The 53,632-nt window shown below is 68.8% G+C and carries 56 protein-coding genes and 1 pseudogene (2 of these 57 cut by a window edge); 34 read left to right on the plus strand and 23 right to left on the minus strand.

What is annotated here, in order from left to right:
- The 5 genes from CBM2588_RS01505 to CBM2588_RS01525 all read left to right on the plus strand — a co-directional run.
- Positions 1–327, plus strand: the 3' end of a protein-coding gene (locus CBM2588_RS01505; protein ID WP_115679059.1) for a DUF72 domain-containing protein. The gene continues 609 nt to the left of window position 1, outside the view; only the last 327 of its 936 coding nucleotides appear in the window; the start codon falls outside the window, past its left edge; its stop codon occupies positions 325–327.
- Positions 328–349: 22 nt separating this feature from the next.
- Complete coding sequence (dbpA, locus tag CBM2588_RS01510) at positions 350–1,759, plus strand: ATP-dependent RNA helicase DbpA (RefSeq protein ID WP_115679060.1); 1,410 nt, start codon at positions 350–352, stop codon at positions 1,757–1,759.
- A 155-nt stretch (positions 1,760–1,914) separates the two neighbouring features.
- Complete coding sequence (locus CBM2588_RS01515; protein WP_018006712.1) at positions 1,915–2,355, plus strand: CBS domain-containing protein; 441 nt, start codon at positions 1,915–1,917, stop codon at positions 2,353–2,355.
- Positions 2,356–2,714: 359 nt separating this feature from the next.
- Positions 2,715–4,205: an MDR family MFS transporter gene (locus CBM2588_RS01520; protein WP_115679061.1), complete on the plus strand. Its 1,491-nt coding sequence runs from the start codon at positions 2,715–2,717 to the stop codon at positions 4,203–4,205.
- Between the two features lie 83 nt (positions 4,206–4,288).
- A complete protein-coding gene (locus CBM2588_RS01525) occupies positions 4,289–4,909 on the plus strand; it encodes a glutathione peroxidase (RefSeq protein WP_115679062.1) in 621 nt (206 codons plus the stop codon).
- A 25-nt stretch (positions 4,910–4,934) separates the two neighbouring features.
- Here CBM2588_RS01525 and gstA read toward each other — a convergent pair whose 3' ends face one another.
- The 3 genes from gstA to CBM2588_RS01540 all read right to left on the minus strand — a co-directional run bounded on the left by gstA (position 4,935) and on the right by CBM2588_RS01540 (position 7,826).
- Positions 4,935–5,561 (minus strand): glutathione transferase GstA, encoded by a 627-nt coding sequence (gstA, locus tag CBM2588_RS01530; RefSeq protein WP_115679063.1) that lies wholly within the window; start codon positions 5,559–5,561, stop codon positions 4,935–4,937.
- Positions 5,562–5,700: 139 nt separating this feature from the next.
- On the minus strand, positions 5,701–6,429 hold the full coding sequence (locus tag CBM2588_RS01535) for a maleate cis-trans isomerase family protein (protein WP_115679064.1): 729 nt from the start codon (positions 6,427–6,429) through the stop codon (positions 5,701–5,703).
- Between the two features lie 98 nt (positions 6,430–6,527).
- On the minus strand, positions 6,528–7,826 hold the full coding sequence (locus tag CBM2588_RS01540; protein WP_115679065.1) for an MFS transporter: 1,299 nt from the start codon (positions 7,824–7,826) through the stop codon (positions 6,528–6,530).
- A gap of 42 nt (positions 7,827–7,868) precedes the next feature.
- Between CBM2588_RS01540 and CBM2588_RS01545 the strand changes: the two genes are divergently transcribed.
- From CBM2588_RS01545 to CBM2588_RS01555, 3 genes are all read left to right on the plus strand, one after another.
- Positions 7,869–8,735: a GntR family transcriptional regulator gene (locus tag CBM2588_RS01545; RefSeq protein WP_231942087.1), complete on the plus strand. Its 867-nt coding sequence runs from the start codon at positions 7,869–7,871 to the stop codon at positions 8,733–8,735.
- Positions 8,736–8,771: 36 nt separating this feature from the next.
- Positions 8,772–9,620, plus strand: coding sequence for a fumarylacetoacetate hydrolase family protein (locus tag CBM2588_RS01550; RefSeq protein WP_115679067.1), 849 nt, complete (start codon positions 8,772–8,774; stop codon positions 9,618–9,620).
- Positions 9,621–9,824: 204 nt separating this feature from the next.
- Entirely contained in the window at positions 9,825–11,069 is a 1,245-nt protein-coding gene (locus CBM2588_RS01555) for a M20 aminoacylase family protein (RefSeq protein WP_115679068.1), read from the plus strand.
- A 24-nt stretch (positions 11,070–11,093) separates the two neighbouring features.
- On the opposite strand, the gene CBM2588_RS01560 is transcribed toward CBM2588_RS01555, so the two are convergent.
- Positions 11,094–11,966, minus strand: a complete 873-nt coding sequence (locus CBM2588_RS01560) for an AraC family transcriptional regulator (RefSeq protein WP_172583545.1) — start codon at positions 11,964–11,966, stop codon at positions 11,094–11,096.
- 127 nt (positions 11,967–12,093) lie between these two features.
- Between CBM2588_RS01560 and CBM2588_RS01565 the strand changes: the two genes are divergently transcribed.
- Entirely contained in the window at positions 12,094–13,341 is a 1,248-nt protein-coding gene (locus tag CBM2588_RS01565) for an MFS transporter (protein ID WP_172583546.1), read from the plus strand.
- A gap of 21 nt (positions 13,342–13,362) precedes the next feature.
- On the opposite strand, the gene CBM2588_RS01570 is transcribed toward CBM2588_RS01565, so the two are convergent.
- Positions 13,363–13,914, minus strand: a complete 552-nt coding sequence (locus CBM2588_RS01570; RefSeq protein WP_115679070.1) for a MarR family winged helix-turn-helix transcriptional regulator — start codon at positions 13,912–13,914, stop codon at positions 13,363–13,365.
- A gap of 96 nt (positions 13,915–14,010) precedes the next feature.
- Between CBM2588_RS01570 and CBM2588_RS01575 the strand changes: the two genes are divergently transcribed.
- From CBM2588_RS01575 to CBM2588_RS01585, 3 genes are all read left to right on the plus strand, one after another.
- Complete coding sequence (locus CBM2588_RS01575; protein ID WP_115681358.1) at positions 14,011–14,922, plus strand: EamA family transporter; 912 nt, start codon at positions 14,011–14,013, stop codon at positions 14,920–14,922.
- A 97-nt stretch (positions 14,923–15,019) separates the two neighbouring features.
- Entirely contained in the window at positions 15,020–15,283 is a 264-nt protein-coding gene (locus CBM2588_RS01580; protein WP_172583500.1) for a hypothetical protein, read from the plus strand.
- Positions 15,284–15,382: 99 nt separating this feature from the next.
- A complete protein-coding gene (locus tag CBM2588_RS01585) occupies positions 15,383–16,372 on the plus strand; it encodes a Bug family tripartite tricarboxylate transporter substrate binding protein (RefSeq protein ID WP_115679072.1) in 990 nt (329 codons plus the stop codon).
- 35 nt (positions 16,373–16,407) lie between these two features.
- On the opposite strand, the gene CBM2588_RS01590 is transcribed toward CBM2588_RS01585, so the two are convergent.
- Entirely contained in the window at positions 16,408–17,088 is a 681-nt protein-coding gene (locus CBM2588_RS01590) for a response regulator transcription factor (protein WP_115679073.1), read from the minus strand.
- 231 nt (positions 17,089–17,319) lie between these two features.
- Here CBM2588_RS01590 and CBM2588_RS01595 point away from each other — a divergent pair, with 231 nt between their 5' ends.
- Together CBM2588_RS01595 and CBM2588_RS01600 are read left to right on the plus strand one after the other, a co-directional pair.
- On the plus strand, positions 17,320–18,048 hold the full coding sequence (locus tag CBM2588_RS01595; protein ID WP_115681359.1) for a response regulator transcription factor: 729 nt from the start codon (positions 17,320–17,322) through the stop codon (positions 18,046–18,048).
- Positions 18,045–18,806, plus strand: coding sequence for a HAMP domain-containing histidine kinase (locus CBM2588_RS01600; protein WP_115679074.1), 762 nt, complete (start codon positions 18,045–18,047; stop codon positions 18,804–18,806). The genes CBM2588_RS01595 and CBM2588_RS01600 overlap by 4 nt, the downstream gene beginning before the upstream one ends.
- A 51-nt stretch (positions 18,807–18,857) precedes the next feature.
- Here CBM2588_RS01600 and CBM2588_RS01605 read toward each other — a convergent pair whose 3' ends face one another.
- The 4 genes from CBM2588_RS01605 to minC all read right to left on the minus strand — a co-directional run bounded on the left by CBM2588_RS01605 (position 18,858) and on the right by minC (position 22,245).
- Positions 18,858–19,937, minus strand: a complete 1,080-nt coding sequence (locus CBM2588_RS01605; protein WP_115679075.1) for a porin — start codon at positions 19,935–19,937, stop codon at positions 18,858–18,860.
- 348 nt (positions 19,938–20,285) lie between these two features.
- Entirely contained in the window at positions 20,286–20,540 is a 255-nt protein-coding gene (gene minE, locus CBM2588_RS01610; RefSeq protein ID WP_012351386.1) for a cell division topological specificity factor MinE, read from the minus strand.
- Between the two features lie 21 nt (positions 20,541–20,561).
- Positions 20,562–21,377, minus strand: coding sequence for a septum site-determining protein MinD (minD, locus tag CBM2588_RS01615; protein ID WP_029047801.1), 816 nt, complete (start codon positions 21,375–21,377; stop codon positions 20,562–20,564).
- Positions 21,378–21,444: 67 nt separating this feature from the next.
- Positions 21,445–22,245 carry a septum site-determining protein MinC gene (gene minC, locus CBM2588_RS01620; RefSeq protein WP_115679076.1) on the minus strand — a complete coding sequence of 267 codons (801 nt, stop codon included), beginning with the start codon at positions 22,243–22,245 and terminating at the stop codon, positions 21,445–21,447.
- A 218-nt stretch (positions 22,246–22,463) separates the two neighbouring features.
- Between minC and CBM2588_RS01625 the strand changes: the two genes are divergently transcribed.
- Positions 22,464–23,435, plus strand: a complete 972-nt coding sequence (locus tag CBM2588_RS01625) for a magnesium and cobalt transport protein CorA (RefSeq protein WP_115679077.1) — start codon at positions 22,464–22,466, stop codon at positions 23,433–23,435.
- Positions 23,436–23,578: 143 nt separating this feature from the next.
- Positions 23,579–24,280, plus strand: coding sequence for a tetratricopeptide repeat protein (locus CBM2588_RS01630; protein WP_115679078.1), 702 nt, complete (start codon positions 23,579–23,581; stop codon positions 24,278–24,280).
- A gap of 98 nt (positions 24,281–24,378) precedes the next feature.
- Here the strand turns inward: CBM2588_RS01630 and gatB are convergent, their stop codons facing one another.
- The 5 genes from gatB to gatC form a co-directional block, all read right to left on the minus strand.
- A complete protein-coding gene (gene gatB, locus CBM2588_RS01635) occupies positions 24,379–25,836 on the minus strand; it encodes an Asp-tRNA(Asn)/Glu-tRNA(Gln) amidotransferase subunit GatB (RefSeq protein WP_115679079.1) in 1,458 nt (485 codons plus the stop codon).
- 90 nt (positions 25,837–25,926) lie between these two features.
- The gene (locus CBM2588_RS01640; RefSeq protein ID WP_115679080.1) at positions 25,927–27,048 is read right to left on the minus strand and encodes a dienelactone hydrolase family protein; all 1,122 of its coding nucleotides are present in this window, start codon (positions 27,046–27,048) and stop codon (positions 25,927–25,929) included.
- A gap of 35 nt (positions 27,049–27,083) precedes the next feature.
- Positions 27,084–27,542 (minus strand): hypothetical protein, encoded by a 459-nt coding sequence (locus tag CBM2588_RS01645; RefSeq protein WP_115679081.1) that lies wholly within the window; start codon positions 27,540–27,542, stop codon positions 27,084–27,086.
- Between the two features lie 2 nt (positions 27,543–27,544).
- Positions 27,545–29,050, minus strand: a complete 1,506-nt coding sequence (gatA, locus tag CBM2588_RS01650; protein ID WP_115679082.1) for an Asp-tRNA(Asn)/Glu-tRNA(Gln) amidotransferase subunit GatA — start codon at positions 29,048–29,050, stop codon at positions 27,545–27,547.
- 76 nt (positions 29,051–29,126) lie between these two features.
- Positions 29,127–29,426, minus strand: coding sequence for an Asp-tRNA(Asn)/Glu-tRNA(Gln) amidotransferase subunit GatC (gene gatC / locus CBM2588_RS01655; protein WP_018006687.1), 300 nt, complete (start codon positions 29,424–29,426; stop codon positions 29,127–29,129).
- A 600-nt stretch (positions 29,427–30,026) separates the two neighbouring features.
- Between gatC and CBM2588_RS01660 the strand changes: the two genes are divergently transcribed.
- The 7 genes from CBM2588_RS01660 to CBM2588_RS01690 all read left to right on the plus strand — a co-directional run bounded on the left by CBM2588_RS01660 (position 30,027) and on the right by CBM2588_RS01690 (position 38,189).
- Positions 30,027–31,070 carry a rod shape-determining protein gene (locus CBM2588_RS01660; protein ID WP_008648066.1) on the plus strand — a complete coding sequence of 348 codons (1,044 nt, stop codon included), beginning with the start codon at positions 30,027–30,029 and terminating at the stop codon, positions 31,068–31,070.
- Positions 31,071–31,266: 196 nt separating this feature from the next.
- Positions 31,267–32,232, plus strand: a complete 966-nt coding sequence (gene mreC, locus CBM2588_RS01665; RefSeq protein WP_115679083.1) for a rod shape-determining protein MreC — start codon at positions 31,267–31,269, stop codon at positions 32,230–32,232.
- Complete coding sequence (mreD, locus tag CBM2588_RS01670; protein ID WP_012351397.1) at positions 32,229–32,741, plus strand: rod shape-determining protein MreD; 513 nt, start codon at positions 32,229–32,231, stop codon at positions 32,739–32,741. The genes mreC and mreD overlap by 4 nt, the downstream gene beginning before the upstream one ends.
- A 60-nt stretch (positions 32,742–32,801) precedes the next feature.
- The gene (gene mrdA / locus CBM2588_RS01675) at positions 32,802–35,108 is read left to right on the plus strand and encodes a penicillin-binding protein 2 (RefSeq protein WP_115679084.1); all 2,307 of its coding nucleotides are present in this window, start codon (positions 32,802–32,804) and stop codon (positions 35,106–35,108) included.
- Positions 35,109–35,119: 11 nt separating this feature from the next.
- A complete protein-coding gene (gene rodA / locus CBM2588_RS01680; RefSeq protein ID WP_092315232.1) occupies positions 35,120–36,262 on the plus strand; it encodes a rod shape-determining protein RodA in 1,143 nt (380 codons plus the stop codon).
- Positions 36,263–36,401: 139 nt separating this feature from the next.
- Positions 36,402–37,088, plus strand: coding sequence for a DUF484 family protein (locus CBM2588_RS01685; RefSeq protein ID WP_115679085.1), 687 nt, complete (start codon positions 36,402–36,404; stop codon positions 37,086–37,088).
- A gap of 24 nt (positions 37,089–37,112) precedes the next feature.
- Positions 37,113–38,189: a tyrosine recombinase XerC gene (locus CBM2588_RS01690; protein ID WP_115679086.1), complete on the plus strand. Its 1,077-nt coding sequence runs from the start codon at positions 37,113–37,115 to the stop codon at positions 38,187–38,189.
- A gap of 1 nt (position 38,190) precedes the next feature.
- On the opposite strand, the gene CBM2588_RS01695 is transcribed toward CBM2588_RS01690, so the two are convergent.
- On the minus strand, positions 38,191–39,147 hold the full coding sequence (locus CBM2588_RS01695) for a transcriptional regulator GcvA (protein WP_115679087.1): 957 nt from the start codon (positions 39,145–39,147) through the stop codon (positions 38,191–38,193).
- Between the two features lie 248 nt (positions 39,148–39,395).
- Here CBM2588_RS01695 and CBM2588_RS01700 point away from each other — a divergent pair, with 248 nt between their 5' ends.
- The 3 genes from CBM2588_RS01700 to lipA all read left to right on the plus strand — a co-directional run bounded on the left by CBM2588_RS01700 (position 39,396) and on the right by lipA (position 41,687).
- Complete coding sequence (locus tag CBM2588_RS01700; protein WP_115663362.1) at positions 39,396–39,764, plus strand: DUF2917 domain-containing protein; 369 nt, start codon at positions 39,396–39,398, stop codon at positions 39,762–39,764.
- A gap of 158 nt (positions 39,765–39,922) precedes the next feature.
- Complete coding sequence (gene lipB, locus CBM2588_RS01705) at positions 39,923–40,651, plus strand: lipoyl(octanoyl) transferase LipB (RefSeq protein ID WP_115679088.1); 729 nt, start codon at positions 39,923–39,925, stop codon at positions 40,649–40,651.
- A gap of 40 nt (positions 40,652–40,691) precedes the next feature.
- Positions 40,692–41,687, plus strand: a complete 996-nt coding sequence (lipA, locus tag CBM2588_RS01710; protein ID WP_115679089.1) for a lipoyl synthase — start codon at positions 40,692–40,694, stop codon at positions 41,685–41,687.
- A 104-nt stretch (positions 41,688–41,791) separates the two neighbouring features.
- Here the strand turns inward: lipA and CBM2588_RS01715 are convergent, their stop codons facing one another.
- Positions 41,792–42,103: a type II toxin-antitoxin system RelE/ParE family toxin gene (locus CBM2588_RS01715; protein ID WP_115679090.1), complete on the minus strand. Its 312-nt coding sequence runs from the start codon at positions 42,101–42,103 to the stop codon at positions 41,792–41,794.
- Positions 42,100–42,378 (minus strand): ribbon-helix-helix domain-containing protein, encoded by a 279-nt coding sequence (locus tag CBM2588_RS01720; RefSeq protein ID WP_115679091.1) that lies wholly within the window; start codon positions 42,376–42,378, stop codon positions 42,100–42,102. The genes CBM2588_RS01715 and CBM2588_RS01720 overlap by 4 nt, the downstream gene beginning before the upstream one ends.
- A 204-nt stretch (positions 42,379–42,582) precedes the next feature.
- On the opposite strand from CBM2588_RS01720, the gene pxpB reads away from it, so the two are divergent.
- The 6 genes and pseudogenes from pxpB to pcp all read left to right on the plus strand — a co-directional run bounded on the left by pxpB (position 42,583) and on the right by pcp (position 47,485).
- Entirely contained in the window at positions 42,583–43,230 is a 648-nt protein-coding gene (pxpB, locus tag CBM2588_RS01725; RefSeq protein WP_115679092.1) for a 5-oxoprolinase subunit PxpB, read from the plus strand.
- On the plus strand, positions 43,227–44,246 hold the full coding sequence (locus CBM2588_RS01730; RefSeq protein WP_115679093.1) for a biotin-dependent carboxyltransferase family protein: 1,020 nt from the start codon (positions 43,227–43,229) through the stop codon (positions 44,244–44,246). Before pxpB ends, CBM2588_RS01730 begins: the two co-directional genes overlap by 4 nt.
- A 34-nt stretch (positions 44,247–44,280) precedes the next feature.
- Positions 44,281–45,021 carry a 5-oxoprolinase subunit PxpA gene (gene pxpA / locus CBM2588_RS01735; protein WP_115679094.1) on the plus strand — a complete coding sequence of 247 codons (741 nt, stop codon included), beginning with the start codon at positions 44,281–44,283 and terminating at the stop codon, positions 45,019–45,021.
- A 107-nt stretch (positions 45,022–45,128) separates the two neighbouring features.
- Positions 45,129–45,856, plus strand: a pseudogene (locus CBM2588_RS01740) (DUF969 domain-containing protein).
- Between the two features lie 10 nt (positions 45,857–45,866).
- Positions 45,867–46,817 (plus strand): DUF979 domain-containing protein, encoded by a 951-nt coding sequence (locus CBM2588_RS01745; protein WP_115679095.1) that lies wholly within the window; start codon positions 45,867–45,869, stop codon positions 46,815–46,817.
- A 17-nt stretch (positions 46,818–46,834) separates the two neighbouring features.
- On the plus strand, positions 46,835–47,485 hold the full coding sequence (pcp, locus tag CBM2588_RS01750) for a pyroglutamyl-peptidase I (RefSeq protein WP_115679096.1): 651 nt from the start codon (positions 46,835–46,837) through the stop codon (positions 47,483–47,485).
- 26 nt (positions 47,486–47,511) lie between these two features.
- Here the strand turns inward: pcp and CBM2588_RS01755 are convergent, their stop codons facing one another.
- From CBM2588_RS01755 to CBM2588_RS01775, 5 genes are all read right to left on the minus strand, one after another.
- Positions 47,512–48,762 carry a VanZ family protein gene (locus CBM2588_RS01755; RefSeq protein ID WP_115679097.1) on the minus strand — a complete coding sequence of 417 codons (1,251 nt, stop codon included), beginning with the start codon at positions 48,760–48,762 and terminating at the stop codon, positions 47,512–47,514.
- Positions 48,763–48,780: 18 nt separating this feature from the next.
- The gene (locus CBM2588_RS01760; protein ID WP_115679098.1) at positions 48,781–49,413 is read right to left on the minus strand and encodes an ABC-type transport auxiliary lipoprotein family protein; all 633 of its coding nucleotides are present in this window, start codon (positions 49,411–49,413) and stop codon (positions 48,781–48,783) included.
- Positions 49,414–49,495: 82 nt separating this feature from the next.
- Positions 49,496–50,440 (minus strand): MlaD family protein, encoded by a 945-nt coding sequence (locus CBM2588_RS01765; protein WP_115679099.1) that lies wholly within the window; start codon positions 50,438–50,440, stop codon positions 49,496–49,498.
- Positions 50,437–51,297 carry an ABC transporter ATP-binding protein gene (locus CBM2588_RS01770; RefSeq protein WP_115679100.1) on the minus strand — a complete coding sequence of 287 codons (861 nt, stop codon included), beginning with the start codon at positions 51,295–51,297 and terminating at the stop codon, positions 50,437–50,439. The genes CBM2588_RS01765 and CBM2588_RS01770 overlap by 4 nt, the downstream gene beginning before the upstream one ends.
- On the minus strand, positions 51,294–52,430 hold the full coding sequence (locus tag CBM2588_RS01775; protein WP_115679101.1) for an MlaE family ABC transporter permease: 1,137 nt from the start codon (positions 52,428–52,430) through the stop codon (positions 51,294–51,296). The genes CBM2588_RS01770 and CBM2588_RS01775 overlap by 4 nt, the downstream gene beginning before the upstream one ends.
- A gap of 183 nt (positions 52,431–52,613) precedes the next feature.
- Between CBM2588_RS01775 and CBM2588_RS01780 the strand changes: the two genes are divergently transcribed.
- Positions 52,614–53,489 (plus strand): biotin--[acetyl-CoA-carboxylase] ligase, encoded by an 876-nt coding sequence (locus CBM2588_RS01780; RefSeq protein ID WP_115679102.1) that lies wholly within the window; start codon positions 52,614–52,616, stop codon positions 53,487–53,489.
- A protein-coding gene (locus CBM2588_RS01785) for a type III pantothenate kinase (RefSeq protein WP_115679103.1) crosses the window boundary here: on the plus strand, positions 53,486–53,632 show its 5' portion. The gene runs 705 nt beyond the window's last position; 147 of the gene's 852 nt are visible here — the first part of the coding sequence; it begins with the start codon at positions 53,486–53,488; the stop codon falls past the right edge of the window. The genes CBM2588_RS01780 and CBM2588_RS01785 overlap by 4 nt, the downstream gene beginning before the upstream one ends.

Below are 53,632 nucleotides of genomic sequence, written 5' to 3' on the forward strand. Positions count from 1 at the left end.
GCCACGGTCTTCACCGATGCGCAGAAATTCCCGTCGATGGCGGACCTGACCGCGGATTTTGTCTACGCGCGACTGATGGAAAGCAGCGCAAAGCTGAACACCGGCTATGGCCCGAAGGCGCTCGACGAGTGGGCCGCCCGCGCGCAGTCATGGGCGCAGGGCGCGCAGCCAGACGACCTGCCGCTGCTCGAAGAGCGCAAGCCCGCGGCACGCAGGCGCGAAGTCTTTATCTTCTTCATCAACGGTGCCAAGGAACGCGCGCCGGCCGCCGCGCAGGCGTTGCTGGAGCGGCTGGGCTGGGCGCCGCCCGCTGACGCGGATGCCTGACCCAGGCTCGCTATAATCCCGCATGAACTCTACCCCCGCCCAGCCGCCAGCCGGCCCCGCTTTCTCCACCCTGCCCTTGTCGCCCGCCATGCTCGCCACCCTGGCGCAGCTCGGCTATGACGAAATGACGCCGATCCAGGCGGCCAGCCTGCCGATCACATTGGCCGGCCATGACCTGGTGGCGCAGGCCAAGACCGGCAGCGGCAAGACCGCGGCGTTCGGGCTGGCGCTGCTGCACCGGCTCGATCCGCGCCGCTTCGACGTGCAGTCCATGGTGCTGTGCCCCACGCGCGAGCTGGCCGACCAGGTCACGCAGGAAATCCGCCGCCTGGCGCGCGCCGAAGAGAACGTCAAGGTGCTGACGCTGTGCGGCGGCGCGCCGATGCGCCCGCAGGTCGACAGCCTGATCCATGGCGCGCATATCGTGGTCGGCACGCCGGGCCGCATCCTGGACCATATCGATCGCGGCAGCCTGGATCTGTCGGCCATCAACACGCTGGTGCTGGACGAGGCCGACCGCATGCTCGACATGGGCTTCTTCGACGATATCGCCTATGTGGCGAGCCGCTGCCCCAGGGATCGGCAGACGCTGCTGTTTTCGGCGACCTACCCGCCCGGCATCGACAAGCTCAGCCACCGCTTCCTGCGCAGCCCGCAGTCGCTCAAGCTGGAGGCCACGCATGACAACAGCACCATCCGCCAGCGCTTCTACGAGGTGGAGGAAAGCGAGCGCCTGAACGCGGTGGGGCGGCTGCTGGACCACTTCCGCCCGGCCAGCACGCTGGCGTTCTGCAATACCAAGGCGCGCTGCCGCGACCTGGTGGAACTGCTGCGCGCGCAGGGCTACCAGGCGCTGGCGCTGCATGGCGAACTGGAGCAGCGCGAGCGCGACCAGGTGCTGGTGCAATTTGCCAACCGCAGCTGCTCGGTGCTGGTGGCCACCGACGTGGCGGCGCGCGGGCTCGATATCGCCCAGCTCGAGGCAGTGATCAATGTCGAGATCACGCCCGACCCGGAAGTCCACGTGCACCGCATCGGCCGCACCGGCCGTGCCGACCAGGAGGGCTGGGCCTTCAGCCTGGTCAGCATGGACGAGATGGGGCGCGTGGGCAACCTGGAGCAGCACCACGGCGGCGAGTTCGAATGGCACCCGCTGGCCGAGCTGACGCCGGCGAGCACCGAGCGCTTGCTGCCGCCGATGGTGACGCTGCAGATGCTGGGCGGGCGCAAGGAGAAGATCCGCCCGGGCGATATCCTGGGCGCGCTGACCGGCGAGGCCGGCTTTGCCAAGGAGCAGATCGGCAAGATCAACGTGCTGGAAATGTCCACCTATATCGCCGTGGAACGCAGCATCGGCCGCGAGGCGGTGAAGCGGCTCAACGCCGGCAAGGTCAAGGGCAAAAAGGTGAAGGTGCGGATGCTGACGGAGTAATGCGCGCGCCCGGTAGTGGGAGCGCCACACCCTTGCTTACAAAGATTAGCGTAAGTCACCCTGTAAGCCCGCGCGATCCTTTGCTACTCTGGTTCCATTGGCAGCAAGCCAGGTAGCGCCAGCCGCATGTTTTCTCGACGGAAAAGGAGTTGGTGATGAAAACCGCACGCCAGGTTCTGGAGTCCAAGCCGAGTCAGGCCATCTACAGCATTCCGCCCACGGCGTCCGTCTACGCCGCGCTGCAGCTGATGGCCGAGAAAGGCATCGGTGCGCTGCTGGTCATCGAGCATGGCGAGATCAAGGGCATCATCAGCGAGCGTGATTACGCGCGCAAGGTGATCCTGATGCAGCGCACCTCGCGCGAGACGCTGGTGCGCGACATCATGACCACCGCGGTCATCTACGTCAGCGCCAACCAGACCACCGACGAATGCATGGCGCTGATGACCCGGCACCGGCTGCGCCACCTGCCGGTGATGCAGGGCGACGAGCTGATCGGCATGCTGTCGATCGGCGACCTGGTCAAGGACATCATCTCCGAGCAGCAGTTCATCATCGAACAGCTGGAGCATTACATCACTGGCGGCGGTCGCTAGCGTTTGCATCCGCCTGAAGCAGGGCCGCCTTGCTGCGGCCTGCCTTGTTCCTTGCTTTCACGGCAAGGCAGCAGCGCCGCGCGCGGTCCTGCAGTCCATCCCGATCCTCCGCCAGCACGATATTCGTTGGCCGCATATAATTATGCGTTCGCTGAATTAGGCCACCCGCTCCGGCATCACGCCCCCCTCGCGCGGTTCCCGGCCGAGATTCCCTGCCTTTGACGTTGCTTTCGCCGCACATCGATGCGGCCTTGTGCTTGCCCATGTCTTCGCCCGCCTCCGCCGGTCCCGCCGCGTCCGCTGTCTCGTCCTCGCCCAACCTCGCATCCGCCCTGCCCGCGCATGACCATCGCGCGGTGATGCGCGTGATCGGCGGCATCGTGCTGTGCATCCTGCTGGCCGCGCTCGACCAGACCGTGGTGATCCCGGCGGTGCCGGCGATTGCCAATGACCTGAACGGCTTCGGCCACCTGTCGTGGATCGTCACGGCGTACCTGATCGTGTCGACGGTGACGACGCCGCTGTACGGCAAGCTGTCCGACAGCTTCGGGCGGCGGCGCCTGCTGATGGTGGCGATTACGCTGTTCATCGGCGCTTCGGTGGCGTGCGCGCTGGCGCAGACGCTGGGGCAGCTGATCCTGTTCCGCGCGCTGCAGGGCGTGGGCGGCGGCGGGCTGATGTCGCTGGCGCAGGCCGCCATCGCCGACGTGGTGGCGCCGCGGCAGCGCGGGCGCTACCAGGGCTACCTGGCCACGGTGTGGGCGGTGGCGTCGATCGCCGGGCCGCTGGTGGGCGGCTGGGTCTCGGACCACATGTCGTGGCGCTGGCTGTTCTGGGTCAACGTGCCGCTGGGCCTGCTGGCGATGTTCATGTGCTACCGCGGCCTGGCCATGCTGCCCGCGCGCGGCGGGCGTGCGCGCGTCGACTGGCTGGGCGCGCTGCTGCTGGCGGTGGCCATCGTCGCCTTCCTGCTGGCGATGAGCTGGGGCGGCGATGTCTACGACTGGCTCTCGCCCGAACTGGGCGCCCTGCTGCTGGCCGCCGTCGCGGCCGTGCTGCTGCTGACCTGGCAGGAGCGCCGCGCGGCCGACCCGATGCTGCCGCCGCGCCTGTTCGCCAATCGTGCCTATGTGCTGGGCGTGGCCGCGTCGGCGCTGGCCGCGCTCGACATCTTCCTGTGCATCTTCGCCCTGCCCCTGCACTTCCAGCTGGTGCGCGGCGCCGATGCGTCGACCTCCGGCCTGCTGGTGATGCCGTTCCTGCTGGCGACGGTGGCGGGCAACTTTATCGTGGCGTGGCTGGCGCCGCGCGTGGGCCGCCTGCGCGGCATCCTGAGCGCGGGCTATGTCGCCGGTGCGCTGGGCCTGATCGTGCTGGCGCTGGTGACCCCGGCGGTGCCGCTGGCCGTGGTGCTGGCGGCGATGACGCTGGCGGGCGTGGGCCTGGGCATCACCATGGTGGCAACGCTGATGAGCGTGCAGAACGCGCTGGAGCGCCGCGATACCGGCGCCGGCACCGGCGCGCTGCTGGTGCTGCGCTCGCTCGGCAGCGCGCTGGGCGGCGCGCTGGCCGGCACGCTGCTGACGCTGGAATTCCGCCAGGCGCTGGCGGCCACGGGGGTCACGCAAGCGCTGGACCTGGGCGCGCTGCGCCACGGCAGCGAGGCCTTCGCGCAGCTGTCGCCATCGGTGCGCGCGGTGCTGGCCGGCGGCGTCGAATCCGGCTTCCACCTGATCTTCGCGGTGGGTGCCGCGGCGGCGGTGCTGGCCTTGCTGATCGTGCGCCGCATGCCGGACGTGGAGCTGCGCAGCAGCGTCACCGAGCACGCCGCCACGCTGGCGATGGACTGACGCGCGGCCGCCTCCGGCTGCCCGCCATCGGCGTAGACTACGCGTACCCGAACCAGCGAGCCGACCACCGGAGCCCCGTTGTCATGAGCCGTCGCCCCCCGCCTTTGCGCCTGTCCGTTCCCCTGGCTGCCGCCCTTGCCGTGGCAGCCGCCAGCGCAGCCCTGTTGCCGGCGCCGTTGCGCGCTGCCGACAAGCCCGCCGTCCCCGTCGCCGCTAGCAGCTGCCCGGCATCGCTCAACTTCACCTTCCCACGCCTGCAGGACGATGCGCCACAGAACCTGTGCCAGTACGCTGGCAAGGTGGTGCTGGTGGTCAATACCGCGAGCTATTGCGGTTTCACGCCGCAGTACGAAGGGCTGGAGGCGCTGTACGCCAAGTACAACGCGCGCGGGCTGGTGGTGCTGGGTTTTCCGTCCAATGACTTCTCGCAGGAGCCGGGCTCGCAGAAGGAGATCGCGGACTTCTGCTACAACACCTACGGCGTCAAGTTCCCGATGCTGGGCAAATCGCATGTGCGCGGCAGCGACGCCAACCCGATGTACGCGCTGCTGGCAAAGCAGACCGGCACTACGCCGAAATGGAATTTCTACAAGTACCTGATCGGCCGCGACGGCAAGGTGGTGGCCAGCTACGGCAGCCGCACCACGCCGGACGACAAGGAACTGGTGGCGAAGATCGAATCGCTGCTCGCGGCGCCGCGCTGAGCAGCGATCCTCGGTGCGGCTGGGCTCAGTCGCGCACCAGCCCTTCGGCTCGCATTGCTTCCTGCACCGCGGGCCGCGCGCCCACGCGCGACAGGTATTGCTGCAGCGCCGGGTAGTCGTTCAGCGGCAGCCTGAGGATGCGGGCCCAGCCGACGATGGTGAAGCAGTACGCATCGGCCACCGTGAAGGTGTCGCCCGTCAGGTACTGGCGGGTTTGCAGGTGCTGGTCGAGTTCGGCAAAGCGGCGCTGCAGCTTGGCCTTGCACTCGTCCTGCGTGCTTTGCGCGGTTTCCTTGTGCCACAGCCACGGGCTGAAGACCTTGTGCAATTCCGTCGACACCAGCGTGATCCAGCCGGTGGCGTCAAGGCGCTCGCGGGTGCCGGCCGCGGGCAGCAGCGCGCGTTCGGGTACGAGGTCGGCAATGTACTGCAGCAGCGACGCCACCTCGGTATGGCGCGAGCCGTCGTCCAGCTGCAGCAGCGGCACGTAGCCGCGCGGGTTGATGGTGTAGTAGTCGTCGGTGCCGTGTTCCGGCACGGCCAGCTTGTGGGTGTGCAGGTCGACTTTGGCCAGCGTGACCGGCAGGCCGGCTTCGCGCAGGGCGATATGGACGGCCATCGAGCAGACGCCCGGTGTGTAATAGAGCTTCATCGCGATCCTGTAGTGGTTGCCTGGCCGCCACGCCATGCGGCGACCGTGGAGGCAGTCTAGGATCGGGGCCCTTATGCAGCAATGCGCGTCCGTGCGGACGCGCATTGCAGATCTGCACAGGGCCGACTGAGGTCCCGGCTTACTCGACTTCCCGGAACAGGCGGCCCCAGCCGCGCAGCTCGCGCGTATCCACGCCGCACAGGCGCAGCGACTTCCATACCACCGTGGAGATGGTGTCGTACAGCGGGATGCCGGTCTCGGCTTCCAGTTCTTCGGCCAGGTGCGCGGCGCGCAGGTTGGTGCAGAAGGTGGTGATGGCCTGCGGCTGGTGCTGCGCCAGCCCGCGCACCATCTCGCGGATGGTGTCTTCCTCGACCTCGGCGAAGCTGTAGTTCACGTGCAGGTCCAGGTGGCTCTCGGCCACGCAATGGAAGCCGCTGCGCTCATAGTTGGCGATGATGCGCTGCTGCACGTCATCGAGGTATGGCGTGGCCAGGCCGAAGTTGCGCGCGCCGGTCTTTTCCAGGATCTCGTTGAGCGCCAGCACCGAGGTCGTGGCCGGGATGCCGGTAGCTTCGGTGATCTGCCTGCACAGCGCTTCGTCCTTGTCGAAGCCGAGCCAGCCGGAAGAGGTGCCGTTCCAGGCGATGACGTCGACACGCGCGTCGGCCAGCAGGCTGGCGGCGGCCAGGATCTTGTCGAGGTTGAACTGGCCCAGGGCCTGGTCGCGCAGCGAGATCTCGGTGACGGTGAAGCGCGAGAAATGCGCGCTGACATGGGGCAGGCCGGCGACCATCGCGCTGGTGATGGGTTCGAGCGCGGTGTTGGAAGACGGCGTCAGCATGCCGAGTCGGATTTGCTTGGTCATTTTGCTCTTGTCTCAGGAGTGAGTGCGGGCGCCGGGACGTTGCCGGCGCCTGTCGCGGGATTTCTTGTGTTGGCGGAGCTCGGTGATCCGACGGGTCTTCAGACCGGGATCTTAGTCTCGTAGTCGATCGCGGTGGAAGCCAGCAGCAGGCCCACGCCGGCCGCGGCAAAGAACATCAGCGCCAGGAAGTACGAGCCGGTGAACTGCACGATCATGCCGACGATGATCGGCACCGAGATGCCGCCGATATTGCCGCCCAGGTTCATCACGCCACCCAGGAAGCCGACCTTGTTGCGCGTGCCCAGCATCGACGGCACGCACCAGAACAGGCCGCACCAGCGCAGGAAGAACAGCGTGGACGACAGCAGCACGACCACCACCAGCGGGTCGGTGACATAGGCCACCGAGAAGATCGACGCCGTCGCCACCACCGCGGCGATGCCGAACAGCGTGCGCATCACCACGTTGGGCCGGCCGCCGGCTTCCTTCCATTTGTCGGCGATCCAGCCGCCGATCAGTTCGCCGACGAAGCCGCTGAAGAAGATGATGAAGCTGGCGCCGCCCATCTGCTTGATGTCGAAGCCGTGCACCTTGTTCAGGTAGTTGGGCATCCAGGTCAGCAGCCCGTAGAACACGGTGTTGAAGCACATCCAGCCGATCGCCATGCACCACACCGAGCGGTACTTGAAGAAGTCGAGGGAGCGGCCCGACAGGTTGGCCGGCTCGGCGCGGTGTTCATTGGCCAGGGCGTCCTCGATGTAGCGGGCTTCCAGTTCGTTGACGCCGCGGTGCTCGCGCGGGGAATTGCGCACGTAGTACCAGGCCAGCACGCCGGCCAGTACCGTACCCACGCCGGCGACGATAAAGGCCAGCCGCCACGAGTCCAGCGCGGCGATCAGCCAGGTGATGATGATCGCGCCCAGGGCCGCGCCCAGCGGGGCGCCGCCGTCCAGCAGGGTGGCGCCGCGGCCGCGCTCGTTCTGCGTCATCCAGATCGCGTTGAGCTTGCCGCCGGCCGGGTAGATCGGCGCCTCGGCCGCGCCCAGGCCCAGGCGTGTCAGCAGCAGCTGCGTGGCGTTGGTGGTGAAGGCCGCCACGGCCTGGGCAATGCCCCAGAACACGGTGGCACACGCAATCACGATGCGCGGCTTGTACTTGTCGGCCAGCATGCCGCCCGGTACCTGCATCAGCGCGTAGGTCCAGAAGAAGGAGCTGAGGATCAGGCCCTGCATGGTGGGGCTGAGGTCGAACTCCTTGGCGATCAGCGGCATAGCCACCGACAGCGAGGCGCGATCGATGTAGTTGATCGCGATGAGAAACAGCATCATCAAGAAAATCTTCCAGCGCACCGAGGTCCTGGCCTCGGTCATCACTGTTGCCCGCGTTGTCGTCTGCATGACGGCGTCTCCTGTTTTCGTCCTTTGGTTGAGGCAGTTCTGATGGGGTGTCGCGCAACAGGCCGGAGTATAGGATACGTAATCTGTAATTACAACGCGCCTAACTCATTGATTTTACGATGTTGCGGATGCACAATTTCGGGGTGTGGTAGCCTTGCTGTGGTGCATTTCCCCAATTTGGTGACGTCTGTGACACAAACGCTTTCCCCTTCCGCGCGCCTGCGCACGCTCGGCATGTCGGCCGAGATCGCCGCGCGGCTGCGCACCATGATCGAAGAGGGCGAACTGCCGCCCGGCGCGCGCATCGACGAACGGGCCTTCTGCGAGACCTTCGATGTCTCGAAGACACCGCTGCGCGAGGCGCTGAAAGTGCTGGTGTCCGAGGGACTGGTGCTGCACCGGCAGTACATCGGCTACCGGGTGGCGCCGCTGGACCTGGAAGAACTGCGCGCCACCTTCGAAACCCTGCACGGGCTGGAGGCGCTGGCGGGCGAGCTGGCGGCGCAGCGGCTGGGCGCGGCGGCGATGGCCAAGCTGGAGCGGCGCCACCAGGCCATGATCGATGCCCACACGGCCGGCCGGCGCACCGACTATTTCCGCATCAACCAGGAGATCCACCAGCTCATCATCGACGGCGCCGCCAACCCGGTGCTGGCCGGCGTCTACGCCACGCTGATGAGCAAGGTGCACCGCGCCCGCGGCGCCGCCAACGCCGATACCCTGCGCTGGCAGGAGTCGCACGAGGAACACGAGGCCATCATGGCCGCGCTGCGCGAACCCGGCCGGCCGCGGCTGGCGCAGGTGCTGCGCAGCCATTCGGAGAACACCGCGCGGGAAGTGCTGACCGTGGTGGCGCAGACGCTGGCCGAAGGCAATGCGCGCAACGGCGCGCTCAAGCAATCTGCCTGAACCCCTTCCAAGAACACACACCACCCAACGACGACGATGAAACTGGTTCGAGTAGGCAACCCCGGCGCGGAGCGCCCCGGCATGATCGATGAGGCAGGCCGCGTGCGCGATCTTTCCGCCGTGATCCACGATGTCGATGCGGCGCAGTTGGCGCCGGCCGCGCTGCAGTCGCTGGCCCAGGTCGATCCGCACACCCTGCCGGTCATCGAAGGCGCGCGCTTTGGCGTGCCCTGGACCGGTATCGGCAAGATCGTGGCGATCGGCCTGAACTATGCCGACCACGCCGCCGAAGCCGGCATGCCGCTGCCGGCCGAGCCGATCGTATTCCTGAAGGCCAACAGCTCGCTCAATGGTCCCAACGATGCGGTGATGCTGCCGTTCGGCTCGCACAAGACCGACTGGGAAGTGGAGCTGGGCGTGATCATCGGCACTACTGCGCGCAATGTTTCGCGCGAGCAGGCGCTGGAGCATGTGGCCGGCTACTGCGTGGTCAACGATGTCTCCGAGCGCGAGTTCCAGATCGAGCGCGGCGGCACCTGGGACAAGGGCAAGGGCTGCGACACCTTCTGCCCGGCCGGCCCGTGGCTGGTGACCCGCGACGAAGTGCCGGACCCGCAGGCGCTGGGCCTGTGGCTGGAGGTCAACGGCGAGCGCGTGCAGCAGGGCACCACCGCGACCATGGTGTTCGACGTGGCCACGCTGGTCAGCTATGTCAGCCGCTTCATGACGCTGCTGCCAGGCGACCTGATCGCGACCGGCACCCCGCCCGGCGTGGGCATGGGCTTCAAGCCGCCGCGCTTCCTGAAAGCCGGCGACACCATGCGCCTGGGCGTGGATAAGCTGGGCGAGCAGGTGCAGCCGGTGGTGGCGTACGGCGAGCGCTGAAGGGGACTGCCGAAAGGGTTCCCCAGCGATACGCTTTCATACAAAGCGTTGGGTTTCCACACAAAGCGTACGATTAGGGCAACAGATCTGGCGCAGAAAGCGGCCCGATTACATGGTTTTACAGGAAATACCGGGCCTGACGTTTCGCTCGCCTTTTCTGCGTGAAATACTGGTTATACAGGTTTCGCCAGAGAGCAAAACGTCATGTCTGAGCACGCCCCCGAAATCGAGTCTTACCTCGGCGCCACCCTCCAGTCCCCCGCGTCACCGCTGAAGCATCGATACTGCGCGCTGGCCGATACCCTCGACAGCCGCGCCGAACTCGAAGCGATCCGGCGCAATATCCACCAGCACCCCGAACTGGCCTTCGACGAGGTCCGCACGGCCGGCCTGGTCGCCACCTTGCTGGAAGGCTGGGGCTACGCGGTCACGCGCGGTGTGGGCGGGACCGGGGTGGTGGGGACCTTGCGCTGCGGCGAAAGTGGCCACAGCGTGGGCATCCGCGCCGACATGGACGCGCTGCCGATCCACGAGCGCACCGCGCTGCCGTACGCCAGCGTCAACGCGGGCCGCATGCACGCCTGCGGCCACGATGGCCACACCGCGATCCTGCTCGGCGCGGCCAGGCAACTGGCGCGCACGCGCAATTTCAACGGCACCGTGCACCTGATCTTCCAGCCGGCCGAGGAAATCGGCGCCGGCGGCGGTGCCGAGCGCATGCTGGCCGACGGGCTGTTCGAGCGCTTTCCGTGCGATGCCATCTTCGGCCTGCATAACCATCCAGGCGTGGAGCAAGGCACATTCCTGTTCCGTTCCGGTCCGTTCATGGCGGCGTGCGACACCGTCACCATCACCATCCGCGGCAAGGGCGGCCACGCCGCGCGACCGCACCAGTCGGTCGATCCGATCCTGGTGGCAGGCAGCCTGGTGATGGCGCTGCAGTCGGTGGTGTCGCGCTATGTCGATCCGAACGAGACCGCCGTGGTGACGATCGGCACGCTGCACGCCGGCCACGCCCCCAACGTGATCCCCGACCATGCGCGCATGGAACTCAGCGTGCGCTCGTTCAGCCCCGACGTGCGCGCCGCGCTGGAGCACCGCATCCGCCAGCTTGCCACGGCGCATGCCGAAGGCTACGGCGCGGTGGCAGAGATCGATTACGTGCGCGGCTACCCGGTGCTGGTCAACAGCGAGCGCGAGACCGAGTTCGCGCGGCAGGTGGCCGAGGAACTGGTCGGCCCCGGCAAGGTAGTGGACCAGGCCGCGCGCATTGCCGGCAGCGAGGACTTTGCCTACTTCCTGCAACAGCGCCCCGGCTGCTTCGTGCGGCTGGGCAACGGCGCCAACCAGCCGCTGCTGCACAACGCCGGCTATGACTTCAACGACGACAACCTGACCGTCGGCGCGGCCTACTGGACCCGGCTGGTGGAGCGCTACCTGGGCAACTGAGCGCGGCTTCCTCGCTCCAGGGCCTCAACGGAAGAACGCGCTCGGCGGCACGCCGAACTGCCGCCGGAACATGGTCGCGAACGCGCTCGGGCTGTCGTAGCCCAGGTCCAGCGCCACATCCACCACCTTGCTGCCGGCCGCCAGCTTTTCCAGTGCGGCCAGCAGGCGCGCCTGCTGGCGCCATTGGCCGAAGGTCATGCCGGTTTCGCGTGCAAAGCGGCGCTGGATGGTTTTGGGATCCAGTCCCAGCCGCATGCCCCAGTCCGCCAGGGTCAGCGCGGTGTCGGGCGCCTCGGCGATGGCCTCGCAGATCTGCCGCAGGCTGGCATCGGCCGGGCGCGGCAGGTGCAGCGGCAGCGACGGCACCAGCATCACTTCATCGAGCAGCAGCCGCATCAGGCGCGCATCGCGCGTGTCGGGCGCGTAGGGCAAGGCGATCTCCACCGCGGCCAGGATCAGCTCGCGCAGCAGCGGCGAGATGCCCAGCACCGTGCAGCGCTGCGGCAGGTCGGGCGCTGCATCGGGGCGGATATAGGCGGTGCGCATCTGCACCCGCCCGACCATGCGGATCCAGTGCGTGGTGCCGCCCGGCATCCACATGCCGCGCGTGGGCGGCACGATCCACTGGCCTTCGGCGGTGGCCACCACCATCACCCCATGCACGGCGTGAATCAGCTGCGCATGCGGATGCTGGTGCCGCTGGGTCACGTGCCCCGGCAGGTAGTCGGCCGCCATCGCCGTGACCGGCAGCGGGCTGCGGTCGAAGCGGACATAGGCCGGCGCATCGGCGTAGGTATCGCCCAGCGCCAGCGTCTCGGGGGTGGGATCGGGCAACGGCTGCCGCGAGCGGGGGCCGGCGGAGGCCGAGGCGGAACGGGGGCGGGAGGCGCGCGCCATGTCCTTTTCTCCAAGGTTGCGGACCTATTCTCGCAGGACAGGCGCCGGCACGCCAGCTAGCATCGGTGCTCAGATCCTTCCCGGCCGGCGCCCCCGCTGGCCGCTTTCCGTTTGTCGAGAGCCGCCAATGAGCACAACCATCGACTCCGCGCCGGCTGGCGCAGCCCCCGCGACCCCCTCGCTTGCTCCGTCCCCGCAGGCGGAACGCACCGGCTTCCGCGTGCTGTCCGCGATCAGCTTCGCCCACTTTCTCAACGACATGATCCAGTCGTTGATCCTGGCGATCTATCCGATGCTGAAGGGCGGCTTCAACCTCAGCTTCACCCAGATCGGGCTGCTGACCATGACCTACCAGGTCACCGCGTCGCTGCTGCAGCCGGTGGTGGGGCTGTACACCGACAAGCATCCCAAGCCGCATTCGCTGGCCGTGGCGATGGCCTTTACGCTGGCCGGCCTGCTGCTGCTGTCAGTGGCGCCCAGCTATGGCGTGCTGCTGGTGGCCGCGGCGCTGGTCGGCACGGGTTCGTCGATCTTCCACCCGGAGTCGTCGCGCGTGGCGCGCATGGCGTCGGGCGGGCAGCACGGGCTGGCGCAGTCGATCTTCCAGGTCGGGGGCAACGGCGGCAGCGCCATGGGCCCGCTGCTGGCGGCGTTGATCGTGCACCAGCAGGCCAGCCTGGCGTGGTTCTCGCTGGCGGCGCTGGTGGGCATCGTGGTGCTGTGGCGCATCGGCGGCTGGTACGCGCGCCAGTTGGCGCAGGGCGCGCGCAAGCGCAAGGCCCCTGGCGCCTCGGCCAGCCCGGTGGCGACGCGCGTGGTGGTGCGGGCCATGGTGGTGCTGATGGTGCTGGTGTTCTCCAAGTACTTCTACATGGCCAGCCTGACCTCGTACTACACCTTCTACCTGATGGAGCGCTTCGCGCTGGCGCGCCAGGACGCGCAGCTGCACCTGTTCCTGTTCCTGTTCGCGGTCGCCGCCGGCACCATCCTGGGCGGCCCGATCGGCGACCGCATCGGCCGCAAGCGCGTGATCTGGGCCTCGATCCTGGGCGTGGCGCCGTTCACGCTGCTGCTGCCGCACGTGGGCCTGTTCTGGACCACGGTGCTGACCTTCATCATCGGCTTTATCCTGGCCTCGGCGTTCTCGGCGATCCTGGTGTTCGCGCAGGAGCTGATCCCGGGCAAGGTCGGCATGGTCTCGGGGCTGTTCTTCGGCTTTGCCTTCGGCATGGGCGGCATCGGCGCCGCGGTGCTGGGCGGCATGGCCGATACGCACGGCATCCGTGCGGTGTACGAGTACTGCGCCTACCTGCCGCTGCTGGGGCTGCTGACGGTATTCCTGCCGGACCTGCGCGAACGCCCGCAGCGCGCTTGAAGCGCAGCTCAGTCGACTAATTCAGTCGCCCGACTTGCCTTCGCCGCCATCGCCCGATGGCGGCTCGAACATGCGCAGCCAGCGGCGCAGCAGCGCGGCCAGCTGCGCGCGCTCCGTCGCGGTCAGCCCTTCCAGCAGGCGGTGCTCGTTGGCCACGTGCAGCTCCACCGCGTGGTCGACGCGCTCGCGGCCGGCGTCGGTCAGCGCCACCAGCAGTCCGCGCCGGTCTTCCGGATTGGGCTCGCGCCGTACCAGCCCGGCCCGCTCGAGGTGGTCGAGCCGGTTGGTCATGGTGCCCGACGTGATCATCAGCGAACCGATCAGCGCGCCCGGCGACAGCGCATAGGGCGGCCCGGCACGCCGCAGCGTCGCCAGCACATCGAACTCCCACGGCTGCAGCCCGGTCGCGCCCAGCGCGGCCTCGATCGCCCGGCCGGTATGGCGATTGAGCCGGCCCAGCCGCCCCAGGATGCCCATCGGCGAGGCATCGAGATCGGGCCGTTCGCGCGCCCATTGGGCGAGGATGCCGTCGACATGGTCGGGCGCGTCTTCGGGTTTGCGGCGGGCGGTCATCAGGGCAGGGGATACAGGTGCAAGGGTGAGCGAAGTATCTTGACATCAACCGATCGCCTTCGTAAAGTGATTTATCTTGACATCAAGAATATCGACATGAAGGCGAACAGCGTTTCGACGACTGCGGCGGCCGGTGTGGGGTTGCGGGATATCCTGCTGACCGGCCTGGCCCCCGCGATCTGGGGCAGCACGTATCTGGTGACGAGTCAGTGGCTGCCGCCTGGGCAGCCCTTGCTTTCCGGCGTGATCCGGGCGCTGCCGGCCGGCCTGGCGATGCTCGCCATCGGCCGGCAACTGCCGCAGGGCGGGTGGTGGTGGCGCGCGGCGGTACTGGGCGTGCTCAATATCGGCTTCTTCCAGGCGATGCTGTTCATCGCCGCCTACCGCCTGCCGGGCGGCGTGGCGGCCACGGTCGGGGCGATCCAGCCGCTGATCGTGGTGGTGCTGGCGTGGGCCTGGCTGGGCGCGCGGCCGCGCCCCGCCGCGTGGATGGCCGGCGCGGGCGGGCTGCTCGGCGTGGCGCTGCTGGTGCTCGGACCGGCCGCCCGGCTGGATGCCGTCGGCGTCGCTGCGGCGGCTGCGGGAGCGGTGTCGATGGCGGTGGGCACGGTGCTGACGCGGCACTGGCGGCCGCCGGTCTCGCCGCTGGTGCTGACGGCATGGCAGTTGTGCGCAGGCGGGCTGTTCCTGCTGCCGTTCGCGCTGGTGCTGGAACCGCTGCCGGGTCATTTCACGCTGGTCAACTGGCTGGGCTACGCGTGGCTCAGCATCGTCGGCGCCGGTTTCAGCTACGCGCTGTGGTTTCGCGGGGTAGGGCGCATGGCGCCGGCGGCGGTGGCGGCGCTGGGCCTGCTCAGTCCGGTCAGCGCCACCGTGCTCGGCTTCCTGGTGCTGGGGCAGGCACTGACCGCGGTGCAGGCGGCCGGCGCGCTGCTGGTGCTGGGCAGCGTGTGGCTTGGCCAGCGCGCGGCGGCGCCAGCCACGGTGGCGCGCACGCAGGCGGCCTGATGTCATCCGCGAAGGGTGCTGCTGTCGCGCGGAATTTTGCGGCATCATGGCGGGCACTCAAGACAGACCTGCCCCGTTTCCGCCGACGCCGCCGACGATGCCAGCCGCCCCAGACCCTTCCGCCCCCGCCACGCCGCCCTGCGAGCGCTGCCTGGCGCTGGCCGACGATCCGCGCCGGCGCGAGCCGCCCGCCTGCCTTGCGCTGCGCGGCACGGCCCCGGTAGTCACCCAGAGTGCCGCCGGAGTGCCGTACAGCATGTTGTCGTTCTGCTGCCGCGACTGCGGCACGGGCTGGCGGCTCTATGATCGCGCCAACGAGCTGTTCGTCTCGTGGGTGCCGGAGCGGCCGCTGGAGCGCTGAACGCGCCGCATGATCGGCTAAGATAGCGGCTGTTCCGCGCCGCGCCGGCCCGTTGCCGCCGCGCGGCCGCTTCCGTCGAATCTCTCCCGCTTTCCCATCATGGCCTTCCCCTTCCGCCCGTCGCTGCTGGCCGCAGCGTGCGTCTTCGCTGGCACCGCACTGACCCACGTTACGGCCGCCGCGGCCGACGCCTATCCCAGCCGCCCGATCCGCCTGATCGTCGCCTATCCCACCGGCGGCATCAGCGACACCGTCGCGCGCGCGCTCGGCGAGCGCCTGTCGGCGCAGATGGGCAACTCGGTGGTGGTCGAGAACAAGGCCGGCGCGGGCGGCAGCATCGGCATCGATGCGGTGGCCAAGGCAGCGCCGGACGGCTACACGCTCGGCTTCGCCGCCACCAGCCCGCTGACGCTGAATCCGTATGTCGGCCGCGTCAACTACGATCCGCAGAAGGACGTGGCGCCGGTGATGAGCGTGATGTACTCGCCGGTGCTGGTGGTCGCGACTTCCGCGTTCAGCGGCAAGAGCTTTGCCGACGTGGTCGGCCAGGCCAGCACCAAACCGGGTTCGGTACGCTGGGCCACGTCGGGCCTGGGCACGGTCGGCCATGTGGTGCTGGAACAGGTCAAGCAGAAATCGAAGGCCGACATCGTGCTGATCCCGTACAAGGGCGCGGGCCAGCAGATGAACGATGCGCTCGGCGGCCAGTTCGAGGTGATGAGCACCAACGCCAGCCCGGTGCTGAGCCAGCATATGCAGGCGGGCCGCCTGCGCGCGCTGGCGGTGGGCGCGCCCAAGCGCCTGGAGAGCCTGCCCGCCGTGCCGACGCTGGCCGAGCTGGGCTACCCCAAGGCCAACCTGACCTCCACCTTCGGTGTGTTCGCGCCGGGCAAGACTCCCGCGGCCATCATCAACCGGCTGAACGCCGAGCTGAACAAGGCGCTGGCCGAGCCGGAAGTGCATGAGCGCCTGCTCAAGGGCGGCGAAGTGCCGACCGGCGGCACGCCGGCGCAGTTTGCCAAGGCCATCCGCGAAGAATCCGCGGAGAACGCCCGCATCGTCAGGGAAGCCGGCATCAAGGCTGACTGAATCACCCAGCCCGGCGTGCCGGCGCCGCAGAAGCGCTAGGCCGCATCGAGCCGGCTGCCCAGCCCGTACACCGACGACAGCCGCACGCCGTTGTGCGGCCACAGCGCCAGCTTGGTGCGCACGCGCGACAGGTGGCTGTCCACCGTGCGCGAAGCGGCGTCCATGTGGTAGCGCCAGACCTGGTCGACCATGGTCTGGCGCAGCACCAGCGAGCCCAGGTTGCGGAACAGCAGCACCGCCAGGTCGAATTCCTTCGGAGCCAGCAGCACCGGCTTGCCCTGCACCCACACCTGCCGCTCGGCGGTGGCAAAGCGGAACGGCCCGTGTTCCAGGTCGCAATCCGCGCTCGCCGGCCGCGCGCGGCGCAGCAGCGCCAGCACGCGCGCGGCCAGTTCCGCGGTGCGCAGCGGCTTGGGCACGTAGCTGTCCGCGCCCTGCGCCAGGCAGGCCGCGACAAAGCCTTCTTCGTTAGAGGTTCCGGTCAGCATCACCGGCATCTCGGGGCCCAGCATGCGGCGCACCCACGCCAGTACTTCCAATGCCGGCAGGCCCGGCGTATCGCAATCCAGCATCAGCAGGTCGAACGATCTGCCGCGCAGCGCGCCGATCACGGCGCGCCCGCTGAGGTAGCGCGTGCACTGGTGGCCGTTCAGGCGCAGGGTCTGTTCGATGCTGACGGCGAGGGTGGGGTCCGCCTGCAGCGCGGCGATCTTCACGGACGTGGCTCCTGTGCGCGGACGCACCGCAGTGCGCCGCCGGGATGGACACAGCTCGACAAACAGGTTGTGCGGGCACGGGTCGCACCGCAGCGAAGCCCATGGTAGGAGCGGCCCGCTGAGGCGAGAAGTAAAAGATTGTTGAAAGGCGAGATTGAGCGCTTTCCTATTCGGGCGGGCCGCTACACCGGATTAAATGTCCCGCTGATGGCCAGCTACGTCGGAGGCAACATGGGAAAGAAAACGGCACCGCGCATTGCATCGCTCGAGGACGCGCCCGCGGATGCGGCGCTGATCCGCCAGGTCGTCGCCAGCGCGGGATTCGAATGCGTCAGCTTCAGCGAAAGCCGGCGCCTGCTGCTGGCGCTGCGCGACGCCGGCTTCGACCTGCTGCTGCTGGACTGGCAGATGCCGGACCTGTCCGGGCGCGAGGTGCTGGCCTGGGTGCGCACCCACCTGGACCGGCGCATCCCGGTCATGTTCCTGAGCTGCCGCGATGCCGAGCACGACATCGTCAGCGCGCTCGCCGCGGGCGCCGATGACTACATGGTCAAGCCGATCCGTCCGGCCGAGCTGGCCGCACGCATCGAATGCCTGCTGCGGCGCGCGTATCCCGCGCAGGCGTCGCCGCACGCGCCGCTGCGATTGGGCGACTACGCCTTCGACTGCGCGTTGCGCCGGGTCACCTGCAACGGGCAGCCGATCGGCCTGACGCCCAAGGAGTTCGATCTTGCGGTGCTGCTGTTCCGCCACGAGGGACGCATCGTCACGCGCGACCACATCACCGCCGCGGTCTGGGGCCGCGAGATCTCGCCGATGTCGCGCACCATCGATACCCACGTGTCGCGCGTGCGCAGCAAGCTCGGGCTGCAGGCCGGGCGCGGCATGCGGCTGACCCCGGTCTATACGCACGGGTACCGGCTTGAGCGCCTGGCACACGCCGAGCGGGCCGCCGCATGACGGCGCGCCCGCTGCGCCTTGCGCTGCTTGCCGCGGCGTGGTGTCTGGGCGGCTGCTGGCTGGCGCGACGCAGCCGCAGCGGAGCTGCGGTGCAGGCGCCGGCAGGCGGCTGCGACGTGCGCGATCCGGCCGCCGTGCACGACATGCTGCTGCATGCGCTGGGCCACGACCTGCGCGAGCCCAATGCCTCGCTGCTGGCGTGGCTGGCGCTGCGCCAGACCCGGTCGCAGGCCGATGCGGCGCTGCTGGCGCAGGTGGACGGCCATGCGCGCCGCTCGCTGCGCCATATCGACGACCTGAACCGGCTGCTGCGCGAAACGCGGCATGCCTATCGGATGCGGCGGCTCGCCATGGACACTTTGCTCGATGAAGCGCTCGACCGGGTCTGGACCGAGGCCGGCGCGGCCGGCATCCGGCTCGAACGCCCGGCCGGGCGCCTGCCGCGCATCGGCGGCGACGCGGGGATGCTCGCCGGCACGCTGCAATGGCTGCTGGCGAGCGCCATCGCGGCGGCGGCGCATGGCACGGCCTTGCGCACCGCGTGCCGCGGCCATGCCGGCGGCGTGGCGCTGTCGATCGTGTTCCAGCCCGCCGATGACGCAGCCGCATCGCAACTGGCCCGGCCCGGACCGGCGCTGCTGTGCGCGCAGCGCGTGGTGGCGCGCCATGGCGGTCTGCTGGTGCCGCTGCAGCCGATGCAGGGCGAAGCCGCGCAGGCCGGCTGGTACCTGTGGCTGCGGCGCCGGCCGCGCCCATGAAAAAAGGCACCCGAAGGTGCCTTTTGCCAGTGACTGCCAATCAGGTATCGATCAGAAGATGTGGCGGATACCGACGGCAGCGCCGGTCTGGTTGTTACGGCCAGGCATTTCGGTGATGGTGCCGCCCGAAACCTTGTTGAAGTCAACCGTGCCGTAGACCTGGGTGCGCTTGGACAGCGAGTACTCGGCCAGCAGCACGCCGGTGTAGCGGCGGCCGTTGTTGTCGTTCACGCCGTTGACGTTTTCGACGTAGTCGCCGTAGAACACGCCGGTCAGGGCCAGCGCCGGGGTGGCCTGGTAGGTCACGCCGATGTAGCCGATGGTGTCCTTGCGCGGGTTGGCTGCAGCGTTGCCGCCAGCCGGGATCGGGTTCAGCGTGGCGCCGCCCGTGAAGTTCAGCGAGGCATCCACCGAACCGGTGCGGTCCTTGCCGCCGATGTAACCCAGGAACACCTTGGCCGGCCCGATCGAGTACTTACCGGCAGCGCCCCACATCTGCTGCTTCTCGCCGGTGAGATTACGCACTTCCTGGTACACGCCGCCGATGCCGAACGGACCGAAGGTGTACGCGGCGCGAGCGCCCCAGTACTGGTTCTGGCTCATGCTGCCAGCCTGCTCACCGAAGCCGTAGCTGGCGCCGACGTCCAGGCCGCCGAACTTGCCGCCGTAGCTGACGACGTTGTCGTTACGGAAGTTGGTCAGGAAGAACGGCCAGGCGTTGTTGGTGTAGTTGCCGATGGTCAGCGGATCGTAGTCGCCGAAGAAGTTAAAGCCTTCGGTGTACTGGCGGCCCAGCTTGATCGTGCCGAAGTCACCGCTCAGGCCCACGTAGGCCTGACGACCGAACAGGCGGCCATTCTGGTTGGCGCGGCCGGTGTCCGGATCAAAGCCATTTTCCAGCTGGAAGATCGCCTTCAGGTTGTTGCCCAGGGCTTCGCTGCCCTTGATGCCCCAGCGGCTGTTGGTGACGGCGCCGTTGGTCAGTTCCCACGAGTTGTCATTGTTGGCGTTCGCGTTCGTCTGGAAGCGGATGCTCTGGTCGACGATGCCGTACAGGGTGACGGAGGATTGTGCGAAAGCCGAACCTGCCAACAGGCTGCCGGCTGCGAGGACGATGGCCGATTTCTTCATGGTGCTCCTTTTCTGTCTTGTACTGTGCCCTTCGCCGGATCACGGCGGGGATAAGGTCTACGTTTCCTGTAAACGCCGCGAAAATTTAACAAAACGTAAGGAACAAGGACACAAAACTCCGTGGAGCCGCGCTTTCAAGCAGGAAATTGGTGCAATTCCGTTGTCTGGCCGCTACAGAATTCTGCATTTGGGGCCTGCGGCAGCGCTGTGGAGAAGCCTCGGCGGCGCGCTGGCACGGCGGCGGGGCGTTGGAGCGGAAGTGGGGAAGGAGGAGGAAAAAGGGGGAAGAAAGAAGGAAGGGGCGGGGCGACGAGCCCCGCATGGACCCGGCGCTGCCGGGTCCCGTGCTCAGTGCTGCGGGATCTCGATCTTGACCTCGAGCACCTCGAGGTTGTCCTGGCGTTCCAGGCTGACGCGCAGGTCCTGGTCGCCGATCTTGACGTACTTGGAGATCACCGCCACCAGCTCGCGCTGCAGCGCGGGCAGGTAGTCGGCGGGGGCGGAATGGCCGGTGCGCTCGTGCGCCAGGATGATCTGCAGCCGCTCCTTCGCGACCGACGCGGACTTCTTCTTCTCTCCCAGCAGGAAGGAAAGGATCGACATGGGGTGAGCCCTCCTTGACCGTTACTTGTTGCCGAAGATGCGCGAGAACAGCCCCGGCTTCTGGTAGTCGGTGAAACGCATCGGCTTGTCCTTGCCGAGGAAGCGGTCCACCACGTCGCCATAGGCGTCGGCCACGTCGCTGCCTTCCAGGTGGATGGCGGGCGTGCCCTGGTTGGAGGCGTGCAGCACCGCTTCCGATTCCGGCACCACGCCGATCAGCTTGATGCGCAGGATTTCCTGGATGTCGGTCAGCGACAGCATCTCGCCGCCATGCACGCGCTTGGGGTTGTAGCGGGTGATCAGCAGGTGTTCCTTGATCGGGTCGCCGCCCTCGCTGGCGCGCTTGGTCTTGGACGACAGGATGCCGAGGATGCGGTCCGAATCGCGCACCGACGACACTTCCGGGTTGGTGACGATCAGGGCCTCATCGGCAAAGTACATCGCCATCAGCGCGCCTGACTCGATGCCGGCGGGCGAATCGCAGACGATGTACTCGAAGTCCATCTCGATCAGGCCGTTGATGACCTTCTCCACGCCTTCCTTGGTCAGCGCGTCCTTGTCACGCGTCTGCGAGGCCGGCAGGATGAACAGGTTCTCGCACTTCTTGTCCTTGATCAGCGCCTGGCGCAGGTTGGCTTCGCCCTGCACCACGTTGATCAGGTCATACACCACGCGGCGTTCGCAACCCATGATCAGGTCGAGGTTGCGCAGGCCGACGTCGAAGTCGATCACGGCAGTCTTGTGGCCGCGCAGGGCCAGGCCGGCGGCAAAGCTGGCGCTGGTGGTGGTCTTGCCGACGCCTCCCTTGCCGGAGGTCACAACGATGATTTTTGCCATGGCTCTTTGGTCCAGTAATAAGTTGAAGCTTGCGCTCTCTGTGATCCGGTCCCGATGAGCGCCGCGGTTACTTGAGCCGCAGCGCTTCGAGGATCAGTTTTTCATCGGCCAGGCGCACCTGGGCGGTCTTGCCGTGCACATCGGCCGGAAGCGTCTGCTCCGCGGTCCGGTAGATGCCGGCGATGGAAATCAGTTCGGGCTCCATGCACGTGCTGAAGATGCGCGCGGCGGTGTTGCCCTTGACCCCCGCCAGCGCACGGCCGCGCAGCGGGGCATAGATATGGATGTTGCCTTCGGCGATGACCTCGGCACCGTAGCTGACCACGTCCATGATGACCACGTCGCCATGCGCGTAGACCTGCTGGCCGGAGCGCAGCGGCTTGTCGATCAGTAGGGTCTGGGTCTGGCGCACGGCCGCGGCGACGGCGGCGTCGGTGGCTGCCTGGGCCGCGGCACGGGCGCCTTCTTCACGCGCCGCCTGTTCGGCGGCGGCCTGTTCCGCCGCGGCAGCGGCCTTGGCCTCGGCGGCACGCTCGGCGGCGCCGTTGCGGCGGGCCTGGCTGTCGAGCAGCGGCAGGCCGAAGCGCTCGGCCCACTCGCGCTGGCCGGCACGGGCCACCACGCCGATGGCGCGGGCCTTGAGCGTGGCCAGCGTGTCGATCACGGTGCCGAGCGCGACTTCGCTGTCATCGTCGAGCGCGCGCAGGTCCAGCGCGATCACGTCATTGGAGAAGAAGTCGGGGGTGGCTTCGAAGCGGGTGAGGAGGTCATCCCGCAGCGCAGCCATGTCGGCGGTCTGGAGGGCGAGAAGGAGGGCGTCGACGTTGCCACTGCGCAGCTCGAAGCGTGGCGTTTTCTTCTGGGACATAGCCGGGTGACCGTGGAAATGCCACATTCTAACGTCGTATCTGTCGCGAACTGTAACAATTGGATCGATATGTACCGCAGGTGGCGCGTGGGCTCCATGCGCGAGCCGGTGGCGCGGCGCAAGTGTGGCCGGCGCGGCTTGCGCGGCCTCGGCATCGCGCGGCGCGGGCATCGTGCAAAGCCTTGTTACGATTGCGCCATCTGATCAGCGGAGTTTCCATGGGCGCCATCGTCAATTGCGTGGCCTACCGGCAGGGCAAGCGGCTCGGCACGGTAGGCATGGAGGAAATCCCGGCGGTGCTGGCGGTGCCCGGCACCTTCGTCTGGCTGGGCCTGCACGAGCCAGACCTGGCGCTGCTGCGGCAGGCGCAGCAGGCCTTCGGCCTGCACGACCTCGCGGTTGAAGACGCGACCAACGCGCACCAGCGTCCCAAGCTCGAGGCCTACGGCGATTCCGTGTTCGTGGTGCTCAACACCGCGCAGCTGGTGCAGGACGAAGTCGTGGTCGGCGAGACCCACCTGTTCGTCGGCCCCAACTACGTGGTCTCGGTCCGCCATGGGGCCAGCAGCACCTATACGCCGGTGCGCGAGCGCTGCGAACACGACCCGCACGGCCTGGCCAACGGGCCTGGCTATGTGCTGTACGCGCTGATGGACTTCGTCGTCGACCACTACCTGCCCATCGTCACGCGCCTGGAGGACAACTTCGAGGCGCTCGAGCAGGGCATCTTTCGCGACGAGTTCGACCGCGCCGCGATCGAGCGCCTGTACCAGGTCAAGCGCCAGGTGCTGCGCCTGCGCAATGCGGTCAGTCCGGTCGAAGACATGTGCGGCCAGCTGATCCGGCTGCACGAACAACTGGTGCCGAAGGAGCTGCGCGCCTATTTCCGCGATATCGAAGACCACGCCAGCCGGCTGGTGCGCACGCTCGACGTGGTGCGCGAAATGCTGACCACCGCGGTGCAGGTCAACCTGGCGCTGGTGACCGTCGGGCAGAACGAAGTGGTCAAGCGGCTGGCCGGCTGGGGCGCGATCCTGGCAATCCCGACGGTGGTGTTCAGCCTGTACGGCATGAATTTCGATTTCATGCCTGAGCTCAAAGTCCACTACGCGTACCCGGCCGTTATCGGTGTGACCGCGGTGGCCTGCGGCGCGTTGTGGCGGCGGCTGCACCGCGCGGGGTGGATCTGAGCCAGCGCTCGAGTTATTTGTGCGAAGAATTATGCTGTCTGAAATCTCAGCTATTTGATTATTCGTGTAGATAATCGGTCGCTACCGGGCACCTCGGCGTACTCCTACACTGAAGCACAGAAGGCCTCGCGCCGGAGTCCGCCATGTCGAAAGCCCGTTTCCCGCATGCCGCCGTGCTGGCCGGCGCGTTTTGCGCGTGGCTGGTGTTGCCACCCGCCGCCGCGGCACCGCAGCCGCCCGCGCCGGCGCAGGCGCAGACCCGCGACGCTGTCGCGGCCTACGAGTCGGGCCGCTTCGACCAGGCTCTGCAGGGTTTCTCCGCCGCCGCGCGCCAGGGCAACCGCCTCGCGCAATTCAACTACGCGATGATGCTGCTGCGCGGCGAGGGCACCGCCGCGCAGCCGCAAGAAGCGCTGGTGTGGCTGCGCAAGGCAGCCGACAACGGCATGACCCATGCGCAATACACCTGGGGCGACCTGTACGAGCGCGGCGAGCTGGTGCCGAAATCGCTGGAAGAGGCGAACCGCTGGTATGAGCGCGCGGCACAGGGCGGCCACGTGCAGGCGCAGATGGAACTGGCGACGAACTACTTCACCGGCCGCGGCGTGCCGCGCGACTACGCGCAGGCGTTTGCGTGGTACCAGCGCGCGGCAAGCGCGGGGGATGGCGGTGCGCAGTACATCGTCGGCAGTTTCTACGAGCGCGGCGAGCCGGGCGTGGTCGAAAAGGATATCGAGCAGGCGAAGATCTGGTACGCGCGCTCCGCGGCACACGGGGATCCGGGGGCGCTGGCGAAGCTGAGGTCTTTGCTGGAGGAGACGGTGCGGGGGAGGGCGGGGATGTGACGGGCGTGTCGGTGTACGCAACGCCTTAGTGGACCGTGGGCGTGCTCCCTCTCCCGCAAGCGGGAGAGGCGAGCAAACCACCCGGCGAGTGACTGCACTCAGCCCAGCTTCTTCCTCAGCAGTTCATTCACCTGCGCCGGATTGGCCTTGCCCTTGGTCGCCTTCATCGCCTGTCCGACCAGCGCGTTGAATGCCTTTTCCTTGCCCGAGCGGAATTCCTCGACCGACTTGGCATTGGCCGCCAGCACGTCGTCGATGATCTTCTCCAGCTCGCCGCTGTCGGACATCTGCTTCAGGCCCTTGGCGGCGATGATGGCATCGGCATCGCCGCCGTGCTCGCCTGCCCACATCGCCGGGAACACGTCCTTCTTGGCGGTGTTGTTCGAGACCGTGCCGTCGGCGATGCGCGCCAGCAGCCTGGCCAGCTGCGCCGGCGTGACCGGGGCGGCATCGATGGCGATGCCTTCGCGGTTCAGCTGCGAGGCCACGTCGCCCATCAGCCAGTTGGCGGCGGGCTTGGCGTTGGCGGCGCCGGCATCGGCGAGCATGGCCTCGTAGTAGGCAGCGAATGCCTTGGTTGCGGTCAGCGTGGTCGCGTCATACGCCGACAGGCCGTATTGCGAGACAAAGCGCGCCTGCATCGCGGCCGGCAGCTCCGGCAGTTCGCCGCGCACGCGTTCGATCCAGCCGGCGTCGATCTCCAGCGGCATCAGGTCCGGGTCGGGGAAGTAGCGGTAGTCGTGTGCATCTTCCTTGGTGCGCATGGCGCGGGTTTCGCCGGTGTCCGGATCGAACAGCACGGTGGCCTGCTGGATCTTGCGGCCGTCCTCGATCTCGGCGATCTGCCACTGCACTTCGTATTCGATGGCCTGCTGCAGGAAGCGGAACGAGTTCAGGTTCTTGATCTCGCGGCGCGTGCCGAATTCCTTCTGGCCGAGCGGGCGCACCGAGACGTTGGCGTCGCAGCGGAAGCTGCCTTCCTGCATGTTGCCGTCGCAGATGCCCAGCCACACCACCAGCGAGTGCAGTGCCTTGGCGTAGGCCACCGCTTCGGCGGCGCTGCGCATGTCGGGCTCGGTGACGATTTCCAGCAGCGGCGTGCCGGCACGGTTCAGGTCGATGCCGGTCATGCCGGCAAAGTCCTCGTGCAGCGACTTGCCCGCGTCTTCTTCCAGGTGCGCGCGCGTCAGGTTGACGGTCTTTTCGTAGGACTCGCCCTGCTTGCCCTCGACCTGGATGGTGATGGTGCCGCCCTGCACCACCGGGATCTCATACTGGCTGATCTGGTAGCCCTTGGGCAGGTCGGGGTAGAAGTAGTTCTTGCGCGCAAAGACGCTGCGCGGCGCGATGGTGGCGCCGATCGCCAGGCCGAACTGGATCGCGCGCTCGACCGCGCCCTGGTTCAGCACCGGCAGCACGCCCGGCAGCGCCAGGTCCACCGGCGATGCCTGCGTGTTGGCCTCGGCGCCGAAGGCGGTGGAGGTGCCGGAAAAAATCTTGGAGGCCGTCGACAGCTGCGCGTGCGTTTCGAGGCCGATCACCACTTCCCATTGCATGGCGGTATTCCTGTTCGGTTCTTTCGGTGTTGTCTGTTGCGGGGGAGCGGCAGCGCTGCCCCGGTGTTCTGTCTGGTTATGGCGTGGTCGTCAGGGGTCGGGGCTGGCCAGCCAGGAGTCGAGCTGGGCCAGCGCGGCCACGCGCGCTACCGCGTCGCCGCCGACGGTGACGCTCTGGCTCTTGCGCATGGCGGCGGCAGGCACGTCGGTGCGCCGATGCAGCTCGCTGGTGCCGTCGAAGCCGTGATAGGCGCCGGGGTAGATCTCCAGCCGGAAGCGCGCGCCCGGCTGGCGCGCCTGTACCGCGCTCTGCAGCATGGCGCAGCGGGTCGCCGGGGTCCAGTCGTCGGCGCCGCCGATCATCAGCAGCAGCGGCGAGCGCAGGCGGAAGCTGTGCTGCTGCACCGCGCGCTTGCAGCCCGGATAGAACGCCACCGCGCGCTCGACCGGCGGCGTGCCGGCCGGCCACGGGCGGCTGGCGTCGACGGTGGCCAGCACCGCCTGCGCGCCGTTCGACCAGCCCAGCAGCACGATGCGCGACGCGTCCACGGCGGGTTGCTGCGCCACCCAGCGCAGCGCGGCGAGCGCGTCGGCGCGGCGGGTGCGGTCGTCGATGGCGCGGTTGTCGATGGGCTCGGCGCAAATGCCGTGCGGCCTGCCGCGCGCGCTGAAGCTGTCGGGCATCAGCACCGCGTAGCCGCGTTCGGTGAGCCAATGCGCGTATTCGCGGTAGCGTTGCTGCAGCAGCGCGGCAACATCGGCGGTGTCGGTGCCCGCTGCCGTCGCGGTTGTCCCTGCGGTGCCGTCACGCGCGGCGCGCTGCGCCAGCAGGCCGCCGCAGCCGTGCAGCGCCACCACCACCGGCAGCGCGCGCGGCGTGGCGCCTTCGCGCGGCAGGAACCAGTAGGCGCTCAGCGCCGGCGTGGCGGCATCGCCGCGCAGCTGGACCCGCTGCGCGGGCACGGGCGCGACTGCAGTTCTGGCGGCTGCCGACGAGGCGGGCGCGGCCCGGCTCACGGCGTTTGGCGCCAGCACGCCCGCCGGCGTCAGCGGTGCCGGCGCGTCCAGTGCGGGTGCCGTCAGGTCCGGCGTATGCGCCGCGGCGCAGGCCAGCCACGTGCCAAAGCCCAGCGCCACCGCGGCGCGCAGCCACGCGCCCGCCGGACGGGCGGCGCGCGGCGCGTGTTGCGGGGGGAGGTGGGCGTGGACCATGGCCGGCTGCTGTGGCTTCGGTGGCGACTGTGGCTTCAGCGCGTGCGGGCGCAGGCGCCGGTGCCCGGCTCGAACATCACGGGCCAGGCCTCTTCATAGATGCCCGGGGTGCAGCGCTGCTGGCAATTGGCGTGCGCCAGCGTGACGCGGCGCGGGTCTTGCCACACCATCAGCTTGCAGCCGCTGCCGTCGTTGGCGCGCAGCTCGATATGCGGCTTCTTCTGGACCTGGCGGAATTCGGCCAGGTTGAAGCTGCACGAGCCGCGCTTGCCGACCCACAGCTTCCACGACAGCTGCTGCACGCTGTTGTCCGCAATGCGCAGCTGCGCGTCTTCGCGGAAGCCGTCTTCCTCGGTGCGGCGGCAGTCGCCGGCCAGGTCGATGTCGCGGCTGGCGATCGGCGTGGGCTTGCCGATGATCGGCAGCTGGATGCAGCCGGCCACCAGCGCGGTCAGCGCCGCGGCGGCGAGCAGGCGGAGCAGGGCGCGGGTCATGGTCAGGCCTTGGCGGGGCGGCGCAGGTGCCAGTCGGTCGCCTGCTGGAACGCATGGGCGGCCTGCAGCAGGCGCGCCTCGTCGAAGTAGTTGCCGATCAGCTGCAGGCCGACGGGCATGTTGCCCTCGCCGAAGCCGCACGGCACGCTCATGCCGGGCAGGCCGGCCAGGCTGGTCGACAGCGTGAAGATGTCGGCCAGGTACATCTGCACCGGGTCCGAGGTCTTCTCGCCCAGCTTCCACGCCACCGTCGGCGCCACCGGGCCCATGATCACGTCGCACTGGGCGAAGGCGCGCTGGAAGTCGTCGGCGATGATGCGGCGGATCTTCTGTGCCTGCAGGTAGTAGGCGTCGTAGTAGCCGTGCGACAGCACGTAGGTGCCGACCATGATGCGGCGCTTGACCTCGGCGCCGAAGCCTTCGGCGCGGGTCTTCTTGTACATGTCGAGCAGGTCGCGGTACTCGGCGGCGCGGTGGCCGTAGCGCACGCCGTCGAAGCGCGACAGGTTGGACGAGGCCTCGGCCGGCGCGATCACGTAGTACACCGGGATCGACAGCTCGGTCTTGGGCAGCGACACTTCGACCAGCGTCGCGCCCAGCTTCTCGTACTCGGCCAGCGCCGCGCGCACGGCCTGCTCGACGTCGGCCGCCAGGCCCTTGCCGAAGTACTCCCTGGGCAGGCCGATGCGCAGGCCCGCCAGCGGGCGCTCGGCGCTGGCGCCGGCGCGCGGCTGGCCCAGCAGGCGGGTGTAGTCCTCGTCCACGCCGCCCTGCGCGGGCGGGATGCTGGTCGAGTCCTTCGGGTCGAAGCCGGCCATGGCGTTGAGCAGCAGCGCGCAGTCCTCGGCGGTGTGGGCCATCGGGCCGCCCTGGTCCAGCGACGAGGCAAAGGCGATCATGCCGTAGCGCGACACGCGGCCGTAGGTCGGCTTGATGCCGGTGATGCCCGAGAACGATGCCGGCTGGCGGATCGAGCCGCCGGTGTCGGTGCCGGTGGCGGCCGGTGCCAGGCCGGCGGCGACGGCCGCGGCCGAGCCGCCCGACGAGCCGCCGGGCACGCGGCTGGCGTCCCACGGGTTGCGTACCGGGCCGAAATGCGAATTCTCGTTGGACGAGCCCATCGCGAATTCGTCCATATTGGTCTTGCCCAGCGTGACCATGCCGGCGGCGGCCATGCGCTCGACCACGGTGGCGTCGAACGGGCTTTCATAGTTGCCCAGCATCTTCGAGCCGGCGGTGGCGCGCCAGCCGCGCGTGACGAACACATCCTTGTGCGCGACCGGCACGCCGGTCAGCGGCGCGGCCTCGCCGCGCGCGCGGCGTGCGTCGGCGGCGCGCGCCTGGGCCAGGGTCAGCTCGGCATCGACGTGGATAAAGGCGTTGAGCGCGGCGGCCTGCTCGATGCGGGCCAGGTACTCGCGCGCGAGTTCCTCGGCGGAGACGGTGCGCGCGGCCAGGGCGTCGGCAAGCTGGCGCAGGGAGGTCACGGAATCAGCGGAAAAGGGCATGACAGTCGGTTGGCATCAGGGGTGTTGTACTGGCGGGCGGACCGTGGCGCGGTTGGCGGCACGGCCCGGGCAACGGTCATTCGATGACCTTGGGCACCAGGTACAGGCCGTTTTCGGTGGCCGGCGCGGGGCGCTGGTAGTCGGCGCGGCGGTCGGCTTCGGTGACCACGTCCTCGCGCAGGCGCTGGACCATGTCGCGCACCGCCGACAGCGGATGCGCCAGCGGCTCGATGCCGGTGGTGTCGACCGCCTGCATCTGCTCGACCAGCGAGAAAAAGTTGTTCAGCTGCGCAAGCGTCTGGGCGGCTTCGTCATCGCTGGTTTCGATGCGGGCGAGGTGGGCAATGCGCTTGACGTCGGATAGGTCGAGGGCCATGGCGTGGTGGGTCGATGCTCGGATGCTCGGATACTGGGATACGAAGGGGCGGCGCGGGCTGCGCCGGCTGGCTCACGGGGCCGCTGCGTCGTGTGGCCCGGAGCTTGGCCGCAGGGCACGCCGCAGTCGTCAGAATTGCAGGTATTTTCAGGCTGTAAACGCCCGAAGCCGCCAGAATTATAAGGTATCATTGCGAGTTACCGACCTTTGGCAACGCCTACGCCACATGGCCTGCGGCCGGCGCTTCCGCGCCCGGTGTCCGAAGGCGCCCGAAGGGCAAACCTGGGTCCTCTGATTAGGCCTTGCCGCCGGTCCTCGCGTGCTGCGCGACAACCAGCATGATGCGCCGGCGCCTGCACATTTCCGCGAACTTTTCTGCGGGGTCTAATCAAAGGTTCCCGTAGGGCCGGCGCGCGCGGTGCGCCGGCGGTACCGATCCCATTCCGATCCGGCCGGACAGCCTCCGGCCCGGGCGGCGGGCGGAGCGGGAAGCCGAGAACCATTCCGTATTCAACGCAACACAACCCATTTCGTGGCCGGGCCGCTCGCGGCGCCGGCCGCTTCGCCTACCCGCGAACCCCATCACAGACAGGATTCCTGATGTTCGGATTTCTCCGCAGCTATTTCTCCAACGACCTGGCGATCGACCTCGGCACCGCCAACACGCTGATCTACATGCGCGACAAGGGCATCGTGCTGGACGAGCCCTCGGTCGTTGCGATCCGCCAGGAAGGCGGCCCCAACGCCAAGAAGACCATCACGGCGGTGGGCAAGGAAGCCAAGCAGATGCTGGGCAAGGTGCCGGGCAACATCGAGGCGATCCGCCCGATGAAGGACGGCGTGATCGCCGACTTCACCGTGACCGAGCAGATGCTCAAGCAATTCATCAAGATGGTGCATGACAGCAAGCTGCTGCGCCCGAGCCCGCGCATCATCATCTGCGTGCCGTGCGGCTCGACCCAGGTCGAGCGCCGCGCCATCCGCGAATCGGCGCTGGGCGCCGGCGCCAGCCAGGTGTACCTGATCGAGGAGCCGATGTCGGCTGCGATCGGCGCCGGCCTGCCGGTGTCGGAGCCGTCGGGCTCGATGGTTGTGGACATCGGCGGTGGCACCACCGAGGTCGGCATCATCTCGCTGGGCGGCATGGTCTACAAGGGTTCGGTGCGCGTCGGCGGCGACAAGTTCGACGAGGCCATCGTCAACTACATCCGCCGCAACTACGGCATGCTGATCGGCGAACAGACCGCCGAGGCCATCAAGAAGGAAATCGGCTCGGCCTTCCCGGGCTCCGAAGTCCGCGAGATGGAAGTCAAGGGCCGCAACCTGTCCGAAGGCATCCCGCGCGCCTTCACGGTGTCGTCCAATGAAATCCTGGAAGCCCTGACCGATCCGCTGAACCAGATCGTGTCCGCGGTGAAGATCGCGCTGGAACAGACCCCGCCCGAACTGGGTGCCGACATCGCCGAGCGCGGCATGATGCTGACTGGCGGCGGCGCGCTGCTGCGCGACCTGGACCGCCTGCTGGCCGAGGAAACCGGCTTGCCGGTGCTGGTCGCCGAAGACCCGCTCACCTGCGTGGTGCGCGGCTCCGGCATGGCGCTGGAACGCATGGACAAGCTGGGCAGCATCTTCTCCTACGAGTAAGAAGGACGCTCACGTGGCGATGCGCGGCCTGCCGGATCGACCGATCATGGCGGCGTCGCGGCGCCTCATCCGCCGGGGCCGGGCCCTGGCAGCTCCCGCCGCCCGACCGTGCCGCGCCTGTCCCCGCCAGGGGCCGGGGCGCGGCACGGCGGGCGGCGGGGCGTTTCCGCGTGGCCTCCGGCCTTTGTTCGGGTAAATGGATTACTCCCCTCCGCCGCTCTTCAAGCAAGGCACCTCGGCCGTCGCCAGGCTGGTCCTGTACGTGGGCATCGCGCTGGCGCTGCTGGTGGTCGATGCCCGTTTCGACGCGCTGCGCGTGGGCCGGCAGGTTGCGGCCACCGTGCTGATGCCGGTCGAGCGCCTGGTGCTGGCGCCGCGCGACGCGCTGCGCACCATGTTCGACTATGCGCAGTCGTCGGCGATGCTCGCCACCGAGAACCGCGAGCTGCGCCAGAACGCGGTGCAGCAGGCCCAGGCCTCGGTGCGCCAGGCGCAGCTCGAGGCCGAGAACCACCAGCTGCGCAAGCTGCTGGGGCTGGCGCAGCAGTCGGCCACGCCGGTAACCGCGGCCGAGATCCTGTATGACGCGCGCGACCCGTACAGCCAGCGCATCGTCATCGACAAGGGCAGCCAGCACGGCCTGCGCGCCGGCTATCCGGTGATCGACGAGCGCGGCGTGGTCGGGCAGGTGACGCGGGTGTCGCCGTTCCAGTCCGAGGTGACGCTGCTGACCGACAAGGACCAGGCGATTCCGGTGCAGGTGGTGCGCAACGGCCTGCGCAGCGTGGCCTTCGGCGGCGCGCGCGCGGGCCACCTGGACCTGCGCTTCATGGCCGCCGCCGCCGACCTGCAGCAGGGCGACCTGCTGGTGACCTCGGGCCTGGACGGCACCTATCCGCCGGGCCTGCCGGTGGCGAAGATCGTGCAGATCGAGCGCAAGGCCGATACCGCGTTCTCGCGCGTCTATTGCGAGCCGGTGGCCGGCGTGCGCGCGCACCGCCAGCTGCTGGTGGTGCGCTACGACGCCAACATCCCGGCGCGCGAAGCGGTCGAGGCCCGGCCGGAAGCGCCGGTCAAGGGCGCCAAGTCCGCCGCGGCGCGCGCCGCCGCCGACAGCGCCGCGGCCGGCAAGGCGCCGCCCGCCAAGGAGGCACCACGGTGACCAATCCCCAATACCTGCTGCGGCCGGTCAACCCGGCCTTTATCGCCTTCAGCTTCGTGCTGGCGTTCCTGTTCAACCTGATGCCGTGGGGCACCACGCTGTGGATCCCGGACATGGTGGCGCTGGTGCTGGTGTTCTGGAACATCCACCAGCCGCGCAAGGTAGGCATGGGCGTGGCCTTCCTGCTCGGCCTGCTGATGGACGTGCACGATGCCCGGCTGCTGGGCGAGCATGCGCTGGCGTACACGCTGCTGGCCTATTTCGCCATCACCATCCACCGCCGCGTGCTGTGGTTCACGGTCTATACCCAGGCGCTGCACGTGCTGCCGCTGCTGTTTATCGCCCACGCGGTGCCGGTGCTGATCCGGCTGGCGATGGGCGCGCCGCTGCCGGGCTGGCCGCTGCTGCTGGCGCCGGCGATCGAGGCGCTGCTGTGGCCGCTGGCCACCAGCCTGCTGCTGGCGCCGCAGCGCCGCTCGACCGATGTCGACGAGACCCGGCCGATCTGACGCCGCCGCCGCCATCGCCCGCCACCGTCCACCCCCGATTTCTCCAGGCCACGCAGTACCATGACCGAAATCCGCAACGTCGAACTGGAAATCGGCCGCTTCCGCATCCGCGTGGCGGCCGCGGCGCTGTTTACGGTGATCTGCTTCGGCCTGCTGTTCTCGCGCTTCCTGTGGCTGCAGTGGTACAAGCATGACCAGTACTCGGCCAAGGCCGAGGACAACCGCATCTCGGTGGCGCCGATCGAGCCCAACCGCGGCATCATCATGGACCGCAACGGCATCGTGCTGGCGCGCAACTATTCGGCGTATACGCTGGAGATCACCCCGTCCAAGCTGACCGATACGCTCGACAACACCATCGAGAGCCTGTCCGGCCTGGTCGAGATCCAGCCGCGCGACCGGCGCCGCTTCAAGCGGCTGATGGAGGAGTCGCGCAGCTTCGAAAGCCTGCCGATCCGCAGCCAGCTGACCGATGCCGAGGTGGCGCGCTTCTCCGCGCAGCGCTTCCGCTTCCCCGGCGTCGACGTGCGCGCGCGGCTGTTCCGCCAGTACCCGCTGGGCGAGTCGGCCTCGCACGTGGTTGGCTACCTGGGCCGGATCTCGCAGCGCGACCAGGAGCGCATCGAGGCCATGGACGAGGCCAACGATGCCGACGGCGCCAAGTACGATCCGCGCAAGGATGCCGACAACTACAAGGGCACCAACTACATCGGCAAGATCGGCCTGGAGCAGAGCTACGAGAGCGAGCTGCACGGGCTGACCGGCTTCGAGGAAGTGGAAGTCAGCGCCGGCGGGCGCCCGATCCGCACGCTGTCGACCTCGCCCGCCACGCCCGGCAACAACCTGATCCTGTCGCTCGACATCCGCCTGCAGCAGCTGGCCGAGGCGCTCTATGGCAACCGCCGCGGCGCGCTGGTGGCGATCGAGCCGTCCACCGGCGACATCCTGGCGTTCGTCTCCAAGCCGACCTTCGACCCCAACCTGTTCGTCGAGGGCATCGACACCAATACCTGGAACGAGCTCAACGGCTCGCCCGACAAGCCGCTGCTGAACCGCCCCCTGCGGGGCACCTATCCGCCGGGCTCGACCTACAAGCCGTTCATGGCGCTGGCCGCGCTGACCACCGGCAAGCGCACCGCCGCGTGGGGCATGTCCGACCCCGGCTACTTCACGCTCGGCAACCACACCTTCCGCGACGACAAGCCGGGCGGCCACGGCTGGGTCGACATGCACAGCTCGATCGTGCATTCGTGCGACACCTATTACTACGCGCTGGCGCGCGACATGGGCGTCAACGGCATCCACGACTTCATGAAGCCGCTGGGCTTCGGCCAGATCACCGGCATCGATATCGAGGGTGAAAGCCGCGGCATCCTGCCGTCGACCGAATGGAAGCGCCGCGCCTACCGCAAGCCCGAGCAGCAGAAGTGGTACGAGGGCGAGACCATTTCGCTGGGCATCGGCCAGGGCTACAACAGCTTCACCATCCTGCAGCTGGCGCAGGCCACCTCGGTGATCGTCAACGACGGCAAGGTGATGAAGCCGCACCTGGTCAAGGCCATCGAGGACGCGGTCACGCGCAAGCGCACGCTGACCGTGCCCAAGGAAAGCTACACCATCCCGTTCAAGCAGGCCGACATCAACGTGATCAAGCGCGCCATGGTGGCGGTGACGCACTCGGGCACGGCCGCGCGCGTGTTTGCCGGCGCCGCCTACGAATCCGCCGGCAAGACCGGCACGGCGCAGACCTACAGCCTGTCCAAGGGCGAGAAGTACAACCACCACGCGCTCGCGGAGCACAAGCGCGACCACTCGCTGTACACGGCCTTCGCGCCGGCCGACAACCCCAAGATCGCGATCGCGCTGATCGTCGAGAACGCCGGCTTCGGCGCCGCGGTGGCCGCGCCGATCGCGCGCAAGGTGATGGACTACTACCTGACCGGCAAGTGGCCCGCCGAACTGGAGGCGATCGCGCCGCCCGCCGGCGAGCGCGTGGCCGGCCGCGCGCCGGTGGATACCCCGAGCGTGTTCACCACCGGCCAGACCGCCAGCATTGCCAGTGCCACGGTGATGTCCAGCGGCGGCGCACCGGCCAGCGGCGCTGACGCGAGCGCGGTGGCGGCGGCCTCGGCCGCGCAGGTGCCGACGCCGGAGGCGATCGCCGCGATGCTGGACCCGGACGCCATCGCCCCGGCCTCGGCGGTGCAGACGCTGGACCAGCGCATGCTGCAGGCGCTGGGCCACAGCAAGCCGCAGACCCCCGCGCCGGCCTCGGCCGCGGCCGTGCCGGCCAAGGCGCCCGCACCCAAACCACGCGTCAGGCCCGTCGCTGCCAAGGCAGCCAGCGGTGCCGACGCCTCTCGCTGAAGGAGACGCGCATGGATCGACGCCGCGTCATGTCCCTGGTCAAGACCGCGCTGACCGGTTTTGACAAGCCGCTCTCGCTGATCGTGTTTCTGCTGTTCGCCACCGGCATCGTGGCGCTGTATTCGGCTGCCATCGACATGCCGGGCCGGGTCGAGGACCAGCTGCGCAACATCCTGCTGTCGTACGTGGTGATGTTCGTGATCGCCTACCTGCCGACGCAGACGCTGATGCGCGTGGCGGTGCCGATCTATACGGTAGGCGTGGCGCTGCTGATCGCGGTGGCCATGTTCGGGCTGATCCGCAAGGGCGCGCGCCGCTGGCTCTATGTCGGCATGGTGATCCAGCCGTCCGAGATCATGAAGATCTCGATGCCGCTGATGCTGGCGTGGTACTTCCAGAAGCGCGAAGGCGTGATCCGCTGGTTCGACTTCATCGTGGCGCTGGGGCTGCTGCTGATCCCGGTGGGCCTGATCGCCAAGCAGCCCGACCTGGGCACGGCGCTGCTGGTGATGGCCGCGGGCCTGTACGTGATCTACTTCGCCGGGCTGTCGTGGAAGCTGATCCTGCCGCTGATGGGCATCCTGGTGGTCGCCATCACGCTGCTGATCACGTTCCAGAACGACATGTGCGCGCCGGGCGTGAACTGGCCGGTGCTGCACGACTACCAGCAGCACCGCGTCTGCACGCTGCTGGACCCGACCAGCGATCCGCTCGGCAAGGGTTTCCACACGATCCAGTCGATCATCGCGATCGGCTCGGGCGGGGTCGAAGGCAAGGGCTGGCTCAAGGGGACGCAGACCCACCTGGAGTTCATTCCGGAAAAGCACACCGACTTCATCTTCGCCGTGTACTCGGAAGAGTTTGGCCTGATCGGCAACGCGGTGCTGCTGGTGCTGTACCTGCTGCTGATCTTCCGCGGGCTCTTTATCGCGGCCAATGCGCCGACGCTGTTCTCGCGGCTGCTGGCGGGATCGATCACGCTGATCTTCTTCACCTATGCCTTCGTCAACATGGGCATGGTCAGCGGCATCCTGCCGGTGGTGGGCGTGCCGCTGCCGCTGCTCAGCTACGGCGGCACCGCGCTGGTGACGCTGGGCGCGGGCATCGGCATCTTGATGAGCATTTCGCGGCAGAAGCGGCTGATCCAGACGTAGCGGGGGCACGCCGGTGGTTTGCTCCCTCTCCCGCTTGCGGGAGAGGGAGCCTGCCAGCGCGGCGCGACCGCCTTCGCCGTGCGCTTGGCGCCCCCTTTGCTAAACTGCCACCCACTTTACCTCTACCGGTCCACGCCCCATGAACGCCCAAGACGTTGCCGCCTACCTGCAGAGCCATCCCGAGTTCTTCGAAGAACATGCCGAGCTGCTGGCCGCGGTGCAGCTGACCAGCCCGCACAGCCATCGCGCCGTGTCGCTGCAGGAGCGCCAGATGGAAATCCTGCGCGAGAAGAACAAGGGCCTGGAGCTGCGCCTGGCGGACCTGGTCCGCCATGGCCACGAGAACGACCGCACCCAGCAGCGCCTGCACGACTGGCAATTGCGCCTGCTGGCCGAGGCCGATTCGCATGCGCTGCCGTATGCGGTGCAGGACGGCCTGCGGCAGGTGTTCGACGTGCCGGCGGTCGCGCTCAGGCTGTGGGATGTCGCCGAACAGTACGCGCACATGGAAGTGGCGCAGGGCGCCAGCGAAGATCTGCGCATCTTTGCCGAAGGCCTGCGTGCGCCGTACTGCGGCAGCAACAGCGGCTTCGAGGCGGCCAGCCTGCTGGAGCGCGACGATATCACCTCGCTGGCGATGGTGACGCTGCGCGTGCCGCTGCGCGCCGGCGAGGCCGAGGCCGGCGCCGACGTGCGTGGCGCGGCCTTTGGCCTGCTGGTGCTGGGCTCGCCCGATCCGCGCCGCTTCCACGACGGCATGGGCACCGCCTACCTGTCGCAGATCGGCGAGGTCGCGGGCGCCGCGCTGAAGCGGCTGCGCGACTGAAGCCGCGGCTCTCGGCATGACGCCATGACTGCACGCCGGCCGCCGCGCGACGCGGTCGCGCCGTCCGCTCCCGCCGGCGGCGAAGCGCCGCCGCCGGACCCGCTGGTCACGCGCTATCTCGACTGGCTGCGCGGCAGCCGCAAGCTGGCCGAGCACACGCTGTCGGGCTATGCGCGCGAACTGCGCGTGCTGCAGGCGCACGCGGCGCAGCATGCGCCGGGCGTCGCGCTGCTGGCGCTGCAGACCCACCATATCCGCAATTTCGCCGCACGGCTGCATGCCGCCGGACTGGTCGGCACCAGTATCGGGCGCGCGCTGTCGGCATGGCGCGGCTTCTATCTCTGGGCGGCGCGCCATGGCCATGGCGTGAGCGTGAATCCGGTCGATGGCGTGCGCGCGCCGCGCTCGCGGCACGCGCTGCCCAAGGCGCTGTCGGTCGAGCACGCGGTGGCGCTGGTGGCGCACCCTGCCGGCACCGACGCCGAGGCGCTGCGCGACCAGGCGGTCTACGAACTGTTCTACTCGAGCGGGCTGCGGCTGTCCGAGCTGGTGCAGCTGGACCTGCGCTATGCCGATGCCGACGGCTACCGCTCGAGCGGCTGGCTCGACCTGGCCGGCGCCGAGGTCACCGTGACCGGCAAGGGCTCGCGCCGGCGCTCGGTGCCGGTCGGCAGCAAGGCCCTCGCCGCGCTGCAGGCGTGGCTGGCGGTGCGCGACGGCTTGCTGCGCCCAGGCGCCGCGCCCGAGGACGCCCATGCCCTGTTCCTCGGTCCGCGCGGACGGCGCCTGTCGATGCGCACCGTGCAGCTGCGGCTCAAGCAGCAGGCGCTGCGCGCCGGGGTGCCGGCCGACGTGCATCCGCACATGCTGCGGCATTCCTTCGCCACGCACATGCTGCAGTCTTCCGGCGACCTGCGCGCGGTGCAGGAGATGCTGGGCCATGCCAGCATCTCGACCACGCAGGTCTACACCGCGCTGGATTTCCAGCACCTGGCCAAGGTCTACGACAAGGCCCACCCGCGTGCCGGCCGCGCGCGCGCAAAGCCGGGAGCCGATGCCGCTGCCAGCGCGGCGCACGTCGACGACACCCCGGAAGACTGACTCACTCCCACTGCGCCAGCACCTCGCGGAAGCGCTCGATCTCGGGCAGCAGCCAGCCGCGGAAGGCCTGCACCTTGGGCAGGTTCAGCGAGCCCGGCGCGCACACAAAGTACAGCAGCCACGGGCACGGGATGCTGACGTCGAACAGCCGCACCACGCGCCCGGAAAGCAGGTCGTTGCAGGCCAGCGAAGAGCGGATCAGGGCAATGCCCTGGCCCTCCGAGGCGGCCTGCAGCAGCAGCGACGAATCTTCCAGCAGCAGGCCCTTGCGCGGCTCGGGCCAGTCCAGCCCGGCGGCCTCGAACCACGGCTTCCACGGATCGCCCTCGCCGCGCAGCAGCGGCATGCCGGCCATGTCCTGCGGCCGTTCGGGCAGCCGCCCGCCATTGAAGGCGGGGCTGCAGACCGGGAAGAAGACGTCGTCGAGCAGCCGCTCAACGTACAGGCCGGGATAGTCGCCGCTGCCCATGCGCAGCGCGATATCGACTTCTTCGTGGGCAAAGTTGACCAGCGTGTTGGACGACAGCAGTTCGACATCCAGTTCCGGGTGGCGCTCGATAAAGCTGCCGATGCGCGGCGTTAGCCAGCGTGCGGCAAACGACGGCATGGTGCTGATGGTCAGGCGCTTGTCGCGGTTGCCGGCCTGCAGCGCGCGCGTGGCATCGGCGATCTGCAGCAGCGCGTCGCGCACGCGCTCGGCATAGAGCCGGCCCGCCGGCGTCAGCGCCACGCGCTTGCCGTGGCGCTCGAACAGCGGCATGCCCAGTTCGTCTTCGAGCGCGCGGATCTGGTGGCTGACCGCGCCGTGGGTGACGAACAGCTCCGTGGCGGCGCGCGAAAAGCTCTCGTGCCGCGCCGCGGCCTCGAACGCGCGCAGCGCGGTCAGCGCCGGCAGGCGCGGCAGTTCGCGGTGCCAGCCGCGCGGCAGGTCTTTCTCCCAGGCGCTTTTCCAGGCCATGGCCGCCTCCAGACGATCGGTGGTTATGTGAGATTGGCTAACAAGAACAAACAAAATATATCGTTTTGATAGTGGTCGGGCAATCACTAATATTCCATCACCGGCCCCCGCTTTCCATACGTCTTCACGGCGATATTCGCAGGATTTAACTGGCCTGGTCCCCTTGCCGGGCCAGTTCCTGCGGCGCGCCGCGAATCCGTGCTGCGTCTGGCGTATCCCCGCCAGGGCCGGCTGAACGGAGAACCACCATGAAAACCGTGCTCACAACGACCGAGTTCACCCTGAATCCTGGCGAAGTCACCACGCTGTCAGTGCACGCCGCGCAACGCCTGCACATTGCAGAGGCCCGCGGTACCGACGTATGGCTGACCCGCGAGAACGATTCGGAGGACTACTGGCTGCGTTGTGGCGGCAGCCTGCTGCTGCGCCCGGGCGACGAGGTGGTGCTCAGCATCGACCCGCGCGCCTTGCATCCGGTGCGGCTGGCGCTGATCGCCGAGGCCCGCCGCCCGGCGCTGGCGCTGGCCGACCTGCCGCACCTGGTGTACCGCAGCCTGCGCCGGCTGGTTCGAGGCACGGAGTGGACGCCTAACCAGGACCGGGTCACCGCTTCCTGAAGCGGAGCCGGGCGGGGCAACGTCCGCATCGCACCGGGACCGGGGCCATCTGCGCCTGGTCTGGTCGCGTGACGCATCGGACGGTTGCCCGCCTCGGGCACGCTGAATGGGCCAGGTCGGGGCCGGCGCAAGCCGGCCCTTTTCGTTACACTCTCGCCATGCATCCGATTCAAGTCATCGAACGCGGCCGCGAGGACTATCAGCCGTGTTTCGACGCGATGCGCGCCTTCACCGCCGCACGCACCCCCGAGACGCCCGACCAGGTCTGGCTGGTCGAGCATCCGCCGGTCTACACGCTGGGCCAGGCGGGCGACCCCGCGCACCTGCTGGCCCCGGACGAGCGGATTCCGGTGGTGCAGATCGATCGTGGCGGGCAGATCACTTATCACGGCCCGGGGCAGGTGGTGGCCTACCTGCTGCTGGACCTGCGGCGCCGCCGGCTGATGGTGCGCGAGCTGGTGCACGGCATCGAGCAGGCCGTGCTGGACACGCTCGCGGCGTATAATCTCGCAGCCGAACGCAAGCCCGGCGCCCCCGGCATCTACCTGTCCGGCGGGCCGCACCAGGGCGCCAAGATTGCCGCGCTCGGCCTCAAGATCCGCAACGGCTGCAGCTACCACGGCGTCAGCCTCAACGTGCAGATGGACCTGTCGCCGTTCCTGCGCATCAATCCCTGCGGCTATGCCGGGCTGGAAACAGTCGACATGGCCAGCGCGGGCGCCACCTGCCCGGTGGCGGATGCCGATGGCGCCCCGGTGCCCGTGACCGCGGCAACACAACCCGAGATCGCACAGCGCCTGGCGGCTGCATTGTGCGAGGTGCTGGCAGCGCACGAAGCTCGCGTGCTGGCGGCTGAAGAAATTGCCGCCCCGGCCCTGGCCTCCTAGTCAAAAGCGAAATGCACGCCGTGCGCGTGCGGAGAAATGTATGAGCGACGCACTGATCGCCACTTCCAGCGAAGCCCCGCAGTCCCCCGCGGAGCAGTACGACCCGACCCGCAAGCAGAAGTCGGCCGACAAGACCGCGCGCATCCCCATCAAGATCGTGCCGGCCGAGAAGCTCAAGAAGCCGGACTGGATCCGCGTGAAGGCCGCCACCGGCAATTCGCGTTTCTATGAGATCAAGGACATCCTGCGCGCCAACAACCTGGTGACGGTGTGCGAGGAAGCCAGCTGCCCCAATATCGGCGAATGCTTCGGCAAGGGCACGGCCACCTTCATGATCATGGGCGACAAATGCACGCGCCGCTGCCCGTTCTGCGACGTCGGCCACGGCCGCCCGGACCCGCTCGACGTGAACGAGCCCGGCAACCTGGCCCGCACCATCGCCCAGCTCAAGCTGAACTACGTGGTCATCACCAGCGTCGACCGCGACGACCTGCGCGACGGCGGCGCGCAGCACTATGTCGACTGCATCTCGCAGACGCGCGAGCTGTCGCCCGATACCCGCATCGAAGTGCTGGTGCCCGACTTCCGCGGCCGTCTGGACAAGGCGCTGGACATCCTGCAGGCGTGCCCGCCCGACGTGATGAACCACAACATGGAAACCGTGCCGCGCCTGTACAAGCAGGCCCGCCCGGGCGCCGACTACGCGCACTCGCTCAAGCTGCTGCAGGAGTTCAAGCGCCGCAATCCCAACGTCCCGACCAAGTCCGGCCTGATGGTCGGCCTGGGCGAGACCGACGAGGAAATCCTGGAAGTCATGCGCGACATGCGCGCGCACGACATCGACATGCTCACCATCGGCCAGTACCTGGCGCCGTCGAACCACCACCTGCCGGTGCTGCGCTACGTGCATCCCGACACCTTCAAGATGTTTGAGGACGAGGCCTACAAGATGGGCTTCACCCACGCTGCCGTGGGGGCGATGGTGCGCAGTTCCTACCATGCTGACCAGCAGGCGCATCAGGCGGGGTTTGCCTGAAGCGATTGGTTAGCAAATGGAATATGAAAAGCGGCCGGGGGATTCCCCGGCCGCTTTTGGTTTGGTGCGTGCACGCCTTTGAGAGGCCACTGGCCATCGTCGATTCAATCTGACTCGTTCAGCATCGTCTCGTAGTCCCGGCCGCCATAGAACAAACCGATGATGGAAACCTTGTCGGTGTCCACGGCGAACGCGATGACGGCGCGCTTTTTGTAATGGGTAATCCGCAGCCCTGGCCGCACGTCATCGCGCAGGGTGCCGCGATGAGGAAAGGTACTGAGCGACTCGCAATATTCCACGATCGCGTCGGTGTACCGCGCCGCGATATAGGGCGAGGCTGCTTCGGCGACATAGTCGTACAGGTCCTCAAGCTGCTCCACAAACTCCGGCGCGAAGACGACCGGATAGGTTCTCATCGGCCTTTGGCTTTACCAGCCTGTTTGGCAGCCAGACGAGCACGAACGTCATCTGCGGTCACGGCACGGGACGGATCCGCCTGAAGCGCATCATAGGCAGGGCCCACTTGCTGCAGCAACCACGCGTCCACGGCCCGGTCCCGCGCCAGCAGCGCGCGCAAGCCATCGCGAATGACCTCGCTTTCACTGGCGTATTCACCCGACCGCACCTTGTCCTTGACCGCCTGAGCCATCTCGGTCGGCAGCGTGACGCTCAATTGTTGAGTAGTTCGCATGACGATCTCCCGTCGATAGGATTTAATCCTACTCCTGTCGATGCATGCCGTCCAACGCAGGACTCCCTAGGGTCAACCCCGACTGTCCCCGCCCGATCCATTTCGATATGATGAATTCATCGATAAATTATCGATGAAATACAAAGACGCCACATTCCGGCTTGTCTGCCTACACTGGGTAGCAAGTGCGCTACCGGGACTCTCATGAACTGCACCGTCCACCGACTTGCCGAGCAGGCGCTCCTGTACAGCGTCGCGCCGCCCGCCTCGCTGGCCGTCCAGCGTCGCATCTGGGCCATGGCCGCGCGGGCCGCGGATTGGCGCGGCGTGGTCGACGTGGTGCCGGGCATGAACAACCTGACCGTGATCTTCGACGACAGTGCCGACGCGGACGCGCTGGAGCGCAACCTGAAGCTGGCATGGGCCTCGGGCGAGGCGCGCAATGCCACCGGCAAGCTGGTCGAGATCCCGGTCCGCTACGGCGGCGAGCATGGCCCGGATCTGGGCGACGTTGCCGCACATACCGGCCTCACGCCGCAGGAAGTGGTGCGCCGCCATGCGGCGGGCGAGTACGTGGTCTATTTCCTCGGCTTCCAGCCCGGCTTCGCCTACATGGGCGGGCTGGCGCCGGAGCTGGCGACGCCGCGGCGGCGCGAGCCGCGGGTGGCGGTGCCGGCCGGGTCGGTTGGCATCGGCGGCGAGCAGACCGGCATCTATCCGGCGGTGCTGCCGGGCGGCTGGCAGCTGATCGGGCGCACCGACGCCGAACTCTTCGTGGCGGACCGCGATCCGCCGTCCCTGTTCGCGCCCGGCGATACCGTGCGCTTTGTCGCCGAGGAAATCATCGCGTGATCGAGATCCTTCGTCCCGGCGCGCTGGCCTCGGTGCAGGACCTGGGCCGTACCGGCTTCCGCCGTTTTGGCGTGGGCCGCTGCGGCGCCATGGACATGCTGGCGGTCGAAGTCGGCAATCGCCTGCTCGGCAATGCGCCCGGCTGCGCCGCCATTGAATTCACGCTGGGACGCGCCGCGGTGCGCTTTCATGCCGATATGCGCGTGGCGCTGGCTGGCGCCGAATGCGGCGCCAATCTTGACGGCATGCCGGTTTGGTCGTGGCACGCGTTCGACGCGCACAAGGGCGAGACCCTGACGCTGCCGTCGACGCGCGGCGGCACGCGCGTGTACCTGTGCGTGGCGGGCGGGATTGCGGTCGAGCCGGTGATGGGCTCGCGCAGCACCGATTTGAAGTCCGGTTTCGGCGGGCTGGGCGGACGCGCGCTGCAGGAAGGCGACCGCCTGCCCGCGGGACGCCCGGGCCTGGCCGCAGAGACCGACTGGATCGGCGTGCAGGCGCCGGCGTGGGCGCTGCCCGCCGCGGTCGAAGGCAAGGCCACGGCGATCCGCATGCTGCCGGGGCCGGAATACGACGATTTTGACGCGGCCGCGCAGGCCGCGCTGTGGCAGGCCGACTGGACCGTCACGCCCAACAGCAACCGCATGGGCCTGCGCCTCGCCGGCCCGGTGCTGGCGCGGCGCCCCGAGCGCAGCGCCGACCTGCTCTCGCACGGGGTGATGCCGGGCGTGATGCAGGTGCCGCCGGCGGGCCAGCCGATCGCGCTGATGGCCGATGCGCAGACCACCGGCGGCTATCCCAAGATCGGCGTGGTGATCGAAGCGGATTTATGGCGGCTGGCGCAGGTGCCGCTGGGCGCGCCGGTGCGCTTCGTGCAGGTGTCGCTGGCGCAGGCGCAGGCGGCGCAGGATGAGCTGGCACGCTACCTGCGGCAGATCGAGCAGGCGCTGCAGTGGCAGGGCGATGGCATGCCGATTGCCGCGCGGCGGCGTACCCGTACGCGAGCGGCAGCATAAGGAGGGCGCCCGGGCGCCGCACAGGAGAATGGCAATGCAGATCGATTTGAACGCGGATCTTGGCGAAGGCTGTGGCAATGACGAGGCGCTGCTGGCGCTGATCAGCTCGGCCAATATCGCCTGCGGCTGGCACGCGGGCGACGCCGCCACCATGGTGCAGACGGTGCAGTGGGCGCTGGCGCACGGCGTGGCGATCGGCGCGCACCCGAGCTACCCGGACCGCGAGAACTTCGGCCGCACCGAGATGCAGCGCGACCCGGAGCACGTCTACGCCGACGTGCTGTACCAGATCGGCGCGCTCGCCGCGATCGTGCGCGCGCAGGGCGGCGTGCTGCACCACGTCAAGCCGCATGGCGCGCTGTACAACCAGGCCGTGCGCGACCCGGCGCTGGCGCGCGCGATCGTGCGCGCGGTGCGCGACTTCGACGCCGACCTGGTTTTCTTCGGCCTGGCCGGCAGCCAGATGATCGACGTGGCCCGGGAGGCCGGCCTGCGCGTCAAGCAGGAGGTCTTTGCCGACCGCGGCTACAACCCCGACGGCACGCTGGTCAAGCGCGGCACGCCCGGCGCGCTGCATGAGGACGAGGAAGTTGCCCTGGACCAGACCCTGACCATGGTGCGCGAGCAGCGCGTGCGCGCCATCGACGGCAGCTGGGTACCGATTCAGGCCGAAACCGTGTGTCTGCACGGCGACGGCGCCCACGCGCTGGCCTTCGCGCGCCGCATCCGGGAACGGCTGGGCGCTGAAGGCATCGCGATCCGCGCCGGCGACTGAGCGCGGTTCCGCGCCTTCACGCCGGCATTTCCCCCACGCGGCCTGCCCCGTCACGCGTCACGACGGCTGCTGTCCGCGCGCCTTCGTTATCTTCGTTTGGTGTTTCCATGGAACAGGCAGTCAATCTCTGGCCCCTAGTCGGGGTCGGCGTCATCGTCGTCGGCTTCGTGCTGCGCTTCAATCCCATGCTGGTAGTGGTGCTCGCCGCGCTGGCCACCGGCTGGCCGCGCCGATGCCGCTGATGCAGATCTTCTCCGCGATCGGCACCGCCTTCGTCAAGGCGCGCAACCTGCCGCTGATCATCCTGCTGCCGCTGGCCGTGATCGGCCTGCTGGAGCGCCACGGGCTGCGCGAGCATGCGCAGGCGTGGATCGCGCGCATCGCCTCGGCCACGGTCGGGCGCCTGCTGATCGTCTACCTGGGCGTGCGCGAGCTGACCGCGGCGATCGGCCTGACCAGCCTGGGCGGCCATCCGCAGATGGTGCGCCCGCTGCTCGCGCCGATGGCCGAGGGTGCGGCCGAGAACCGCTTCGGCCACCTGCCCGAGCCGGTGCGCCAGCGCGTGCTGGCCTTCTGCGCCGCCACCGACAACGTCGGCCTGTTTTTCGGCGAGGACATCTTCGTGGCGTTCGGCGCGATCGCGCTGATGCATACCTTCCTGCTGTCGTCGAACATCGAGGTCGAGCCGCTGCATATCGCCGTGTGGGGCATCCCTACCGCGATCTGCGCCTTCCTGATCCACGCCGTGCGGCTCAAGCGCCTGGACGGCTGGCTCGAGCGCGAACTGGGCGGCAGCGCCGCCCCCACCGCCATGCCTGCGCCGAGCGCCGAGTAAGGAGCGCGCCATGATTGTCTCGATCGAATACCTCTACTGGCTCGCCGGCCTAGTGCTTGCCATCACCGCGCTGATGACCTTCACCGACCGCGCCCATCCGCGCCGCCTCAGCACCGGCCTGTTCTGGCTGCTGTACGCGATCGTGTTCCTGGTCGGCGACCGGCTGCCACCGGCAGTGGTCGGCATCGTCGCGGTGGTGATGGCGCTGATCGCCGGCTTCGGCGGCGTCGGCCACGGCAAGCACGAGAGCCTGCCCGAGGCCGAGCGCCGCGCCAGCGCGAGCCGGCTCGGCAACAAGCTGTTCATTCCGGCGCTGCTGATCCCGCTGGTGACCGTGATCGGCACCATGCTGTTCAAGGATGTCCGGATCGGTGGCGTGCCGCTGCTCGATCCCAAGAACGTGACCTTCGTCTCGCTCGGGATCGGCTGCCTGATCTCACTGGCGGTGGTGTGCTGGCTTACGCGCGACACCGTGACGCAGGGCCTGCGCGAATCGCGCCGGCTGACCGAGTCGCTGGGCTGGGCGCTGGTGCTGCCGCAGATGCTGGCGATGCTGGGGCTGGTGTTTGCCGACGCGGGCGTGGGCAAGGCCGTGGCGCACCTGACCACCGCCTACATCAACCTGGACTACAAGCTGGTGGCGGTGGCGGTCTATTGCGTCGGCATGGCACTGTTCACGGTGATCATGGGCAATGGCTTCGCCGCCTTCCCGGTGATGACCGGCGGTGTCGGCGTGCCCATCCTGGTCGGCATGTTCGGCGGCAATCCGGCGGTGATGGCAGCGATCGGCATGTTCTCGGGCTATTGCGGTACGCTGATGACGCCGATGGCGGCCAATTTCAATATCGTGCCGGCGGCGCTGCTGGAACTCGACGACAAGAACGCCGTGATCCGCGCCCAGGTGCCGACCGCGCTGGCGATCCTCGCGGCCAATATCGTGCTGCTGTACTGGCTGATGTAAGCGCAGGAGCCTCCGCCATGCCTACCGTGCTGCTGACCGGCTTCGAGCCGTTCGAGGACGAACCCATCAACCCATCGTGGGAGGCCGTGCGCGCCCTCGACGGCGAACGCGTCGGCGACGCGGTGATCGTCGCGCGCCAGCTGCCTTGCGTGTTCGGCGCGGCGCTCGATGCGATCGCCGAACTGCTCGACGCGCTGCGGCCGACCCTGGTGATCGCCGTCGGCCAGGCCGGCGGGCGCGCCGAGATGTCGGTCGAGCGCGTGGCGATCAATGTCGACGATGCGCGCATCGCCGACAACGCCGGCGCGCAGCCGATCGACACCGCCATCGCCGCCGACGGCCCGGCCGCCTACTTTGCCACGCTGCCGATCAAGGCGATGGTGCGCGACATGCGCGCGGCCGGCGTGCCGGCGTCGGTATCGCAGACTGCCGGCACCTTCGTCTGCAACCATGTGTTCTACGGGCTGATGCACCGGCTGGCGCGGCAGCCGGCCGGCGCGGTGCGCGGCGGCTTTATCCACATTCCGTATTTGCCCGAGCAGGCGGCGCGGCATCCGGGCCAGCCGTGCCTGGCGCACGAGACCCTGGTGAAGGGCCTGCGCACCGCGGTGGCGACGGCGCTGTCGACCCGCGCCGATGTGCGCGAACAGGGCGGGCAACTGCACTAAGACCCGGCGCGCACGTCCGCGCCGGCTTACTCCCGCAGGTTGGCCGCTGCCGCCTCACGGCGCGCCGCGGCTTTCTTCATCGCATGGCGGCGCAGGCTGACCTGCTCGAAGCGCCAGATCACATAGCAGAACGCCAGGAACGGCCACAGCCAGCCGAGCCACTGCGCCAGGCTGTTGAAGTGGATGAAGCGGCCCATGCGCCAGCCCTGCTCGGAGATCCACGCGTAGGGGTTTGACGGCAGCACGTTGGTCAGCGCCACCAGCACGATCAGCGCCGCCATCGCCAGCACCGCGCGCAGCCAGCGCGGCAGGTACAGCAGCAGCGCCAGCACCAGCGAGCTGGTCAGCAGCGCGAAGCGCCCGCCTTCGGACAGCCAGACGAAGGCGCTTTCGGTCGGGAACTGCAGCTCGGCCGCGGTCGCCTTGAGCAGCAGCGCCGCCGCCAGCAGCCCCGCCAGGATGCGCAGCATCGGCGCGCTGCGGCGCATCGCCAGCGAGGCGAACAGGCCGGTGCCGACCCAGCTGCTGGCAGTCACCAGCGATTCCAGCAACTGCTGGCTCTGCATGTCCTCGGGCCGCAGGCCGATATGGTCCTGCCACGCCTCCAGCTGCGGGAACACCATCTGCAGCACCTGCATCGGCCAGGATTCCGGATCGGTCAGCCATTCGCGCACGATGCCGCCCATGCCGAACAGGTGCTCCTGCGGAAACACCTGCGCGAACGGCCACAGCAGCAGCAGGATGATGGCAAAGCTGGCATGGGGCTCGAACCAGGCATGGCGCAGCCGCGTCAGGCGCCCGTCGTCGATCAGCGCGCGCGTGAACGGCGCCGCCACGGCGCCGCCGAGCAGCGCCCCCAGCGCATTGGTGATCAGGTCGATGTTGGACGAGATCCGGCTCGGCAGCCAGGTCTGGAAGGCCTCCATGCACGCCGACAGCAGGGCGCCGGCGACCAGCGCCACCAGGGTAGCGCGCCCGCCCGACACGCGCGGATGCAGCGACAGCACCACCAGCGCGCCGAACGGGAAATACCCCAGCACGTTGGTCAGCAGGTCGAAGTCGGTGATGTAGCGCGGCTTGGGCGCGCTGACAAAGGCAAAGGGCGAGATGCCGTTGTCGATCCAGCCCGAGAACGGGTACAGGCTGGCATAGATCACCAGCAGCGTGAAGCAGAGCAGCCCCACGCGCGCCAGCGGCGAGTGCTGCGGCGCGGTGGCGGATGGTGCTGGCATAGCCGCCGGCGGCGGCGCGGAGAGCGGCGGGGGAGCCGGCTCCATGGCAAATCTCCTGTTGCTTTACTTTAGCTGCAGCGTGCCGATCCAGTCGAGCAGCGCGGCAATCACGGCATCGCTGGCTTCGGCCAGCGCTTTGACGCCGCCGGCGCCGTCGGCGCTGGGCGCGGGCCGGCGCGCCTCGAAGGTCTGCTGGCCGAGCATGCCGTGCCGGTACACCGTGGCGCGCAGCCGCACCACGCCCTCGCTGGTGGTGGCGCTGTCGAACACCTGGTCGAACTCGAGCAGGTCAACCTTCAGCGCCGGCACGCTGCCGTCGCCGGACCAGCCCAGCGTGCCGCGCGCGGCCACGGCCTCGCGCAGGCGCTCGTCGAACAGGCGCGTGGGCGACATCACCCAGCGCTGCGTGGCATAGGCCTGCAGGCGCTGCGCCTGGGCGTACTGGAGCCGGTAGAACAGCGCATTGCCTTCCAGCCAGTTGGGCCCGTCGGTTTGCGCCACGCGCAGTTTGGGCAGCGGCGCGAGGGCAGGGTTCCCGGCGGCGGGTGCCGCCGGGGCAGCAACGGCCGGGCCCAGGTCATAGGTGATGGTGGGCTCGCCGCGCGTCAGCGCGCAGCCCGACAGCGCCAGGCCGGCGCAGAAAATCAGCAGGGCCGCGCGCAGGCGGGCGGTTGCGGAGCGCAGCAAGCGTGGCATCTCGGTCGCAGGGTTCACGGCGGATTCTCGCGGTTGGCGTTTGGCGTGATCGAAGGGGCGGGGGCTTTGTCGGATGCCGACGCTACGGGGCCGCGCTGAAGCCCGGCTCGCCCGGCCCTGGCGTGGGCGCGGGCGCGCCGAACAGCACGCTGCTCGGGCTCTCGTTGAACTGGCCGGCGGCGCGCTCGAAGCTGCGCGCGGTCTGGCGCGCGTCGCGGGCCAGGCCATTGAGCTGCGGCAGGGTCTCTTCGCTGAAGGTGCCAGCGGCCGACTGCACCGACGCGGCCGCGCCCTGCAGGTCGCGCCCGACGCTGTCGACGGTGCGCATCACGGTGCCGTTGGGGTTGGCCAGTTCCTGCGTCAGGCGCCGGGTCGATTCCAGCGTCGCGTTCAGGTTCTCGGCCACTTTCGGCAGGCGCTGCGCGGCCGGCGTGAGCGAATCGGACAGGCGCGAATAATCTTCGGCGGTCTTGCGCACCGAGCGGATCGCCGCCATCAGCTCGTCGCGGTTGGCGCCGCGGAACATGTCGTTGAGCGAGCCCATCAGGGTCTCGGCCTGGGTCAGCAGCGAATCGCCGCGCTTTTCCAGTTCCTCGAAGAAGCCGGGCCGCATGGCGATGCGCGCCACCGCCCGCGGCGAGGTCGGCAGCGGCGGCGAGGCGCCGGCGCCATCGTGCGCGGCGGAGTCATCGAGCTGCACGTAGGCGATCCCGGTCACGCCCTGGAAGCCCAGCGTGGCGTAGGTGGTGCGCGTGATCGGCGTTTCGCGGTTGACGTTGACGCGCACGATGATCTGGCCCGGCACCTGCGGGTCGAACTTGATCGACTCGACCTTGCCCACCGCCAGCCCGCGGTACTTGACGTCGGCCTGCGGGCCCAGGCCGTTGACGGTGGAGCGGGTGATCAGGTCGTACGGCACGCGCACCGCATGGTCGCTGCTGAACCAGAAGATCGCGAACAGCACCAGCACGGCCAGGCCGATGGTGAACACGCCGGCAAGGAAGGCGTTGGACTTGTTTTCCATCATGCTTCTCCAGGGGGCGGCGCCGCGGGCTGCCCGGGCCGGGGCAGCGCCTGCAGGGCGCGCTGGGCGCGCTCGCCCAGGAAATACTCGCGGATGAAGGGGTGCTCCACCTTCACCACTTGCGGGATCGGCGCGGCCGCGATCACCTTGTGGTCGGCCAGCACCGCGACGCGGTCGGACAGCGCCACCAGCGTGTCGAGGTCGTGCGTGATCATCACCACGGTCAGGCCCAGCTCGCGGCGCAGCTCGCGAATCAGCGCGACATAGTCGTCGGACGCCATCGGGTCCAGGCCGGCAGTGGGTTCGTCCAGGAACAGCAGCTCGGGTTCCAGCGACAGCGCACGGGCCAGCGCCACGCGCTTGATCATGCCGCCAGACAGGTCCGACGGCATCTTGTCGGCATCGCGCGCCGACAGCCCCACCAGCTGCAGCTTGAGCAGCGCCGCCTGGCAGATCAGGTTGTCGGGCAGCGCGCGCAGCTCGCGCAGCGGCAGCGCGATATTGTCGATCACCGACAGCGCCGAGAACAGCGCGCCGCGCTGGAACTGCAGGCCCCAGCGGCTGCGCAGCGCCTGCAGCTGGGCCGGGCGCAGCCGCGACGGATCCTCGCCGAATACCTTGATGGTGCCCGCGGTGGGACGCTCCAGCCCGACGATCTGGCGCAGCAGCACGGTCTTGCCGCTGCCCGAGCCGCCGACGATCGACAGCACCTCGCCGCGGTAGACGTCGAGGTCCACATGGTCGTGCACCACCGCCTTGCCGAAGCGCTTGACCAGGCCGCGCACCTCGATCACCGGGGTGCGCTCCGGCGCGGGCTGCGGCGGGCCTGGCTGGGTCGTGTTCGCTGGTGCCGCGTTCACAGGCCCACGTCCTTGAACAGGATGGCGAAGACCGCGTCGGCCAGGATCACGATGGTGATCGCGGTCACCACCGAGGCGGTGGTGCCTTCGCCCAGGCTCTGGGTGTTGGGCTTGATGCGCAGCCCGAAATGGCACGCGGTCAGCGCGATCAGGATGCCGAACACCACGCCCTTGCCCAGCCCCAGCCACAGGTTGGCCACCGGCACCGCATCGGGCAGCTCGCGCAGGAAGAAGGTGGCGCTGATGCCCAGCTGCATGCGCGCGGCCAGCATGCCGCCGGCCAGCGCCATCACGTCGGTCCACGCCACCAGCAGCGGCATGGCGATGGCCAGCGCGATCACGCGCGGCATGATCAGCCGGAAGCCGTGCGAGATGCCCATCACGCGCATCGCGTCCAGCTCCTCGGTCACGCGCATCACGCCGATCTGCGCGGTGATGGCAGAGCCCGAGCGCCCCGCGATCAGGATCGCGGCGAGCACCGGCCCCAGTTCGCGGATCACCGCCATGCCCAGGATATTGACGATGAAGGTGCTGGCGCCGAAGGTGCGCAACTGGTTGGCCGACAGGTACGACAGCACGATGCCGATCAGGAAGCCGACCAGCGCCGTGATCCCCAGCGCCTTGTAGCCGACGTTGTAGATATTGGCCGAGATCTCGCGCCACGGGCCGCGCTGCGGCATGCGCGCGAAGCGCAGCAGGTCGAACGCCAGCTGGCCCAGCATGGTGATGCCGTTGCCCAGCTGCGCGCCGAACGACAGCACGTTGGCGCCGAACAGCGTGACCGGGTTGAAGCGGTCCACCATGTGCTTTTTCCAGCCCTCGTCGTGCACCGCGGCAATGCGCTCGAACACGCGGCGCTGGCCCTCGCTGGCCTCGAGCCGTTGCGGCAGCGCGCCGTTCCAGGCCTGCCACAGCAGTTGCCCGCCGATATGGTCAAGGCGCTCGACGCCGGCCAGCGACCATTGCGCGTTATCCGAGGCCTGCGCCAGCTCGTGGAGCTGCGCGCGCAGCTGCCGCGCCTGGCGGCAGCCGGCCAGCGCGAGCGCGGTCCAGTCGCCACGCAGCTGTACGCTGACGGTTCCGTGCCCGCGCGTGATCTGGAAGTCTGGCGTCGTCTGGCGTTCCAAGGGCAAGCGATGTGATGGCCGAGTCTCGATTCTAAGCCACGCGCCCGGCTGGCGCGACCGCGCCGTGCCCCGGGGGCATGCCCGGCAGCGCGGCGCGGCTACAATGCGGCATCTGCCGCAGCCCCGGGTTTCGATCCGGATCCTGCCTGTGCCGACCGCGACCCCGCCCATCCCCATCCATTGCCGCGCATGTCCGCCGTTCCTCCGAATCCGCCCGATCCTTCCACTGCCACGTCGTGGCGCATCGATGAAGGCGCGCTGCGCGCCATGCTGTCGCCCGCGCTGCGCGACTGGACCGTGGAACTGGTCGAGGAAACCGGCTCGACCAATGCCGACCTGACCGCGCAGTGCCGCCAGGCGTCGTGGTCCGACGCCGGCACGCTGCGCCTGGCCTATCGCCAGACCGCCGGGCGCGGACGCCAGGGCCGGCCGTGGCAGGGGCAGGCCGGCATGACTTTCTCGGTGGCGCTGCCGCTGGCGCTGGCGCCGGCGCAGCTGAGCGGCCTGAGCCTGGCGGTGGGCCTGGCGCTGGCCGAGGCCCTGGGCGACGTGGCCCCGGCGCTGGGCGCGCGGGTGGGCCTGAAATGGCCCAATGACCTGCAGATCGACGGCCGCAAGCTGGCCGGCATCCTGATCGAATCGGTGCCGGCGGGCCCGCAGCGGGTCTGGGCGGTGATCGGTATCGGCCTGAACCTGGTGCGCGATGCGCAGATGGAAGCCGCGCTGGGGCGCGAACTGGCGGGCGTAGCCGAGGCCATGCCGGGCTTCGATGCCGGGCGCGATGCGCCGCGCCTGCTGGCGGCGGTGCTGGAGCGGCTGGCGGCGATGCGCACGGACTTCCTCGCGCATGGCTTCGGGCCGATGGCACGGCGCTGGTCCGCCGCCGATGCCTACCGCGACCAGCCGGTGCGGCTGCTGCACGACGGCCAGGTGATCGCCGAAGGCATGGCGCGCGGCGTCGACGAGGCCGGCCACCTGCTGCTGGAAACCCCCGCCGGGCTGGAGCGCATCGCCAGCGGCGAGCTGTCGCTGCGGCCCGCCCCGGGCCAGGAAGGTGGCGCATGAACGCGCCGCGCCTGCTGGTCGATATCGGCAATACCCGGCTCAAATGGGCGTGGTGCGACGCCGGTGCTGCGCTGCCTGCGACCGCAGGCAGCGCTGCGCTGCCGACGCCGTGGCAGCACGCCGGCGCGGTCGCGCATGCCGAC

The organism is Cupriavidus taiwanensis (assembly GCF_900250075.1).
GTDB lineage: Bacteria > Pseudomonadota > Gammaproteobacteria > Burkholderiales > Burkholderiaceae > Cupriavidus > Cupriavidus taiwanensis_C.

What these genes read in the sequence shown, in the direction of transcription:
- rodA (WP_092315232.1), top strand. Translation starts at nt 35,120, where the DNA reads ATGGATCGACGCCGCGTCATGTCCCTGGTCAAGACCGCGCTGACCGGT.
- mrdA (WP_115679084.1), top strand. Translation starts at nt 32,802, where the DNA reads ATGACCGAAATCCGCAACGTCGAACTGGAAATCGGCCGCTTCCGCATC.
- CBM2588_RS01600 (WP_115679074.1), top strand. Translation starts at nt 18,045, where the DNA reads ATGACGGCGCGCCCGCTGCGCCTTGCGCTGCTTGCCGCGGCGTGGTGT.
- CBM2588_RS01520 (WP_115679061.1), top strand. Translation starts at nt 2,715, where the DNA reads ATGCGCGTGATCGGCGGCATCGTGCTGTGCATCCTGCTGGCCGCGCTC.
- CBM2588_RS01565 (WP_172583546.1), top strand. Translation starts at nt 12,094, where the DNA reads ATGAGCACAACCATCGACTCCGCGCCGGCTGGCGCAGCCCCCGCGACC.
- minE (WP_012351386.1), bottom strand. Translation starts at nt 20,540, where the DNA reads ATGTCGATCCTTTCCTTCCTGCTGGGAGAGAAGAAGAAGTCCGCGTCG.
- CBM2588_RS01585 (WP_115679072.1), top strand. Translation starts at nt 15,383, where the DNA reads ATGGCCTTCCCCTTCCGCCCGTCGCTGCTGGCCGCAGCGTGCGTCTTC.
- CBM2588_RS01780 (WP_115679102.1), top strand. Translation starts at nt 52,614, where the DNA reads ATGTCCGCCGTTCCTCCGAATCCGCCCGATCCTTCCACTGCCACGTCG.
- CBM2588_RS01550 (WP_115679067.1), top strand. Translation starts at nt 8,772, where the DNA reads ATGAAACTGGTTCGAGTAGGCAACCCCGGCGCGGAGCGCCCCGGCATG.
- CBM2588_RS01540 (WP_115679065.1), bottom strand. Translation starts at nt 7,826, where the DNA reads ATGCAGACGACAACGCGGGCAACAGTGATGACCGAGGCCAGGACCTCG.
- CBM2588_RS01560 (WP_172583545.1), bottom strand. Translation starts at nt 11,966, where the DNA reads ATGGCGCGCGCCTCCCGCCCCCGTTCCGCCTCGGCCTCCGCCGGCCCC.
- gatB (WP_115679079.1), bottom strand. Translation starts at nt 25,836, where the DNA reads ATGCAATGGGAAGTGGTGATCGGCCTCGAAACGCACGCGCAGCTGTCG.
- CBM2588_RS01515 (WP_018006712.1), top strand. Translation starts at nt 1,915, where the DNA reads ATGAAAACCGCACGCCAGGTTCTGGAGTCCAAGCCGAGTCAGGCCATC.
- CBM2588_RS01720 (WP_115679091.1), bottom strand. Translation starts at nt 42,378, where the DNA reads ATGCGAACTACTCAACAATTGAGCGTCACGCTGCCGACCGAGATGGCT.
- CBM2588_RS01660 (WP_008648066.1), top strand. Translation starts at nt 30,027, where the DNA reads ATGTTCGGATTTCTCCGCAGCTATTTCTCCAACGACCTGGCGATCGAC.
- CBM2588_RS01580 (WP_172583500.1), top strand. Translation starts at nt 15,020, where the DNA reads ATGCCAGCCGCCCCAGACCCTTCCGCCCCCGCCACGCCGCCCTGCGAG.
- CBM2588_RS01760 (WP_115679098.1), bottom strand. Translation starts at nt 49,413, where the DNA reads ATGCCACGCTTGCTGCGCTCCGCAACCGCCCGCCTGCGCGCGGCCCTG.
- CBM2588_RS01555 (WP_115679068.1), top strand. Translation starts at nt 9,825, where the DNA reads ATGTCTGAGCACGCCCCCGAAATCGAGTCTTACCTCGGCGCCACCCTC.
- minC (WP_115679076.1), bottom strand. Translation starts at nt 22,245, where the DNA reads ATGTCCCAGAAGAAAACGCCACGCTTCGAGCTGCGCAGTGGCAACGTC.
- CBM2588_RS01700 (WP_115663362.1), top strand. Translation starts at nt 39,396, where the DNA reads ATGAAAACCGTGCTCACAACGACCGAGTTCACCCTGAATCCTGGCGAA.
- CBM2588_RS01570 (WP_115679070.1), bottom strand. Translation starts at nt 13,914, where the DNA reads ATGACCGCCCGCCGCAAACCCGAAGACGCGCCCGACCATGTCGACGGC.
- pxpA (WP_115679094.1), top strand. Translation starts at nt 44,281, where the DNA reads ATGCAGATCGATTTGAACGCGGATCTTGGCGAAGGCTGTGGCAATGAC.
- pcp (WP_115679096.1), top strand. Translation starts at nt 46,835, where the DNA reads ATGCCTACCGTGCTGCTGACCGGCTTCGAGCCGTTCGAGGACGAACCC.
- CBM2588_RS01765 (WP_115679099.1), bottom strand. Translation starts at nt 50,440, where the DNA reads ATGATGGAAAACAAGTCCAACGCCTTCCTTGCCGGCGTGTTCACCATC.
- gatC (WP_018006687.1), bottom strand. Translation starts at nt 29,426, where the DNA reads ATGGCCCTCGACCTATCCGACGTCAAGCGCATTGCCCACCTCGCCCGC.
- CBM2588_RS01645 (WP_115679081.1), bottom strand. Translation starts at nt 27,542, where the DNA reads ATGACCCGCGCCCTGCTCCGCCTGCTCGCCGCCGCGGCGCTGACCGCG.
- CBM2588_RS01625 (WP_115679077.1), top strand. Translation starts at nt 22,464, where the DNA reads ATGGGCGCCATCGTCAATTGCGTGGCCTACCGGCAGGGCAAGCGGCTC.
- CBM2588_RS01605 (WP_115679075.1), bottom strand. Translation starts at nt 19,937, where the DNA reads ATGAAGAAATCGGCCATCGTCCTCGCAGCCGGCAGCCTGTTGGCAGGT.
- minD (WP_029047801.1), bottom strand. Translation starts at nt 21,377, where the DNA reads ATGGCAAAAATCATCGTTGTGACCTCCGGCAAGGGAGGCGTCGGCAAG.
- CBM2588_RS01630 (WP_115679078.1), top strand. Translation starts at nt 23,579, where the DNA reads ATGTCGAAAGCCCGTTTCCCGCATGCCGCCGTGCTGGCCGGCGCGTTT.
- CBM2588_RS01535 (WP_115679064.1), bottom strand. Translation starts at nt 6,429, where the DNA reads ATGACCAAGCAAATCCGACTCGGCATGCTGACGCCGTCTTCCAACACC.
- CBM2588_RS01695 (WP_115679087.1), bottom strand. Translation starts at nt 39,147, where the DNA reads ATGGCCTGGAAAAGCGCCTGGGAGAAAGACCTGCCGCGCGGCTGGCAC.
- pxpB (WP_115679092.1), top strand. Translation starts at nt 42,583, where the DNA reads ATGAACTGCACCGTCCACCGACTTGCCGAGCAGGCGCTCCTGTACAGC.
- CBM2588_RS01755 (WP_115679097.1), bottom strand. Translation starts at nt 48,762, where the DNA reads ATGGAGCCGGCTCCCCCGCCGCTCTCCGCGCCGCCGCCGGCGGCTATG.
- CBM2588_RS01575 (WP_115681358.1), top strand. Translation starts at nt 14,011, where the DNA reads ATGAAGGCGAACAGCGTTTCGACGACTGCGGCGGCCGGTGTGGGGTTG.
- CBM2588_RS01745 (WP_115679095.1), top strand. Translation starts at nt 45,867, where the DNA reads ATGATTGTCTCGATCGAATACCTCTACTGGCTCGCCGGCCTAGTGCTT.
- CBM2588_RS01595 (WP_115681359.1), top strand. Translation starts at nt 17,320, where the DNA reads ATGGGAAAGAAAACGGCACCGCGCATTGCATCGCTCGAGGACGCGCCC.
- CBM2588_RS01715 (WP_115679090.1), bottom strand. Translation starts at nt 42,103, where the DNA reads ATGAGAACCTATCCGGTCGTCTTCGCGCCGGAGTTTGTGGAGCAGCTT.
- lipA (WP_115679089.1), top strand. Translation starts at nt 40,692, where the DNA reads ATGAGCGACGCACTGATCGCCACTTCCAGCGAAGCCCCGCAGTCCCCC.
- gatA (WP_115679082.1), bottom strand. Translation starts at nt 29,050, where the DNA reads ATGCCCTTTTCCGCTGATTCCGTGACCTCCCTGCGCCAGCTTGCCGAC.
- CBM2588_RS01690 (WP_115679086.1), top strand. Translation starts at nt 37,113, where the DNA reads ATGACTGCACGCCGGCCGCCGCGCGACGCGGTCGCGCCGTCCGCTCCC.
- CBM2588_RS01640 (WP_115679080.1), bottom strand. Translation starts at nt 27,048, where the DNA reads ATGGTCCACGCCCACCTCCCCCCGCAACACGCGCCGCGCGCCGCCCGT.
- dbpA (WP_115679060.1), top strand. Translation starts at nt 350, where the DNA reads ATGAACTCTACCCCCGCCCAGCCGCCAGCCGGCCCCGCTTTCTCCACC.
- CBM2588_RS01545 (WP_231942087.1), top strand. Translation starts at nt 7,869, where the DNA reads ATGGGGTGTCGCGCAACAGGCCGGAGTATAGGATACGTAATCTGTAAT.
- CBM2588_RS01685 (WP_115679085.1), top strand. Translation starts at nt 36,402, where the DNA reads ATGAACGCCCAAGACGTTGCCGCCTACCTGCAGAGCCATCCCGAGTTC.
- lipB (WP_115679088.1), top strand. Translation starts at nt 39,923, where the DNA reads ATGCATCCGATTCAAGTCATCGAACGCGGCCGCGAGGACTATCAGCCG.
- gstA (WP_115679063.1), bottom strand. Translation starts at nt 5,561, where the DNA reads ATGAAGCTCTATTACACACCGGGCGTCTGCTCGATGGCCGTCCATATC.
- mreC (WP_115679083.1), top strand. Translation starts at nt 31,267, where the DNA reads ATGGATTACTCCCCTCCGCCGCTCTTCAAGCAAGGCACCTCGGCCGTC.
- CBM2588_RS01525 (WP_115679062.1), top strand. Translation starts at nt 4,289, where the DNA reads ATGAGCCGTCGCCCCCCGCCTTTGCGCCTGTCCGTTCCCCTGGCTGCC.